We start from the raw sequence: 54,950 nt of genomic DNA, 5'->3' as shown, positions 1-54,950 counted from the left end.
TTCGGTTCGAAGGAGCCCGACAAGTTCGCTGGAATCGATTGGCAGCCCTCGGAACTCGGCTCACCGATCATCGACGGATCATTGGCCTACATCGACTGCACGGTGGCCTCGGTGCATGACGGCGGCGATCACTTCGTGGTGTTCGGATCGGTACAATCGCTGTCCGAGGTGCCGAAGATCAAGCCGCGGCCGCTGCTGTTCTACCGCGGCGACTACACCGGCATCGAGCCGGACAAGACCACGCCCGCGCAATGGCGTGACGACCTCGAGGCGTTCCTCACCACGACGACTCAGGACACCTGGCTGTAGGGCTCGTCGACGCCCGGCGTCAGTGCCAGCGGGCTTGGTGCTCGGCATGCGTAGCCAAATACGCACCGGGGCCGAACAACTCGTCGTAGAAGTCCGTGTCGAGGTGCTGCGCCTGCAGATACATCAAGACGTGGACCGTGGGCATCGTGCCTGGAATCTTGCCGAACGTGTCGTAGATGTACGACGCCTCGGCGGCCACCATCTCCTGGATGCCGTCCGGCGGTAATGCCGAGCCGCGCACGTTGCCGGTGTCCGACCACGGTCCCGGTGTGTCCGGGTGAAACGGCCCGCCGGGAGCGAACTTTCGCGCAACCAGCTTTTCCACCCCGGCCGCGATCGACGGCACATGCGGTGGGCTGAGCGTCTCGAAGAACCCCGGTAAACCCGTCACGTTGGGGAACGGCCAGCGATCGTCGTGGTCGGCGACGAACCCCAGCCCGGGTGCCCGCGGGTCACCGGTGCCGCCCAGCACCGACAACCTGTCCAGCCCGTCGTAGGTCCAGCCGCCGAGACCCATCGCTTGTAGCGCCAGCACCCCGTTGTTGGTCGCGATTGCGAGTTCCGCGCTGGCCTCGGTGATCGTGTACTGCTCGACGAACGACAACGGCAGCGGGTCGTCGGCGTGTGACAGCGACGAAAACCGTTCCAGGCCCGGAATTTTGCGGCCGTTGATGTCGTCGGTGACCGGATAGCCGTTGGCGGCGAAGAACCACAGGTTCTCCATCAGGTGTTCGGCCAGGTCGGCCGCCGGGAACGCGAGCAGACTGCCCGGGTGATTACCGATCCAGGTGTTGTGACCCTCCATGTACGGCTCTTCGCGAGGCAGTTCGAGTCGGGTATCCGAGATTCGCACGTAGGAGCCCGCGGTATGGCTGATCCACGCTTCAATGCTGTCGAAGTCCCGCGGCTTCTCGTCGCGGCTGGGTAGCAGGTAGGTGCCGGAGTCGTCGGTGAAAAACAACTGGCTGGTGTGAAAGCCCGCTGCCGACGGGAAGGTTCGGCCCGTCGCGCTTCCCGAGTAGTTGGGGAACGCCGGCGCATAGCCGGGATGATGGGTGATTCCGAAGTTCCAGCCTGTCACCCCGCCGGTCACCGAAACGAGCAGTGCCCGTTCGACTTCCGACAACGGCTGGACGGGCCGTCGACTGGTATACGCCAGTGCTCCGTCGGGAATGTGGCCGCCGACCGGGAACCGGCGCGATCTGCGGCCCGTCAGCGCCGCCATCAGCGGGAACTGTGTCAGTTCGGCCAGCGCCGCCCGCTCATGGTCGGAGATCTGTAGGCCCACCCGCCCAGTTTGAACTATTCCCCGATGTATTGCGTGCTAGCAGTAGAGGTTCCTAGAGAGGTATGTGAAATGACTCCGCTGCTGACGGTCTACTTCCTGGCCGGCGCTCCCGTCGTCGGGTTTGGCCTGGTGACGCTGCAGGCGCGGCTGGAGCGGTGGGACTACGAACGGCATGCCGAGGATTAGGCCGGGGCTTCGATTGAAACTACGAGTGCTGGTGGTGGGCGCGGGCGTGAGCGGCATTGCCGCCGCCCGCGGGCTTCTACGCGACGGCCACGACGTCACCGTCTTCGACCAGCGGCCGGACGTCACCGCCGGCGGCGGTGCGGTGACGATCTGGTCCAACGGCGCGACGGTGCTCGATCAGCTCGGTGTCGACATGTCCGGCGCCGGCCAGCCGCTGTCGGCCGTGCGGGCCACGACGTCGTCGGGCCGACCGCTGGCCAGTATCGACCTGGACGGGATGGTGAATCGGTTGGGAGCACCCATCCGGATGGTCCCGCGACGAGTCCTGCTGGAACGGCTGCTCACCGGTTTTCCAATCGACCGCATTCACTGCCGGGCCCGCGTCGTCAACGTGGTCAACTCCGGCGACGGCGTGCATGTCGAGATGCGGGACGGCCGTAGCGTGACCGGAGATGTGTTGATCGGCGCCGACGGCCTGCATTCCGTGGTCCGTGACGTGTTGGGCGCGGCGCCCGCGAGGCCGACCGGCTGGTGCAGCTGGCAGGGGCTGGTCACGCTTCCCCGCATCACCGAGCCGCGGGTGGCGCGGATGATAATCGGCGAGCACGGGAGCATGGGGCTGTGGCCCGCCGGCGGTACCGACATGCAGTGGTGGTTCGACTTACCTTGGGCGCCAGGCTATCTGCGGCCGCAACGGCCGATCGAGGTGATCCGTCAGCATTTCGCGGGATGGTCCGATCTGGCCGACGAAGTGCTCTCCACCTTGACCGACGAAGATCTGGCCGCGTCACCCTTTCCGCATTATCGGCATCCCGTGCCGGACACCGGCACCGGCGCGGTCACGCTGCTCGGGGACGCCGCGCACACCATGCCGCCCACGCTGGCTCAAGGAACCAACCAGGCGCTGCTGGACACCATGGTGTTGCGCACGGCGCTGGCCAATGCCAGTGACGTCTGCGGCGCGTTGCGTCGCTACGAGAAAGCCCGCCGCCGCAGAGTCCGCGCCGTGTCGTGGGTGACCACACAACAGGTGTCCCGCAGCGAAGCCGCGCTGCGTCCCGCGGCGCTCATCCCTGACCGGGTGATGACCTGGGCATTGACCCGTTTCATCGACTGGACGAGCCACCGCGGCATCGCGGCGGCAATCAGCACCACCCCGGCCGAGGCGCGGTGATGGCCAACGTTCCGCCGGTCACCGCGGCCCGATTCGTGGAGCGGATTCGCCACCACCTGTATCGACTCAACCAGCGTCTGTTGCCCGCGCCCGCCGCGATGATGGAGATGATCGTCGCGACCTGGCAGTCGCAGGCAATCACCGCTGCCGCCGACCTCGGCGTCGCGGACGCGCTGGCCGCCCGGCCGCTGACCATCGACGAGTTGGCGAAACGCGTTGGCGCCAACCCGGACGCGCTGGGCCGTCTGCTGCGGGCGTTGATCGGCCGTGGCGTCTTCCGTCGACGCCACGACGGCCGCTACGAGCTGAATTCCCTTGCCCGAACGCTGTGTTCGGATGCCGATGTGTCGATGAAGGCGGCCGCGCAATTCTACGGGTCACGCGAACAGCGTGACCGCTGGACGATGCTGGCCGAGTCGATCCGCACCGGACGATCCGTCGTGCCCGTGCTGCACGGCAAGGAGAGCTTCGACTATTTCGCCGAGGATTCGCTCCACGCGGAACTCTTCAACCAAACCATGTCCAGTATCTCCGCGCTGACCGACGCTACGGTGGTCGCGGCCTACGACTTCAGTCCGTATCCGACGATTGTCGACGTAGGTGGCGGGCACGGCCTCCTGCTGGCAAACATTCTCGCGGCGACATCGGGCGTCCAGGGGGTCCTCTACGACCTGCCGGCCGTCGTGTCGACCGTGTCAAAGATCCTGTGCTACACCAGGATGGCTGATCGCGTCCGGGTCGAGGTGGGGTCGTTCTTCGACGCGGTGCCGCCTGGTGGCGACGTGTACGTGCTGAAGAACATCATTCATGACTGGCCCGACGACAAGGCGGTGCAGATCCTGCGCAATGTGCGCGCCGCCGCGGGCGAGCAGGCCACCGTTCTTCTGGTCGAATTGGTGATCCCCGACCACGACCGCGACTTCGCCGGCAAATGGGCCGACCTGGAGATGCTGCTGAATCTGGGGGCCCGGGAGCGCACTGCCGCCGAATACCGAAACCTGCTCAGGCAGGCTGGTTTTGAGATGACCCGGCTGGTGCCGACCGCATCGCCGTTGAGCCTGGTGGAGGCCCGCGTGGCATGACCCGGCCGTCGTGGGTCCACAATGGCCCACATGACGTTGGATCTACCCGGTTACTTCGAACGGATCGGCTACCGCGGCGAGGCCGAGCCGACTCTCGACGTCCTGCAGGAGCTGATCACCGCACACACCCGCAGCATCGCGTTCGAGAACCTCGATCCGCTGTTGGGTGTGCCGGTGGACGACCTGAGCCCAGAGGCATTGGTCGACAAGCTGGTTCACCGACGCCGCGGTGGCTACTGCTACGAGCACAACGGTCTGATGGGTTACGTCCTCGAGGAGTTGGGCTTCGGCGTGCGACGCTTCGCTGCCAGGGTGGTCTGGATGCACGAGCCTGGCTCGCCGGTGCCGTCGCAGACCCACACGCTGCTCGGGGTGGCGCCGCCCGGTGCGCCGCAGCTGTTCCTGGTCGACGTGGGTTTCGGCGGCCAGACGCCGACGTCGCCCCTGCGATTGGAAACCGGCAGCATCCAGCAGACCACCCACGAGCCATATCGGTTGCAGAGTCGCGGCGACATCCTGGTGTTGCAGGCGGAGATTCGCGGCGGATGGCAATCGCTGTACGAATTCGCCACCAGGACAGCGCCTCCGATCGACCTGTTGGTGGCCAGCTGGTTCGTGTCGACTCATCCCTCGTCGCATTTCGTCACCGACCTGATCGCCTCGATGGTCACCGCTGACGGTCGATGCAACCTGTCGGGTCGCCACCTGGCCATCCATGGCAACGGCGGGACGAACAAGATCGAATTAACCGACGCCGCAGCCGTAGTCGACACGTTGGCCGACCGCTTCGGCATCAACGTGGCAGACGCCGGTGAACGCGCGCGGCTTGAAGCCCGCCTTGCGGAAGTGGCGCCCTAGCGGCCGGGCAGCCAGGAATCGATTCGGCGCAACGCTTCCTCGATGTCACTCGACGGGCCGGCGAAGGAAAGCCGGACGTAGGAGCCGCCACGCTGCGGATCGAAGTCGATGCCGGGTGCTATCGCTACCCCGGTGTCGGCCAACAACTTTGAACAGAACGCAAAAGAGTCGTCGGTGAAGTCGGATACGTCGGCATAGACGTAGAACGCACCGTCGGTCGGGGCTAACCGGTCGATCCCGATGTGCCGAAGACCGTCGAGCAGCGTCGCGCGATTCGCGGCGTAGTGATGCAGGTGTCCTTCGGCTTCCCGAACCGAGTCGGGCGTGAACGCCTCGAGAGCGGCGTACTGCGACAACACGGGTGGGCAGATGGTGAAGTTTCCGGTTAGACGATCCACCGCCCGCCGCAGCTCGGTCGGCACCAGCAGCCAGCCCAGCCGCCACCCCGTCATCGCGAAATACTTGGAAAAGCTGTTGACCACAAATGCATTTCGCGACGTACTCCACGCGCAACTGGTCTGCGGGGCACCCTCGTACACCAGCCCGTGGTATACCTCGTCGCTGATCAGCCGCACGCCCGAAGCGTCGCACCAGGATGCGATCGCCGCGAGCTCCTCGGGCGGGATGACCGTACCGGTCGGGTTGGCCGGGCTGGCCACGACGACACCCTTGACCGGGGGGTCCAGGTCGGCCAGCATTTGCGCGGTCGGCTGGAAGCGGGTCTCGGGACCGCATTCGATCACCACGACCTCGCACCCCAGCGCCGACAGGATGTTGCGATAGCAGGGGTATCCGGGACTGCTGACCGCCACGCGGTCGCCGACGTCGAAGCACGACAGGAATGCCAGCAGAAAGCCGCCGGACGATCCCGTTGTGATCACCACGTCGTCGACGCCGGCCTGCACGCCGTAGCGGTCGAGATACGACGCCGCGATCGCCGACCGCAGTTCCGGAATCCCCAGCGCGACCGTGTAACCGAGCTGATTGCGATTCAGCGCATCGACCGCCGCGGCGCGCACCGGCTCCGGCGCCCCGGCGCTCGGCTGACCCGCCGACAGGTTTACCAGATCGCCGTGGCTGCGCTGACGTTCGGCGGCCGCCAGCCACACGTCCATCACATAGAACGGCGGAATGCCGGCGCGTAGCGCGACGCCATCGGTCATGTGGTCAAGGCTAGAACACTTCGGATTCGAGTCGGCGCAAGTGCTCGCGCGGCGAACCCAGCAGTTGCGAACTGCCGTGTGCGCGTTTGAAGTACAGCTGCATGTCGTGTTCCCACGTGATCGCGATGCCGCCGTGCAACTGGATGCCCTCGGCGGCCACCCTGCTGAACGCCTCGCTGGCCGCCACGCGGGCCAACGCCGCAGCGGTCGGTGACGGGGCGTCGGCGGCATCGTTCACCACGGCGCGGGCCGCCTGCACCGCGACATAAAGGTCGGCCATCCGGTGCTTGAGCGCCTGAAAGCTGCCGATCGCGCGACCGAACTGCTGTCGTTCCTTGGTGTAGTCGACGGTCAACTCCAGGCAGCGGGCGGCCGCACCGACCTGTTCGGCGGCCAACAGTATCGCCGCCGCATCGGCGACACCGGGATCGGCGCCGAGCGGTGTCGTGTTGGCCGGTGTGACGCGGGCCAGCCGCCGGGTCGGATCCATCGGGGTGACGGCCTCGGCGTCGAATTCCGTCCATCGCGCGAGCGTGCCGTCGTGGGCCTCGATCACGACATCGGCCACGTCGCCGTTGACCACGTAGTCGGGGTCGAACACCACCGCGCCGATCGCGGCGCCCTCGGCCAGCGACGCCAGTGTGTCCGCGTCGGGCTGGTCGGCGGCCAGCAGCGCGAGCTCGGCCAGCGTGGTGCCGAGCAGCGGGCTGGGCACCAGGTTCTTGCCCAGTTCCTCGATGACGACAGCCGCGTCGCCGAGAGTGCCTCCGGCGCCGCCGAATTCCTCGGGCACCACTAACGCGGCCGCACCGACCTGTTCGCACAACAGCCGCCACAGCGATTCGTCATAGCCGGGTTCGGATTCCATCGCCTCGCGCACCGCGGCAGGGGACGCATGCTTGGTCACCAGCGCCGCGACGGTCTCGCGCAGCAGCTCCCGTTCGTCACTCGAACTCACAGTGCCTCCAGAACGCGTCGTCGGTGCGCCGCGGGGTCGCCCCAAGCCGGGCGCAGCGCCTGCACCCGCAGCAGCCACAGCGACAGGTCATGCTCGGCGGTGAAGCCGATCGCGCCGTGTGTCTGCAAGGCCGATCGCGCGGCCAGCAAAGCGGCGTCCGACGCGGAAGCCTTGGCGGCGCTCACATCTCGCGCGGTGTCGGGCGACGAGTCGGCCAGCGACAGCGCGGCGCCGTACACCAGCGGGCGCGCCAGCTCGAGCGCGATGTGCACGTCGGCCAGCTTGTGCTTGATCGCCTGATACGAGCCGATGACCCGGCCGAACTGAGTGCGCTGTTTCGCATAGTCGACCGCGGCGTCCAGCAGCGCCTGGCCCGCCCCGATCAGCTGGGCGGCCGTCGCAAGCGCGCCGAACTCGTAGGCGCGGGACACGTCGGCCTGCCACGCTTCGCAGACGGCCTGGGCGTCGAACAGATGGCGGCTGGGGTCGACGGACTCGCGGCGTTCGCCGACGTGCGCTTCGCTCACCCAGCCGTTCTCCTCGGCGGCCAAAACCAGCCCTGCTGCGTCGGCGTCCACCGCCCGCGGCATCTGCGGAGGCAGGGCGACCGTGGCGATGAGTTCACCCGATGAGAGCGCGGCGGACCGCTCGTCGTCGGCCAGCAAAATAGGTGCGACCGCAATGGATTCGACGACCGGACCGGGTACACACCAGCGCCCCAGGCGCTCCATTGCGACCACGAGGTCGACGGGATGCGCGTCGATGCCGTCGAACCGCTCGGGCACCGCCAACGCGGTGACGCCCAGGTCGGCGAGTTGCGCCCAGATCTTGCGACCCGGAGCTGTGTCGCCACCCGCCCAGGCGCGCACAGCGCTCGGCACGTCGGCCGCCGTGAGCGCCGCGTCGATGCTGGCGGCGAAGTCGCGCTGTTGCTCGTCGAGGTCAAATCTCATTTGCTCTTCTCCCGCGGCAGTCCCAGCAGCCGCTCGGCGATGATGTTGCGCTGAATCTCGTTGGTGCCGGCGTAGATCGGACCGCCGAGCGCAAACAGCAGCCCGTCGGTCCAGCCGTCGGCCAATTCGCCGTCGGCGCCGCGGATCTCCAGTGCGGTCTGATGGATCGCCACGTCCAGGTCTGACCAGAACACCTTGGTCACCGACGACTCGGCACCCAGCTCGCCGCCGCCCGTCAGCCGGGTCACGGTGCCGAACGTGTGCAGCCGGTAGGCCTGCGCTTTGATCCAGGCGTCTGCGACCTGGTCTCCGAAGGAACTGTCGCCGTTGGTTTTCCATACCTCGGCCAGGCGCTCCGCGGACGCCAGGAACCGCGCCGGGCTGCGCAGCGACATGCCCCGCTCGTTGCTGGATGTGCTCATCGCGGCCCGCCAACCGTCGTTGACCGCGCCGATCACGTCGGCGTCAGGGACGAACACGTCGTCGAGGAAGATCTCCCCGAACCCAGTGTCGCCGCCGAGTTGAGCGATCGGCCGGACGGTGATCCCGTCCGCGTCGAGGTCGAACATGAAGTACGTCAACCCGCTGTGCCGTTGCGCCTCGGGGTCAGAGCGGAACAGCCCAAAAGCCCTGTCGCCAAACGGTGCTCGCGAGCTCCAGATCTTCTGGCCGTTGAGCAGCCAGCCGCCGTCGGTGCGCGTCGCCGTCGACCGCAACGAGGCGAGGTCGCTGCCGGACTCCGGCTCCGACCAGGCCTGCGCCCAAATCTCCTCGCCGCTGGCCATCTTGGGGAGAATCCGGTCGAGTTGCTCGTCGGTGCCATGCGCGAACAGCGTCGGCGCCAGCATCGACGTGCCGTTGGCGCTGACGCGTCCGGGCGCCCCGGCGCGGAAGTACTCCTCCTCGTAGACCACCCACTGCAGCAGGGTGGCGTCGCGACCGCCGTATTTCTCCGGCCAGGTGATCACCGACAGACCGGCATCGAAAAGCACTTTGTCCCAACGACGGTGCTGCTCGAAACCCTCCGCCGTGTCGTAGGAATGCGTCGGAAACGCATCCCTGTGCGACGAGAGGAATTCGCGCACCTCCCGCTGGAAGGCCAGCGTCTCGTCGTCGAATTGCAGATCCATTTACGCCATCTCCCGCAGTAGCGGTTTGACGACCTTGCCGCCCGCGTTGCGGGGCAGCGCGTCGACAAACCTCACCGAACGTGGGGCCTTGAAGTTCGCCAAATACTCACGCGTGTAGGCGATTACCGATTTCTCGTCGAGCCTGGCATCGGGTCGCGTCACCAGGAACGCCCGGCCGACCTCGCCGAGCCGTTCGTCGGGTACCCCGATCACCGCGCAGTCCAGCACGCCGTCGAGGCGGGCCAGCACCTGTTCGATCTCGGCGGGGTAGACGTTGAAGCCACCGCAGATGTACATGTCTTTGAGCCGGTCGGTGATCTGGAGATTGCCTGCGGCATCCAACTTTCCGACGTCACCGGTGTGCAGCCAGCCGTCGGTGTCGATCGCCGCCGCGGTGGCGTCAGGATCGTCGAGGTAGCCGAGCATCACGTTGGGGCCGCGCAGCAGCACCTCACCTGTTTCGCCGTCATGCACCCCGTTAATGCTCAGCTCGAAATCGGCGATCGGTCGCCCGCAGGTATTCGCGACCGTGACCGCGTCGTCGTCGGCCCGGCACATGGTGCCCATCCCGTTGGACTCGGTGAGCCCGTACGCGGTCAGCACGATGTCGAAGTCGAGTTCGTTCTGCATCCGCTCGATCAACACCACCGGCACGGTCGCCGCGCCGGTGACCGCGAACCGCAACGAACTCAGGTCGTAGCTGCCGCGCGAGGGATGGTCGAGCAGGGTTTGGTAGATGGTCGGCGGTCCGGGCAGCACGGTGATCCGGTGTTCGGCGACCGCGCGCAGCGCCTGCTCGGCGTCGAAGGTGAGCTGAGGGATCAGCGTGGCGCCGGTCTGCAGGCAGGCCAGGATTCCGGCCTTGTAGCCGAAGTTGTGGAAGAACGGGTTGATGCAGAGGTAACGGTCGTCGCTGGTGATCTTCCCGCACGCCGCCCACGACGCCGACCCGGCCAGCGACTGCCGGTGCGCACACAGCACGCCCTTGCTGCGGCCGGTGGTGCCGGAGGTGAACAGGACGTCGGAGACGTCGTCGGGCCGGACCGCCGCCGCGCGCGCGTCGGCCGCCGCGAGGTCGGTGCCGTGCTGCATGAACTCGTCCCACGTCCCGTCGTCCGCCTCGACCGGGATCCGCACGACGTGCCGCAGGTCCGGCAGCGACGAGCGGTCGAGGTCGCCGACCCGGTCCGCTCCGAGGAACGTGCCCATGCCGATCAGCAGTGGAGCGCCGGTGCGGGCCAGGATGTCGGAGGCCTCGGCGGCGGTGTACCGCGTGTTCAGCGGGACGACGGTGGCGCCCGCGTAATGCGTGGCCAGACAGGCGACGACCCACTGCCAGGTGTTCGGTGACCAGATCGCCACCCGGTCGCCCGGGTTCACGCCGAGATCGATCATCGCCGCGGCGGCACCGCGCACCTCGTCCCGCAACTCGTCGAATGTCAGCGTCCGATCCTCGGTGACCAGGGCATCGTGGTCGGGGAGTTCGCCCGCGATGTGGTCCAACGCCGCAGGAATGGTCTGCGGATGGCTCGACATCGAACTCCCTCGGGTGCTGATCGCTATCGCCGCTGGCAGGAGCATTTCGCCGCCGGGCTAACAAAGCAAGTGCTTGGTAGGTTAGCCTACTAGGGTGCAAGGCGTCGAGGAGTTCCGGGCCGAGGTCCGCGACTGGCTGGCCGAGAACCTGGTCGGCGAATTCGCTGCCCTCAAAGGCCTCGGCGGGCCCGGTCGCGAGCACGAGGCGTTCGAAGAGCGGCGCGCCTGGAACCAGCATCTCGCAAAGGCCGGTCTGACCTGCCTGGGCTGGCCGGTCGAGCATGGCGGCCGCGGCTTGTCGGTGGCGCATCGGGTGGCGTTCTACGAGGAATACGCGATCGCCAACGCACCGGCCAAGGTCAACCATTTCGGCGAGGAGCTGCTGGGGCCGACGCTGATTGCGTTCGGTACGCCCGAGCAACAGCAGCGATTCCTGCCGCGGATCCTCGACGTCACCGAACTGTGGTCGCAGGGCTATTCCGAGCCCGGCGCCGGCAGCGACCTGGCCAACGTGTCCACCACCGCGGTGCTGGACGGTGACCAGTGGGTGATCAACGGCCAGAAGGTGTGGACATCGCTGGCGCACTGGGCGCAGTGGTGCTTCGTGGTGGCGCGCACCGAGAAGGGCTCAAAGCGGCATGCCGGGTTGTCGTATCTGCTGGTGCCGCTGGATCAGCCCGGCGTCGACGTGCGCCCGATCGTCCAGCTGACCGGCGACTCGGAATTCAACGAGGTGTTCTTCGACGACGCCCGCACCGAAGCCGAACTTGTCGTGGGCCAGCCCGGAGACGGCTGGCGGGTCGCGATGGGAACACTGACCTTCGAGCGCGGGGTGTCGACGCTCGGTCAGCAGATCGTCTATGCTCGCGAACTCAGCGCGGTGGTTGACCTCGCGAAACAGACTGGCGCGGCCGATGATCCGCTGATCCGGGAACGGCTGACCCGGTCTTGGGCCGGCCTTCGGGCGATGCGCTCCTACGCGCTGGCGACAATGGACGTCGATGGAGGCGGCCGGGCCGCCGGAAAAGATAACGTGTCGAAGTTGTTGTGGGCCAACTGGCACCGCGAACTCGGTGAGATTGCGATGGAGGTACAGGGCAAGGCCGGTCTGGTCCTGCCGGGCGGCGATTTCGACGAGTGGCAGCGGCTCTACCTGTTCACCCGCGCGGACACCATCTACGGCGGATCCAACGAGATTCAGCGCAACATCATCGCCGAGCGCGTGCTCGGCCTACCCAGGGAGGCTCGATGACGTTAGCCGTTGCGCCGAAAGAAGTTGCCGGACACGGACTTCTGAAGGGCAAGGTCGTGGTTGTCACGGCCGCGGCGGGCACCGGCATCGGCTCGGCCACCGCACGGCGGGCCCTGGCCGAAGGTGCCGACGTCGTCGTCTCCGACCACCACGAACGCCGGCTCGGCGAGACCCGCGACGAGCTGACCGCGCTCGGTCTGGGCCGGGTGGAAAGCGTCGTCTGCGACGTCACCTCCACCGCGCAGGTCGACGCGCTGATCGCCTCCACTACCGCACGACTGGGCCGACTCGACGTGCTGGTGAACAACGCGGGCCTTGGCGGGCAGACCCCGGTGGTCGACATCACCGATGAAGAGTGGGACCGCGTTCTCAACGTCACGCTGACGTCGGTAATGCGTACCACCCGCGCGGCATTGCGCTACTTCCGCGACGCGGACCACGGCGGCGTCATCGTCAACAACGCCAGCGTGCTCGGCTGGCGCGCCCAGCACTCGCAGTCGCACTATGCGGCGGCCAAAGCGGGCGTGATGGCGCTGACCCGTTGCAGCGCAATCGAAGCCGTGGAATACGGGGTGCGGATCAACGCGGTGTCGCCGAGCATCGCCCGACACAAGTTCCTCGACAAGACCAGCTCGAGTGAACTGCTCGACCAGTTGTCCGCCGGGGAAGCGTTCGGCCGAGCCGCTGAGCCGTGGGAAGTGGCGGCGACCATCGCGTTTCTGGCCAGCGACTACTCCAGTTACCTGACTGGAGAAGTGATTTCGGTGTCGAGTCAGCACCCATGAGCGGACCTACGAACAGCCGTCGCGACGAGTTACTGGAACTCGCCGCGACGATGTTCGCCGAACGCGGTCTGCGCGCCACCACCGTGCGCGACATCGCAGACAGCGCGGGCATCTTGTCCGGCAGCCTGTATCACCACTTCTCGTCCAAAGAAGAGATGGTCGACGAGGTGCTGCGCAACTTCATGGACTGGCTGTTCGCCCGCTACCAGGAAATCGTTGACACCCAACCGAATCCGTTGGAACGGCTCAAGGGTCTGTTCATGGCCTCATTCGACGCCATCGAGCATCGACACGCCCAGGTCGTCATCTATCAGGACGAGGCCAAACGACTGCTGCCCCAGCCACGGTTCTCCTATCTCGAGGACCTCAACAAGCGGCAGCGCAAGATGTGGGTCGACCTGTTGCACCAGGGCATCGAGGAGGGTTATCTGCGGCCCGATCTCGACGTCGACTTGGTCTACCGATTCATCCGCGACACCACCTGGGTGTCGGTGCGCTGGTATCAGCCCGGCGGACCGCTCACCGCGCAGCAGGTGGGTCAGCAGTATCTCGCTATCGTCCTAGGTGGAATTACCAAAGAAGGAAGTGTTGAGCATGGCCCCAACTAATCAGGCTTATGTCATCGATGCCGTACGTACCGCGGTCGGTAAGCGCAACGGGTCGCTCGCGGGGGTGCATCCCGTCGACTTGGGCGCGCTCGGTTGGCGAGGGCTGCTCGACCGGGTCGACATCGACCCCGCCGCCGTCGATGACGTGATCGCCGGCTGCGTCGACGCGATCGGCGCGCAGGCCGGTAACATCGCCCGGCTCTCCTGGCTGGCCGCCGGCTATCCGGAAGAGGTCCCCGGCGTCACCGTCGATCGGCAGTGTGGATCAAGCCAGCAGGCGATTTCCTTTGGTGCGCAAGCGATCATGGCGGGCACCGCGGACGTGATCGTGGCCGGTGGCGTGCAGAACATGAGCCAGATCCCGATCTCGTCGGCGATGATCGTCGGCGAGCAGTTCGGGTTCACGTCGCCGACCAACGAGTCCAAGCAGTGGCTGCACCGCTACGGCGACCAGGAGATCTCGCAATTCCGCGGCTCGGAGTTGATCGCCGAGAAGTGGAACCTGTCTCGCGAGGAGATGGAGCAATACGCGCTGACGAGCCACGAGCGCGCCTTCGGCGCTATCCGCGGCGGCCACTTCGACAACGAAATCATCACCGTGGAAACCGAACACGGTGCGTTCCGTGTCGACGAGGGTCCGCGCGAATCGTCGCCGGAGAAGCTGGCCAGCCTCAAGCCGCTCGTCGAGGGGGGTCGGTTGACCGCCGCGATGGCCAGCCAGATCTCCGACGGAGCCAGCGCTGTGCTGCTGGCTTCCGAGCAGGCCGTCAAGGACCATAACCTGAAGCCGCGGGCGCGCATCCATCACATCAGCGCGCGCGCCGCCGACCCGGTGTTCATGCTCACCGGCCCGATACCGGCTACCCGCTACGCGCTGGAGAAGACCGGCCTGTCCATCGACGACATCGACACCGTCGAGATCAACGAGGCATTCGCGCCGGTCGTGTTGGCCTGGCTCAAGGAGATCAAGGCCGACCCGGAGAAGGTCAACCCCAACGGCGGTGCCATCGCGCTCGGCCACCCGTTAGGTGCAACGGGGGCAAAGCTTTTCACGACCATGCTCAACGAACTCGAGCGCACCGGCGGTCGCTATGGCCTGCAGACCATGTGCGAGGGCGGTGGCACCGCGAACGTCACGATCATCGAACGGTTGTAATCGCTGCTTGCGGCGAATGTGAATCCCACGTCGCGTTGGCGGCGTGTCGCGTCGTGACGTTCACACTCGCGGCAGTGTCGGTATCCGTTGGCAGCATTCGCGCATGACGGAAATTGAATGGCCATTTCTTGGTCAGGAAGTCTTGGCCGCCAAGGCGCTGCCGGAGCGGGCAATGCGCTCCCTGTACGACCCGATCTATCCGGGCGTCTACGTGCCCAGCGGCATCGTCCTGACGGCGAGTCAGCGTGCGGAGGCGGCGTGGCTCTGTCCCGACGGAGGGGAGTTGCAGCGGGTGTGTCGGCCGCTGCCCTACTGGGCGCTAAGTGGGTGGACGCAACGCTCGACGCAGAGTTGATTTACGACAACCGCCGTCCACCGGCCGGCATCAAAGTACACACCGAAATATTGCTGACTGGGGAGGTATCTGAGGCCGGCGGTATCGCGGTAACATCCGCGGCGCGAACAGCATTCGACATTGGCCGCCGCGCAAACAGTCGACTGGTGACAGTACAGTTGCTCGACGCGCTAGCGAACGCAACGGACGTCAAAGATGTCGACGTCGAGGCGGTGATCGCTCGACATCCCGGCGCGCGTGGCGTCACGCGGCTGCGGCGGATCCTGTCGTTGGTCGACGGCGGCGCCGAGTCACCGCAGGAGACGCGAACGCGCCTCGCACTGATCGGTGCGGGACTCCCAAGCCCGCAGACGCAGATTGTGGTGCGCGATGAATACGGTGAGTTTGTTGCGCGCCTCGACATGGGGGACGAGGACCTACGCGTCGGCATCGAGTACGACGGTCCTCAACACTGGACCAACGCACAACAACGCGACCGCGACATCGACAGGTATAGCGCACTGCTCGACCTGGGCTGGGTGATTGTCCGGGTAAGTAGCGAGTTGCTCAGGTACCGGCAGGGCACGCTAATAGCTCGCGTAGAAGCGGCAATGCGAGCCGCCGGGTGGCAACATGGCGCGCGTATGTGAACTAGACGACGCGTCACCGGCGTGTTGCGTCGTGAGATTCACAGTGGGGCAGGATCAGTCGATGTGGCCCGGTGGATCACCCATACCGGGTCCGATCGTGTCGCAGCTCTTCTCGGGTATCAGGAATGAGCTGGCGCCCTGATAGAACAGATGAGTCGTCATCACACAACGCTGCCAGGTGCCGTCAGGTTGCACGGGCCCGTCGCACTTGTTGATCACGCCGGGGGCAGGTATGCACCCGGCATTGGCCGGTGGCGCTCCGCCGACCAACCCCCCGGCCATTAGCAGGGCGGTCAGGCTTGCGAAGATGCAGCGCTTCATGGTTGCCTCCCGATCCAACCGTGACGCTACCGCTTGGTGACCTGTTCTTGCCGCGTTTCACATTCGGTGAATGACACCGGCGATGATGTCGTCGACCGTGCGATGAGCTAGTGCGTCGAGGTCACGGCGACTGGCGTGACGCAGCGGTCCGCGCAACGCAAGTTCGGCGAATCCGTGGACCGCCGACCAGCAGGGCCATTCGGCCCCGACGCGGCGATCGGGCGACAGTGTTCCAGCGTCCAGCATCGCGTCGAGGGCATCGACCAAGGCCAGATACGGTGGCGCGCTGGCTGTTTCCTCAGTCAGGGCGATGGGATCGGCGCTGAAGAAGGCCACCGTGAACCAGCCCGGTTCGTCGAGTGCGAATTTGATGTAGCCCAGGCCTACCGCGCGCAGACGGTCGGTGGCAGCCGAGTGGTGTTTGCGAGCCATTCGCGCTGCCATCCGGTGCTGAATCGCGATCGCCACCGCGCCGAGCAGTGCCTCGCGGTCGACGAAATGCCGGTACGCGGCGTTCGGCGAAACTCCCACTCGGCGAGTCGCTTCGCGAATCGTCAACGCCTCGGGGCCACCGGTCCGAGTGAGGTGCAGGCCGGCGTCGACCAACGCGGTCCGCAGATCGCCGTGGTGGTAACCGGTCTTCAACGTGGCCAACGCTTGACCCTTCTCGCCGCCAAAGTGTACGGTGTGAACATTATCATGTTGACGCCGTACACATAAGCCGGAGGGTTAGTTGTGAGCACAGCATTGCCGCCCGTCGTCGACCAGCTGACCTGGGAACGGGAGTTGGACGCGCTGCGCGTTCGGGAGAAGGCGGCCACCCGCGAGCTTGACGCGATCGCGGCACAGCGGCGACGGCTGCCGATGGTCGCGATGCCGGACTACACCCTGGAAGGTGAGGACGGGCCGGTGCGCCTGGTCGACATCTTCGACGGCAAGCCGCAGCTGATCGTCTACAACCACATGTGGTTTCCCGGCGAAGAGTGGCAGTGCCCGGGATGCACCGGGTTCACGTCTCAGTTCACCCGACTGGAGTTCCTGGACAACTACGACGCCCGGTTCGTGATCGTGACGCAGGGTCCGATCGAGGAGGCGCTGGCCTACAAGCAGCGGGTCGGTAATCAGATGACCTGGTACTCCACGGCCAACAGCCCCTTCGGAACCGACGTCGGTGCGCCGCCGGGAGGCGGATTCGGCGTCAATGTCTTTCTCCGCGACGGGGATAACGTCTACCGCACCTGGCACACCAACGGCCGTGGCACCGAGCAACTGAGCCACACGTTCCCGTTGATCGATCTGCTTCCGTACGGCCGTCAGGAGGAGTGGCAGGACTCCCCGGAGGGCTGGCCGCAGTCACCGACCTACAGCCGCTGGGGCGGCTCGCAAGAGATCGCAAAAGCCTACGGAAATTCTCAACCACAAGGAGCACGATGACCATCACGACGACGGGCCTGACGACGATGAGCCTGGTGTGTGTGCCGACCCTCGAGCAGGACAAGGCGGTCGAGTTCTACGAATCGCTCGGGTTCGAGAAGCGGACCGACACCCCGTTCCATGGCGGCCACCGCTGGATCGAGGTGTATCCACCCGAGGGCAACACCGGCATCGCGCTGGCGCCACCTCCGCCGGGTAGCGGGCCGATCGAGCCCGCCAACACCGGTATCACGCTGACCACCAACGACATCGACGCCACCCACGCGGCAATGAAGCAGCTCGGCGTCGACGTCGACGCGGACGTCGCGCGAATGGGCGAACCCGTTCCGCCGATGTTCTGGTTCCGCGACCCGACCGGGCACACGCTGTTGGTCGTGGAAGCCTAGCCAAAGCGATCCGCTAGTTACGGTTCGACGAACGCCGTCGCGGCCTGCAGGTGCTTGACGGCATCGGTGACGATCGCGTCGATCAGCTCCGCGCATGACGGCAGGTCTTCGACGATGCCGGCCACCTGGCCGGACGCCAGGACCCCGGCGTCGGTATTGCCTTCGACCAGACCGGCTTTGAGCAACATCGGGGTATTGGCCGCCATCACGACCTGCGACCAGGTCAGGTCTTTGCCGTGCCGCATGGCCAGCCCGTCGCGGATCATCGACGCCCAGGTCATCTGCGACATCTTCTTGAACTTCGCGGCGTTGCCGATCGCGGCAGTGAAACCCCGTGCCCGCGAGCCGCTTTCCAGCTTCTCGACCAGGCCGGTGCGCAGCACGCGGTGCGGCATACCGTCCACCCGCGTGGTGACGACGGTTCCGTCGAGCGCCGACTGCAAGTAGCGCTGCTTGACCGCGTCGGGCACGGTGGAGTCCGAGGTCAGCAGGAAGCGGGTGCCCATGGCCACCCCGGCCGCGCCGTACGACAACGCCGCGGCGAGCCCGCGGCCGTCGAAAAAGCCGCCGGCGGCGATCACCGGAATGCTCACCGCGTCGAGCACCGAGGGCAACAGCAGCGTGGTGGCGATCGGACCGGTGTGTCCGCCTCCCTCACCGCCCTGGACGATCACCGCGTCGGCACCCCAGGAGGCCACCTTGCGGGCGTGCTTGGCCAGGCCGACCGACGGAATCACCACGGAGCCAGCCTCTTTGAGCTTGCTGATCAATTCCGGCTTGGGCGCCAACGCGAACGAGGCGACCTTGACGCCCTCGCGGATCATCAGGTCCACCCGGTCGCCGGCATCGCCGGCGTCGGCGCGGATGTTGACCCCGAACGGCTTGTCCGTGGCGGCCTTGACCTTGCCGATCGCGACCGCCAACTCGTCGAGCGTCATGGTGGCCGAGGCCAGGATGCCCAGCCCGCCCGCGTTGGACGTCGCCGCGACCAGGCGCGCACCGGCCACCCAGCCCATGCCGGTTTGCACCACTGGGTGCTCGATGCCGATCAGCTCGGTCAGCGGAGTCCGCAGCTTCATGACCTGATTTCCCTGTCCCGCAATGCCTTCGGGTCGATGGCCTCGCGGATGAGCCGCAGCTCGTCGTCGGTCGGCAGCCGGGACTCGTCGGCGTCGTCGAGACCGTGGATCTCGAACGACGTATTCTCCCGGACCTCGTCGGCGGTGACGCCGGGGTGCAGCGACAGCGCGCGCATCGTGCGGTCTGGGCCGCCGAAGTCGAACACGCCGAGGTTGGACACCACGCGGTAGGTGTTGGCGAACCGGAATGCCGGGTTGGTGCTGTCGACGTTGTCCCAGCCGATGCCACACACCACGTCGACTGCGTCGCAGAATACTCGCTTGGAGTGGTTCCCCACCCAGTAGCTGGTCGCGTGGTTGATGGCGTTGCCCGGTGCGCCGCGGACGCCGAACATCTGCCTCTTGGGCTGCTGCAACGGCCCGAACGCGGAGATGTTCTGATTGCCGTGGCGGTCAACCTGATTGGCGCCCATCACCACATGCCGCCGACCCCAGGCCAGCGTCTCGAACACGCGGCCGAACGGCATCCAGCCTTCGACCGGGCCGGTCTTGCCCAGCGACGGCGTGTCGGCGAGCAACTGCGCCTCGCCATCGGTCAGCAAAATGTCGGGGGAGAAGGTCAGCCGGGCCAGTCGCGCTCCCACCGACGCCATGTTCGTCATCGGGCTGACCATGATCTCGCCGGCGTCGCGGAACAGGTCGGCACACGCGACCGCGCACACTTCGGCACGAGTGCTCACTGTGACGCCTCCTCAGCGAATTTGCGCACGGCCGCTTGGTATTCGGCCTCACCGCCGGACAGGTAGGTCTGCACGAACGCCTGCCAACCCTCGTCGGTGCTGGCGGCCTCGGCGTAGTGCCGCTGGAACTTCTCGTCGCGGCCGTAGTCCGGTGCCGCAGTGGTGAAGTGAGAGCCGCCGGGTGCCTCGACCACTCCGTCGACCATCATCCGGTTGACCAACAATGCCTGTGGTGGAACGGCTTTGACCAATTCGTCGGTGGACACGATCCGCTCCACCGACAGGTAGCGTCGTTCGGCGGCCATCAGGAACAGATCGTCGAAGTACGGGTCGATGCCGGTGTAGGCGGCATTGCCCCGTTGGTCGCCCAGGTTGAGATGTACGAACGCGGCGTCGAGGTTGAGCGCCGGCATCGCGAGCAGAGTCTCGTGTCCACCGCCGGGTGCCGGGTAGGGGCTGGTGACCGTCTTCAGCTCACCCTCCCAGAAATCCAGCACCGAGCTGCCAAGCCCAGCGCGAATTGGCAAGAACGGCAACCGTTGTGCGGCGGCCTGCAGACCGCACCGCAGCATGCCTTCGTCCATCTCGCGAGCCTCGATCGCGCCGTTGCTGCGGACTTTGGCGAACCAGGGGTCGTAGAACGGCGGCGAGTCCAGCGAGACGAAACCGTAGTAGGCCCGCTTGACCTTGCCCGCCGAGCAGAGCAGCCCGAGGTCCGGTCCGCCGTAGGTCACCACGGTCAGATCCTTGGCGTTCGTGCGCAATAGGGCCCGGATGAACGCCATCGGCTTGCGCCGCGAGCCCCAGCCGCCGATCCCGATGGTCATGCCGCTGCGCACCTGCGCGACGGCGTCGTCCAGAGAAATGACCTTGTTGCTCACTTCTTGCCCTTGTCCGTTCCGGCGAACGCGTCGCGGTGCTCGTCAGCCACCCCAGCGAGGTTGAGTTCGAAGGTAAAGCCTTGCTCCATGCGGTAACTGGAGTTGACCCGCTGTACGTCGATCAGGTTCAGCGCTTCCTTGGCCGCGCGAATCACCCGGGTGTCCTTGGCGGCGATGTCGCGGGCGACCCGCAGCGCGGCCTCGTCAAGCTCGTCGCGGGGCACCACCTCGTGCACCGAGCCGAAGTGGTGCAGGGTAGCGGCGTCGACGGTGGCCGCGGTGAAGAACAGCCGCCGCATCATGTGCTGCGGCACCAGGCGCGAGAGATGGGTCGCCGCGCCCAGCGCGCCGCGCTCGACCTCGGGCAGACCGAACGTCGCGTCGTCGGAAGCCACGATCACGTCGGCGTTGCCGACCAATCCGATGCCGCCTCCGACGCAGAAGCCGTTGACCGCGGCGATCACCGGAACCGCGCACTCGTAGACCGCGCGGAAGGCGGCGAAACAGCCCCGGTTGGCGTCGATCAGCGCGGTGAAGCCCTCGGTGCGCTGCATCTCTTTGATGTCCACTCCGGCGTTGAAGCCGCGGCCCTCGGCGCGCAGGATTACCGCGTGGGTCGTCGGGTCATCGCCGGCGGCGGTCAGAACCTCGCCGAGCTCGAACCACCCGCGTGACGGGATGGCGTTGACGGGAGGGAAGTCCACGGTGACCGCGACTATCCCCGGTTCGACGGTGCGTGACGTGATTGTCATCGAGATCCTCGACCACTTCCTTTGGGGGCGACGGGGGACGATTTACCTAAGCAAGCACTTGCTTGGTACGCTAGCACAGTGACTCACGCCGACGGAGGCCCCGCATTCAGCTTCGGGCTCACCGGCCGGGTCGTGCTGGTGACCGGCGGCGTTCGAGGGGTAGGCGCCGGAATCAGCAGCGTTTTCGCCGAGCAAGGTGCCACCGTCGTCACCTGTGCCCGGCGTGAGGTCGACGGCCTGCCCTACGAATTCCACCCTTGCGACATCCGCGACGACGACGCGGTCAAGGCGATGGTCGACGCCATCGTCGACAAGCACGGCCGCCTCGACTCGGTAGTCAACAACGCCGGCGGTTCGCCGTTCGTCTTGACCGCGGAGTCCAGCGCGAAATTCAACCGCAAGATCATCGAACTCAACCTGCTCGGTGCGCTGTCGGTTTCTCAGCACGCCAACGACGTCATGCAGAACCAGTCGAGCGGCGGGTCGATCGTCAACATCTGCAGCCTCAGCGGCCGACGCCCGTCACCGGGCACCGGCGCCTACGGCGCGGCCAAGGCCGGCCTGGAAAGCCTGACCCAGACACTCGCGGTCGAGTGGGGCCCGAAGGTCCGGGTGAACGCCTGCGTCGTCGGGATGGTCGAGACCGAGCAGTCGGAACTGTTCTACGGCGACGCCGACTCGATCGCCGCGATCTCGAAGAACGTCCCCCTCGGCCGGCTGGCGACGCCCGTCGATGTCGGCTGGGCCGCAGCGTTTCTCACCTCGGACGCGGCGTCGTATATCAGCGGCGCCTCGCTCGAGGTGCACGGCGGCGGCGAGCCGCCGCACTATCTGGCCACTACCAACGCGACCTCGGTCAAGTAAGGAGTCACGAGCATGGGATTAGTCGACGGCCGCGTCGTCATCGTCACCGGAGCGGGGGGCGGCATCGGCCGTGCTCACGCCTTGGCTTTCGCGGCCGAGGGCGCCCGCGTCGTGGTCAACGACATCGGCGTCGGGCTGGACGGCTCGCCGGCCGGCGGCGGCAGCGCTGCGCAGAGCGTCGTCGACGAAATCACCGCTGCCGGAGGCGAAGCCGTCGCCAACGGCTCCAACATCGCCGACTGGAATCAAGCCGCGGCTCTGATCCAGACCGCGGTCGACACCTTCGGTGGTCTCGATGTCCTGGTGAACAACGCCGGCATCGTGCGCGACCGGATGATGGCCAACACCAGCGAGGAAGAGTTCGACGCGGTCATCGCGGTGCACCTGAAGGGTCACTTCGGTGCCATGCGACATGCCGCCTCGTACTGGCGCGGGCTGAGCAAAGAAGGAAAAGCCCCCGAAGAGATTGACGCGCGGATCATTAACACCAGCTCCGGCGCGGGTCTGCAGGGCAGCGTCGGTCAGGGCAACTACAGTGCGGCCAAGGCGGGCATCGCGGCGATGACGCTGGTCGGTGCCGCCGAGATGGGCCGCTACGGCGTCACGGTCAACGCGATCGCGCCATCGGCCCGCACCCGAATGACCGAGACGGTGTTCGCTGACATGATGTCCACCCAGGACGACGACTTCGACGCGATGGCACCGGAGAACATCTCACCGTTGGTGGTGTGGTTGGGCAGCAACGAATCTCGCGACGTCACCGGTCAGGTTTTCGAGGTCGAGGGTGGCAAGATCCGTGTCGCCGAGGGTTGGGCGCACGGGCCGCAGATCGACAAGGGTGCCCGCTGGGATCCCGCGGAGTTGGGACCGGTGGTCGCCGACCTGCTGGCCAAGTCGCGGAAGCCGGTTCCGGTATACGGGGCCTGATCTCGGATCGAATGCACTTCGACTGGGAGTCCTTGACCGACAGCGTGCTTCGCTGCCGTCTGCCGTTCCTCGATGTGACGGTCGGCCTAGTGCAGGGCAGTGCAGGCGCGCTGCTCGTGGACACCGGCACGACGCTCACGGAAGCGAAGGCGCTCCGTGACGATGTGCGCGAGATCGCCGGCCGCGACGTGACCCACGTGATGTTGACTCACAAGCACTTCGACCACGTCCTGGGTTCGGGATTGTTCTCCGATGCCGAAAGATACTGTGCGCCAGAGGTGATGGACTGCCTCACGGCCGACACCGACCAACTTCGGGACGACGCGTTGAGTTATGGGGCCAACGAAGCGGAGGTCTACTGTGCGATCGCCGCGCTGCAGGCGCCTCAGCACGCCGTGGACGACGCGGTGATCGATCTCGGCAACCGCCAGGTGACCATCGCCCGGCCCGGACGGGGTCATACCGACGCCGACCTCATCGTGCTGGTGCCAGGGGTGAAAGGTGAACGGGCCGTCGTCTTTACCGGCGATCTTCTCGAAGAGTCCGGCGACCCGGCGATCGATGCCGACTCCGATGTCGCGGCCTGGCCGCACACCCTCGACATCCTGCTGGCGATCGGCGGGCCAGAAGCCATCTACGTACCCGGGCACGGCAGCGTCGTCAGCGCGGAATTCATCCGCCGACAACAGGATTGGCTTAAAGCGAACCACCCAGCGCCGTGACGATCTGATCGAACACCTCGACCGGGAATTGACTCAGCGCCGTGTCGACTTGGGTGAGGCCGGTCTGAATCGCGCTATCGATTGTCGCGGTGTTGCCGGTGAGCAGCGCCTCGTAGATGTCGTAGCCGGCGAACTGTGGTGCCTCGATCAGGTTGCGGAAGTCGACGAAAAGCTCTGTGCCCAAACCGGGATCGGCCGGCACGGCCACGCCGTCGTAGCTGACCAGCGTCCAGTCTCCGGGTTGGCCTTCGATGACGACCTGGCCGGTGTTGGGCAGAAAGCCGCCGGTCGTTGCGATTTCGTGCAGCAGGACCGAGAAGTCCGGGTTGTTGACGTTCATCATGGTCCAGACGGCGATCGAGCCTGCGCTGGAGAACGCGACGTCCGCCGGCGTACCGCTGGCTACCGTCCCGGTGTTGTCGTAGATCGTCTGCACGGCGTCGCCGAAGGTTTGGTCAAACAACACGCCGTTGAAGCTGGGGTCGCCGAGGTCGGGCATCAAGGGGAACCCCATCACCCAGGAGAGAGGGCCCACTAGGTACAGGAGTCCTTCGAGGCTGTTGGTCGGGCTGCCCTCGAGAGCGCCGGCCGGAATCTCGTTGAGCCCGGGCAGGATATCGATGGCGAGGTGGTCGCCGTGTTGAGCGAGGAGGTCGGCCAATGGCGCCGCGGTCTCTTGGGCCCTGGTCTCCTGAGACGCGGCGAGTTCGGCGATGTTGTTGCCGTACTCGTCGTAGATCGCATTGGCAACGGTATTCGCTTGCTCGATCCCGACCGAATCGAGCGGCGTCCCAGGAGGGTTGGTGTCGATGATGCCCGCGGCGTTGTCGATCGACTCCGCGTGCCGGACGAAGTCGATGATGACCGTCCCGTCGTCGGCCCAGGCCAGGGCAGAGGCCATGGCCATCAGACCGGTCGACAGCAGGCCGACGACGAACACACGCACGAACCGGTTGCTCCCCACGCGGGCAATCTATCCGAACGATCTCGCGATTTAGGCTAAAACACGACTCTGGTTAAGCCGGTTCACAGACCACCAACGGGATCTTTCGGTCGGTGGCGTCGCGGTATCCGCGATACGGCGGATACATCTCGATCAGCCGCGGCCAGTAGTGCGCGCGCTCCGCGTCGGTGGCGTCGCGGGTCGACATCAGTCGCCGTTCGTCGCGGATCTGTACCTCGATGACGGGGTTGGTTTTGAGGTTCAGGTACCAGGTCGGGTTGTGGGCCCGGCCTCCGAAAGACGCTGGGAGGATCACCCGGTCGCCGTCGCGCAGATACAACGTCGGTGTGGTGCGTGGCTTACCCGATTTCCGTCCGACCGTGGTCAGCAGGGCCGCGGGGAACCACAGCAACCGCGCGCCGAGCCGGCCGTTCGTTCCCCGGTACACCCAAATATGAGCGCGGGCAAAGTATTTCAGTACATGAGCGAGAAAGCGTGAGTTGCGGAATCCCTGCGACACGCTTTCGAGGTTACGGGTCGCAGATCACGATCGGGATGACCCGGTCGGTCCAGGACTGGTAGTCGTCGAACGAGGAGTACATCGCGACGAGTTGCGGCCAGTACTGTGCGCGCTCGGCCTCGGTGGCGTCCCGGGCAGTGAGTTGCAGGACCTCTTTTTTGATCTGCACCGTCACCTTTGGGTTGGCCTTGAGGTTGAGGTACCACATCGGGTTGTTGGCGCGCCCGCCCTGCGAGGCCACCAGCACCACCCGGTCGCCGTCGCGCAGGAACAGCAGCGGGCTGACTCGCGGCTCCCCGCTCTTACGGCCGATCGTGGTCAGCAACGCCACCGGGGCGCCTTGCAGGAACGTTCCGCCCACCCTGCCGCCGGATACCTTGTAGGCCCAGGTATTGATCCGCGACATCCATTTGATGGCGACGCCGGTGCCGGCGGAGTTGAGCGCGCGCGGCGGATTGGCCATCGAGGTGCTCCTTATCGGACGTGCTGAATGAACGGGCGCATCTGCGCGTTGATGTGCCGGATCTTGCCATCCACGATCAGGAACGTCTCGTCGACGTGCGAGCACACTCGCCGTCCGGCGAGTGACGGCTTGGTGATGACGTCGAATTGGGCCCGCACGCGGTCGCCGTCGACCTCGAACTTCGGCGGCGTGCACTCCTTGATGACCCGGAATTGTGGACCGCGATTCAGGCTGCGCCGCAGGTGGCTTCCGGAGAAGCCGGTCTTGAGGCCCATCTCGATCCGGACGCAGTCCGGCGCGAACGGGACGTCGTCGGCGCGGTGGTTGGCCAGTGCGTCGATGTAGGACTGGGCCGCCGCGATGCGCTCCTCGTCAGACACCGCTAGATGCGCTCGATGATGGTGCCGGTCGACAGCGCACCACCGGCGCACATGGTGATCAACGCGGTCGTCTGGTCGGTGCGCTCCAGCTCGTGCAGCGCGGTGGTGATCAGCCGGCTGCCGGTGCTGCCCACTGGGTGACCCAACGCGATCGCGCCGCCGTTGACGTTGACCTTGTCCATGTCGGGGTTGTGCACCCGCGCCCACGACAGCACGACGGACGCGAAGGCCTCGTTGATCTCGGTGATGTCGATGTCGCCCATCTTCATCCCGGCCTTCTCGAGCACCTTCGCCGTCGATTGCACCGGGCCGTCCAGGTGGTAGTAGGGCTCCGCGCCGACCAGCGCCTGGCTGACGATGCGGGCGCGCGGCTTGAGGCCCAACGCCTTGGCCTTGTCTTCATCCATCCACAGCACGGCGGCCGCGCCGTCGGAGATTTGCGACGAGGTGCCCGCGGTGTGGATGCCGCCATCGATGACCGGCTTCAGCGAGGCCAGCCCCTCCAGCGTCGTGTCACGCAGACCCTGGTCCTTGGTGACGATGTGCCGCTCGCTGGTCGGCTGCTTGTTCTCGTCGAGCACCGGCGCCTGGATGCCGCTGATCTCCCGGTCGAAGCGGCCCTCGGCCCACGCCTGCTTGGCTTTGCGCTGCGAGTCGAAGCCGAACTGGTCGATCTCCTCGCGAGTGATGCCACGGCGCTTGGCAATCCGCTCGGCGGCGGTGAACTGGTCGGGCAGGTCGATGTCCCACGACGCGGGCCGCAGGATGCCGCGGTCCGGGCCGGCGTTGGCGCCCAGACCAACGCGGCTCATCGCCTCGATGCCGCACGCGATGCCGACGTCGATGGCGCCCGCCGCGATCAGCCCGGCGATCAGTCCGTTGGCCTGCTGGCCGCTGCCGCACTGGCAGTCGACCGTCATCGCGCCGACGTGCTCGGGCAGACCGGCGACCAGCCAGCTGACACGGGTGATGTTGTTTGACTGCTCGCCGTACTGTGTGACACAGCCGCCGATCACCTGTTCGACGTCGCCCGGGTCGATACCGGCCTTCTCCACGAGCGCCTTCTGCGTGGCGCCCAACAGCTCGGTGGCGTGCAGTCCTGACAACCATCCGGCGCGCTTGCCGATCGGGCTGCGCGTGGCTTCAACAATTACCGGGTTACCCATGAGGTCAGGCTAGAACACGTTTCATTACCCTGACAAGCGACGATGCGTGCGCACCTTTTGGTCTGCGGCGAGAGCATGTTTTACTGGCACTAGAACACGTTGTAGTTCAGGAGAATCTCTTATGGCACCGCTCAACATTCCGGCCGACTTCGACTTCCTCGATCCGGACATCAACCTGGCCGGACTTCCGGTGGACGAACTCGCCGAACTTCGCAAGTCGGAGCCGATCCATTGGGTCGACGTGCCCGAGGGCTGCGGCGGCTTCGAGGACCACGGCTACTGGCTCGTCACCAAGCATGCCGACGTCAAGGAAGTCTCGCGCCGCAGCGACGTCTTCTCCAGCTGGCAGAACGGCGCGATCCCGGTCTGGCCACCGGAGATGAAGCGTGAGCAGGTGGAGTTGCAGCGCAGCGTCATGCTCAACATGGACGCTCCGCATCACACCCGGCTGCGCAAGATCATTTCCCGTGGCTTCACTCCGCGCGCCATCGGCCGACTGGAGGAAGAACTCGCCCAGCGTGCGCAGAACATCGCCAAGTCCGCGGCGGCTGCCGGCGGCGGTGACTTCGTCGAACAGGTGTCATGTGAGCTTCCGCTGCAGGCCATTGCCGGTCTGCTGGGTGTGCCGCAGGACGACCGCGACAAGCTGTTCCGTTGGTCGAACGAGATGACCGGTGGCACCGACCCCGAGTACGCCGACGTCGACCCGGCGCAGTCGTCGATGGAACTGATCATGTACGCGATGACGATGGCCGCCGAGCGTAACGAGAACCCGACCGACGACATCGTCACCACCTTGATCCAGGCCGACATCGACGGCGAGAAGCTCTCCGACGACGAGTTCGGTTTCTTCGTGGTGATGCTCGCGGTAGCCGGCAACGAGACCACCCGTAACTCGATCACCCACGGGATGATCGCGTTCGCGGACAACCCCGACCAGTGGGAGCTGTTCAAGAAGGAGCGCCCGGCGACCGCCGCCGACGAGATCGTCCGGTGGGCCACGCCGGTGTCGGCCTTCCAGCGCACCGCCAACGAAGACCTCGAGTTGGGCGGCGTCTCGATCAAGAAGGGTCAGCGGTTGGTGATGTCCTACCGTTCGGCCAACTTCGACGACGAGGTCTTCGACGACCCGCACACCTTCAACATCCTGCGCGACCCGAACCCGCACGTGGGGTTCGGAGGCACCGGTGCGCACTACTGCATCGGCGCAAACCTGGCCCGGATGACGATCAACCTGATCTTCAACGCGGTCGCCGACCACATGCCAGACCTCAAGCCGATCGGCGAGCCCGAGCGGCTGCGGTCGGGCTGGCTCAACGGCATCAAGCACTGGCAGGTCGACTACTCCGGCAAGAGCGCGGTCGCGAACTGATGGATTTCGCGCCAGATCCCGAGCAGCAAGCGGTCGCCGATGTCGTCACATCGGTGCTCGACCGGGATAACTCGTGGGAGGCGCTGGTCTCGGGCGGCGTGACTGCGTTGGCCGTACCCGAGCGGATTGGCGGTGACGGCGTCGGCCTGCCGGAGGTGACCACGGCACTGACCGAGATCGGTCGACACGGCCTGATTAGTCCCGCGCTGTCCGCGCTCGGTTTAGGCACGATTGCGTTGCTGGACTTGGCTTCTGATGCACAACAAGACCGCTACCTGGCCGGCGTCGCCAAGGGCTCGGTGCTCACCGCAGCGCTCAACGAGCCCGGTACCGCGCTGCCGGACCGGCCGGGGACGGCCTTCGCAAACGGTCGGCTGTCGGGCACCAAAGTCGGTGTCGGGTATGCCGAAGCCGCCGAGTGGATGCTCGTCACCGCCGACAATGCGGTGGTCGTCGTCTCGCCCAAGGCGGACGGGGTGCAGATCTCGAAGACGCCGACGTCCAGCGGGGCCGACGAATACGTGGTCACGTTCTCCGACGTCGTGGTGGCCGATGACGATGTGCTTGCCGGCGCGACGGCGCCGCGCGTGAATCAGCTGGCGCTGGCGGCGATCGGCTCGTACACCTCTGGTCTGGTCGCCGGGGCATTGCGGCTGACCGCCGACTACGTGGCCAACCGGCAACAGTTCGGCAAGCCACTGTCGACCTTCCAGACCGTCGCGGCTCAACTCGCTGAGGTCTACATCGCTTCGCGGACCATCGATTTGGTGTCGACCTCGGTGATCTGGCGTCTGAGCGATGGTCGAGACGCTGACAACGATCTGGATGTGCTCGGCTACTGGATCACCTCGCAGGCGCCGCGGGTGATGCAGATCTGCCACCATCTGCACGGCGGGATGGGCATGGACATCACCTATCCGATGCACCGCTATTACTCGATGATCAAGGACCTGACCCGACTGCTGGGCGGGCCGTCGCATCGTCTCGACCTGGTGGGAGCGCAATGTTCATCGACCTGACACCGGAGCAGCGCCAGCTTCAAGCCGAACTGCGACAGTACTTTTCGAACCTGATCTCGCCCGACGAGATGAAGGCGATGGAAAAGGACCGCCACAACGAGGCTTACCGTGCGGTGATCCGGCGGATGGGCCAGGACGGCAAGCTTGGCGTCGGATGGCCAAAAGAGTTCGGTGGCTTGGGTTTCGGACCGGTCGAGCAGTCGATTTTCGTCAACGAGGCGCACCGCGCCGACGTGCCGCTGCCAGCGGTGACGCTGCAGACGGTCGGTCCGGTGTTGCAGCAGTTCGGCACCGATGCGCAGAAGAAGAAGTTCCTCCCGGCGATCCTGGCCGGCGAGGTGCACTTCGCGATCGGCTACACCGAGCCAGAGGCCGGCACCGATCTCGCGTCGCTGCGCACCACTGCGGTCCGGCACGGCGACGAGTACATCGTCAACGGCCAGAAGATCTTCACCACCGGTGCTCACGACGCCGACTACATCTGGCTGGCCTGCCGCACCGACCCGGAAGCGGTGAAGCACAAGGGCATTTCGATCCTGATCGTCGACACCAAGGATCCCGGTTACTCGTGGACGCCGATCATCTTGTCCGACGGCGCGCACCACACCAACGCCACCTACTACAACGACGTCCGGGTTCCCGCCGACATGCTGGTCGGTGAGGAGAACGGCGGTTGGCGGCTGATCACCACCCAGCTCAACAACGAGCGGGTGATGCTCGGGCCGGCCGGCCGCACCGCGAGCATCTACGACCGGCTGCACGACTGGGCATCCAAGCCGGGCGGCGACGGGGTCACCCCCATCGACCACCACGACGTCAAGCGCGCGCTCGGCGAGATCTACTCGATGTGGCGAGTCAACGAACTGCTCAACTGGCAGGTGGCCGCCGCCGGTGAAGACATCAACGTGGCCGACGCGGCGTCGACGAAAGTCTTTGGTACCGAAAGCATTCAGTACATCGGTCGGCTTGCCGAGGAGATCGTCGGCAAATACGGCAACCCCGCTGAGTCGGCGACGGCCGAGCTGTTGGACTGGCTCGACTCGCAGACCAAACGCAACCTGGTGATCACCTTCGGTGGAGGCGTGAACGAAGTGATGCGAGAGATGATCGCGGCGTCCGGCCTCAAAGTGCCGAGGGTGCCCAGATGACGGACATTCACGAGGCGCTCGAGAAGATCAAGGCGGCCGGCGGCCCGAAGCCGCGTAAGGGTCGCGACCCGGTGAACCAGCCGATGGTCAACAGCTGGGTCGAAGCGATCGGCGACACCAACCCGATCTACCGGGACGAGGCCGCGGCCCGCGCCAACGGTCACTCTGGAATTGTCGCGCCCCCGGCCATGATTCAGGTGTGGACCATGTTCGGCCTAGGCGGCGAACGCCCGAGCGACGACCCCATGGGCCCGATCATGAAGCTGTTCGACACAGAAGGCTACATCGGTGTGGTCGCGACCAACTGCGAGCAGACCTACCACCGGTACCTGCACCCCGGTGAGGAAGTCACGATTCACTCGGAGATGGGCGACGTCGTGGGGCCCAAGCAGACCGGGCTCGGTGAGGGCTGGTTTATCAACCAGCACATCATCTGGAAGGTCGGTGACGAGAACATCGCCGAAATGAACTGGCGGATACTGAAATTCAAGCCTGCCGCTGGGGCGTCGACGTCGTCGGTGCCCGAGGATCTCGACGCCGATTCGATGATGCGCCCGTCGGAGTCCAAGGACACCAAGTTCTTCTGGGACGGCGTCAAGGCTCACGAGCTGCGGATCCAGACGCGTCCCGACGGCAGTCTGCAACACCCGCCGGTGCCGGCCATCTGGCTGGACAAAGACAAGCCGACCGATTACGTGGTGGCCAGCGGCAAGGGCACGGTGTTCAGCTTCGTCGTGCACCATGCGCCGAAGGTGCCCGGCCGCACCCTTCCGTTCGTCATCGCGCTCGTGGAACTGCAGGAGGGTGTTCGGATGCTGGGCGAGCTGCGCAACGTCGACCCCGGCGCTGTGGAGGTTGGAATGCCGGTTCAGGCAACGTATATCGACTTCCCGGCCAATGACGTCGGGCCGGCGTGGACGCTGTACGCCTGGGAGCCCAGCGCATGAGCGCCCCGACGGTTGAGGTCGGCACGAAACTGCCGGAGCTGGCGCTGTACGGCGACCCCACGTTCATCATCTCGACGGCGATCGCCACCCGCGACTACCAGGACGTGCACCACGACCGGGACAAGGCGCAGGCCAAGGGCTCCAAGGACATCTTCGTCAACATCCTCACCGACACCGGTCTGGTGCAGCGCTACATCACCGACTGGGCGGGCCCGTCGGCGCGCATCAAGTCGATCGGGTTGCGCCTCGGCGTGCCCTGGTACGCCTACGACACGGTGACATTCAAGGGTGAGGTGACCGCAGTCGACGACGGGTTGATCACGTTGAAAATCGTTGGCAGCAACAGCCTTGGCGATCACGTTATCGCCAACGCCACCTTGACCATCGGAGGCGCGTGATGTTGTCCGGTAAGGCCGCGATCGCGGGGATCGGCGCCACCGACTTCTCCAAGAACTCCGGCCGCAGCGAACTTCGGTTGGCCGCCGAGGCGGTCTTGGACGCACTCGACGACGCGGGCCTGACGCCCGGTGATGTCGACGGCATGGTCACGTTCACGATGGACTCCAACACCGAGGTGGCCATCGCACGGGCGACCGGCATCGGGGATCTGACGTTCTTCTCCAAGATTCACCACGGCGGCGGCGCGGCCTGCGCGACTGTCCAGCAGGCGGCGATCGCTGTCGCGACCGGTGTGGCGGATTGCGTTGTGGCATACCGGGCTTTCAACGAGCGCTCGGGCCAGAGGTTCGGTCAGGTGCAGCTTCGACTGGTGGAGAATGCCGACTCGACCGGCGTGGACAACTCCTTCTCCTACCCGCACGGGTTGTCGACGCCCGCGGCTCAGGTCGCGATGATCGCGAAGCGTTACATGCATCTGTCGGGTGCGACAAGCCGCGACTTCGGTGCGATCTCGGTGGCCGACCGCAAGCATGCCGCCAAGAACCCCAAGGCGTACTTCTACGAGAAGCCGATAACCATTGAGGACCACCAGAATTCGCGGTGGATCGCCGAGCCCCTGCGGCTGCTGGACTGCTGCCAGGAGACCGACGGCGCGGTGGCGCTCGTCATCGTCTCAGCAGAACGGGCGAAGGACCTCAAGCACCGGCCGGCCGTTATCGAGGCCGCGGCGCAGGGCGCCAGCCCTAATCAGTACTCGATGGTCAGCTATTACCGGCCGGAGCTCGACGGCCTGCCTGAGATGGGGCTCGTCGGTAAGCAGTTGTGGTCGCAGTCGGGTCTCAAGCCGACCGACATCCAGACCGCGATCCTTTACGACCACTTCACGCCGTTCACCCTGATTCAGTTGGAAGAGTTGGGATTCTGCGGTTGGGGCGAGGCCAAGGACTTCATCGCCGACGGCGCGATTGAAATCGGTGGCCGGCTGCCGATCAACACCCATGGCGGCCAGCTCGGTGAGGCCTACATTCACGGCATGAACGGCATCGCCGAGGGCGTTCGCCAGCTGCGGGGTACGTCGGTGAACCCGGTGCCCGACGTCGAGCACGTGCTGGTGACCGCCGGCACCGGTGTGCCGACCTCCGGCCTGATCCTCGGCTAGCTGTCTCTCGCGTCGCCGAGCGTGTGTGCGGCTAGCCGCACACACGGCGTCGGCTGTGCGCCTGGCCGCACACAAGACGACTTGTGCACTTATGAAGTGACGATGACGGCACTGACTGCGAAGCTGCCGCAATGGCGGAACCGTTCATCGGAAGCGAGGTCGTTGCAGCAGGGGGTCTGACCAAGACGCAACTGGCAACGCGACACCATCGATTGTTCCCAGACGTATACGTCCCACGTGAAGTCGAGGTCGATGCGGAACTCCGTGCGAAAGCGGCCTGGCTATGGTCCGGACGTCGGGGCGTTGTCGGAGGATTCGCCGCGGCTGCACTCCACGGAAGCAGATGGGCAGATGGCGCGCACGTCGTCGAGCTGATTCACGGCAATCGACGGACTCCTGCCGGAATCCAAACGCATCAAGTCCGAATCGATCCGGACGAGATCGAGGTGGTAGCGGGCGTGCGCGTGACCTCCGCGGCGCGAACCGTGTTGGACTTCGGATGCTGGTACCCCACGATGACGGCGGTGGCGGGAATTGACGCGATGGCGGCGGCGGTCGATGTCAAGGCAGTAGACGTCGAAGTCCTGTTACACAGGTACGCACGGCGCAAAGGGATCATGCGAGCGCGTCTGGCATTAGACCTCTTCGACCCGGGCGCGCAGTCACCGAAAGAGTCGTGGCTGCGAGTCGTGTTGATGCAAGCCGGTTTACCTCGCCCGAAGACCCAGATTCCTGTGCGTGACGAGTTCGGCAATCCATTCGCCTACCTGGACATGGGGTGGGTGGACGCGAAGGTTGGCGTCGAGTATGACGGTGAGCAACATCGCACCGATCGGCGGCAATACACATGGGACATCCGCAGATTGGAGATGCTCGAGAGCCTCGGGTGGATCGTCGTGAGAGTCATCGCAGGAGACAGGCCTGCAGAAATCGTGAGGCGCGTTCGTGCGGCCCTGGCCCGACGTCTGTGCGTCTAGTCGCACACGAAAGCTCATACGTGCGTCTCGACGCACGCAACCTAGGCCGGGATCAGCTCCACGCCGGACAGTACGACGGTGTCTTCGCGGGCCGGTGCGGTGACGGTGGCCAGCAGTCGTCCGTCGTCCTTCCAGACGGCGGCCTTCAGCGTCTCACCGGGGAACGCCACCCCGGCGAACCGCGCCCCGTAGGAGCCGACCGCCGCGGCGTCCGCGTCGAAGAAGGCGTCGACCAACGCCTTGCAGGTCATCCCGTAGGTGCACAGGCCGTGCAGGATCGGCCGCGGAAACCCTGCAGCAGAGGCGAATTCGGGATCCGAGTGCAATGGATTGCGATCGCCGCAGAGGCGGTAGAGCAGCGCCTGCTGGGGCAGAATCGGGATGTCGAGCGAGAGGTCGGGTGACCGTTCGGGCGCCGCCGCCGAAGTCGACGGCCCGCGGTCACCCCCGAAGCCACCCTCGCCGCGGGCGAAGATCGAACGGCGCTGGGTCCACAGCAGCGTCCCGTCCGGAGCGGTCACCTCGGTTTCGGACCAGATCACCGCGGCCTTGCCCTTGTCCCAGATGTCGGTGAACCGGGTGACCGCCTTCCCCGAACCGGACGGCGGCAGCGGCCCCGGCGCGGTCACCTGTTCGCTGGCGTGCAGGACCCTGCTCAACTCTATGTCGATGCCGGGGAACTGAACAGTCGGCGGCTTGGTCATGTGAAAACTGGCCGCCACGTTGCCGAATGTTGGCAACACCTGCGGGTTGTCGTCGATCAGGTAGCGCAGCTCACGGGCATCCATCGGGTCGGCGCCGGCACCGAGGCCCAGGTGGTAGAGCTGGATATCGCTACTGCTCCAAGAGAATTCGATGGGGTCAAGCGTGGCGTTCAGTGCGACGTCAGGATCGATCGGCATGATCTAGGCCCCTCCGGCTGCGGAATCAGAAATGTGCAGTGCGGCCAGGTAACCGAACGTCATCGCGGGGCCGATCGTACCGCCCGGTCCGGGGTAGGTGTGACCCATCACCGGAGCGCTGACATTGCCGGCCGCATAAAGGCCTTCGATGATGCTGCCGTCGTCGCGCAGGGCGCGGCCGTGCACGTCGGTGCGGATGCCGCCCTTGGTGCCCAGGTCGCCCGGCATCATCTTGGCCGCGTAGTACGGCGGATGGCTGATCTCGCCGAGGTTGGGATTCGGCTTGTTGGTCGGGTCGCCGTAGTAGCGGTCGTAGGCGCTCTCGCCGCGGTGGTAGTCGGCGTCGACGCCGGAGCGGGCGAAGCCGTTGAATCGCTCGACGGTCGCGGCGAACGCGTCGGCGGGCAGGCCGGCCTTGGCGGCCAACTCCTCCAGGGTGTCCGCCTGGATGATCACGCCCGACTCCATCCACTTGCGCGGAATACGTTGGCCCGGCTGCAATCCGGCGAAGATGTAGCGGTCGCGATACTGCTGGTCGAACACCAGCCACGCCGGAATGTTTTCTCCTGGGCCGGGGCCTTGGCCGTACTCGCCGCCGTACATGTGGTGGCACGCCTCGACGTAGGGCATGGATTCGTTCATGAATCGTTGGCCGGACATGTTGACGATAATGGAGCCAGGGGAGTTGCGCTCCGACAAGGCGAACCACGGCGCGCCGACCAGCGGGACGGTCGGGCCCCACCAGGCGTCTTCCATGATATCCAGTGCCGCACCGAGCTTTTCGGCGGCGAGGATACCGTCACCGGTGTTGGCCTTCGCGCCGACGGTCCATTCGGTGGTGATCGGCGCGCGCTGGTACTTCACCCGCATCTGCTCGTTGTGCTCGAAGCCGCCGCTGCCGAGAATGACGGCCTTGCGGGCCCTGATCAGTTGAGGCTCAGTTGCTTCCGATTGACCGGTCTCACGCACGTAGATGCCACGGACCACGCCGTCCTCGACGTAGAGGTCGGTCAGCGCGGTGTTGAGCCGCACGGGGACGCCGGCCTTCTGCAGCCCGATGCGCAGCGGCGCGATCAGCGCGCGTCCCATGCCGACGAGGTGTTTCCCTGTCGCCTTGGCCCACATCGTGCGGGCTCCGACCTTGAGGCTGCGCAGTACGCCGCGCGGGTGTCGCTTCAGCTGGTTCAGTCGCACGTAGTCCTGTTGCATCACAACGACATTGAGCGGGACCTTGCCGTAAGGGGGTTCGAGGCCGGCGAGATCTGGGCCCAGCTTCTTGGCGTTGAACGGCTTCGGCTCGATCGACCGACCGCCGGCCCGTCCGCCCGGAGCCTCCGGGTAGTAGTCGGAGTAGTTCGGCACCCAGCACATCTTCAACGGCGAGTTCTTGAGCACGAACGACAGCATCTCGGGACCGCGCTCGAGGTAGGTGTCGATGCGCTGTGCCTCGACCACATCGCCGACGATCCCGTGCAGGTAGGCGCGCGCCGCTTCGGCGGTATCCTTGACGCCGTCGCGCTGAAGGACCTCGTTGTTGGGAATCCACACACCGCCACCGGAGCGGGCGGTGGAGCCGCCGTAGTGCGGGGCTTTCTCTACGATTATAGTGCTAAGACCCCGGTGGGCGGCCGCAAGAGCAGCAACCATGCCGGCGCCGCCGCTTCCCACCACGACGACGTCGAACTCCTGAGTTGTCATGTAGAACACGTTATAGAATTGCCACGGCCGGGCGCTACCGCCCCGGTCAATCGAGTGAGGGGACTTCGGCTAAATGATCCCGGCTGCCACCCGTGTCGCGCTGGCCGCCGATCTCGCACAGGCCGAACGGAGCCGTCAGCCGATCACTCCGCTGACCGCCGGGCATCCCGAGATCGACGTCGTCGACGCGTACGAAATTCAGCTGATCAACATCCGGCAGCGGGTCGCAGAGGGCGCCCGGGTGGTCGGCCACAAAGTCGGGCTGTCGTCGCTGGCGATGCAGCAGATGATGGGAGTCGACGAACCAGACTATGGACACCTGCTCGACGAGATGCAGGTGTTCGAGGATGTCCCCGTGAAGTCCAACCGCTTTCTCTACCCGCGGGTCGAAGTCGAGGTCGGCTTCATCCTGTCCCACGACCTGCCGGGCGCGAACTGCACCGAAGAGGACGTCCTTAATGCAACCGAGGCGTTCGTGCCGTCCATCGAGCTGATCGACACCCGGATCACCGACTGGAAGATCGCGCTCTGCGACACCATTGCCGACAACGCGTCGTCGGCGGGTTTCGTGCTGGGTGAAGCCCGGGTCGCACCGTCCGACATCGACATCAAGTCGATCGATGCCGTGCTGACCAACAACGGCGAGGTGGTGGCCGAGGGCCGCAGCGACGCGGTGCTCGGTAATCCGGCCACCGCGGTGGCGTGGTTGTCCCGCAAGGTGGAAAGCTTCGGAGTACGACTGCGAAAAGGTGACATCGTCTTGCCCGGTTCGTGCACACGAGCGATCGACGCACCTGCCGGCAGCAACTTCGTCGCCGATTTCGCGGGCCTCGGGTCCGTCCGATTGTCTTTCGAGTAAAGGAGCGTCCATGGGGTCCCAGGCCCGAACGGGAAAACTCAGTGTGGCCATCGTCGGGTCGGGCAACATCAGCACCGATCTGCTCTACAAACTGCTCCGTTCGGAGTGGCTGGAACCGCGTTGGATGGTCGGCATCGACCCGGAGAGCGAAGGCCTGGCCCGGGCCCGCAAGCTCGGGCTCGAGACCACCCACGAGGGCGTGGACTGGCTGCTTGCGCAGTCCGAGAAGCCCGACATGGTCTTCGAGGCAACCAGCGCCTACGTGCACCGCGACGCCGCGCCGAAATACGAGGCCGCCGGAATTCGGGCGATCGACCTGACGCCGGCCGCGGTCGGGCCGGCCGTGATCCCGCCGGCCAACCTGCGCGAACACCTCGACGCACCGAACGTCAACATGATCACCTGCGGTGGGCAGGCGACCATCCCGATCGTGTACGCCGTCAGCCGCGTCGTCGAGGTGCCCTACGCCGAGATCGTCGCGTCGGTGTCGTCGGTGTCGGCGGGGCCCGGAACCCGCGCCAACATCGACGAGTTCACGAAAACGACCAGCAAAGGCGTCGAGACCATCGGCGGCGCCAAGCGCGGCAAGGCGATCATCATCTTGAACCCCGCCGATCCGCCAATGATCATGCGCGACACCATCTTCTGCGCCATCCCCGAAGATGCCGACCGCGACGCGATCGCCAAGTCGATCCACGACGTCGTCGCCGAAGTGCAGACCTACGTGCCTGGCTACCGGATGCTCAACGAGCCGCAATTCGACGAGCCGTCAGTGCACTCGGGCGGCCAAGCGCTGGTCACCACCTTCGTCGAAGTCGAAGGCGCCGGCGATTACCTGCCGCCGTACGCGGGCAACCTGGACATCATGACCGCCGCGGCCACCAAGGTCGGCGAGGAAATCGCGAAGGAAACCCTCGCGGTCACAGGAGCACAAGCATGAGTACAGACATCTTCTTCAACCCGATCTGGGACGTCCGGATGACGGACACGTCCTTGCGCGACGGTTCGCACCACAAGCGTCATCAGTTCACCAAGGACGAGGTCGGCGCGATCGTGGCCGCCCTCGACAATGCCGGCGTGCCGGTCATCGAGGTGACCCACGGCGACGGGCTCGGCGGATCGAGCTTCAACTACGGGTTCTCCAAGACACCCGAGCAGGAGCTGATCAAGCTCGCCGCCGACACCGCCAAAGAAGCCAAGATCGCGTTCCTGATGCTGCCCGGGGTCGGCACCAAGGAAGACATCAAAGAGGCGCAGAACAACGGCGGATCGATCTGCCGGATCGCCACCCATTGCACCGAGGCCGACGTCTCGATCCAGCACTTCGGGCTCGCCCGCGAGCTGGGCCTGGAAACGGTCGGGTTCCTGATGATGAGCCACACGATCCCCCCGGAGAAGCTGGCCGCCCAAGCCCGCATCATGGCCGACGCCGGCTGCCAATGCGTCTACGTCGTCGACTCCGCGGGCGCGCTGGTGCTCGAGGGCGTGCGCGACCGGGTGGCCGCGCTGGTCGACGAAATAGGATCGGTTGCTCAAGTTGGCTTTCATGGCCACGAGAACCTCGGACTCGGCGTGGCCAACTCCGTGGAGGCCGTGCGGGCCGGCGCCAAGCAGATAGACGGCTCCTGCCGCCGCTTCGGCGCGGGCGCGGGCAACGCGCCCGTCGAAGCGCTGATCGGGGTGTTCGACAAGATCGGCGTCAAGACCGGCATCGACTTCTTCGACATCGCCGATGCCGCCGAGGAAGTCGTCGCGCCGGCCATGCCGGCCGAGTGCCTGCTCGACCGCAACGCGTTGATCATGGGTTACTCGGGGGTCTATTCCAGCTTCCTCAAGCACGCCGTTCGCCAGTCCGAGCGCTACGGCGTCCCGGCCCACCAGTTGCTGCACCGGGCCGGTCAGCGCAAGCTGATCGGCGGCCAGGAAGACCAGCTCATCGACATCGCGCTGGAGATCAAGCGCGAGCAGGAAAGCGCCTCGAAATAGTCTGAGCCAACGCACAGGCTGCCCATAGCTGTCGCGAGTAGCGTCGCGGCCATGAGTACGTCATTCACGTGGGCCGGCCGGCTGGCCGGCGGGCTCGCCGCCGCTGCCGCGGCGACAATGATTGCGTTGCCAGTGGCCGACGCGGCCTGTGATCAGACGGTCGGCAACTCCATCGACTCCTACCTGCAGCGGCATCCCGACCTACACCAGCAGCTGCAGTCCAAATCCAAGGCCGAGGGCGGTAACGGCACCGTCCTCGACTACCTGAATCGGCATCCGGACGTTCGGCAGCACTTGATCGACCTGTCGCAGCAGTGCGCGCCGTAGTGACTCCGCGTCGTCGGTGAACGCAGCCGAGGTTTCGAGCCCAGCTCCTCCTCACGCCGTTCCGGCGCGCATCGTCGCTGCGCGGATGTTCGCTTGTTGACGAAAACTAGAACACGTTCTAGCGTCGATACGTGTCCACCCCCCTCTTTTCTGAGCCGCTTGTCTCTGCCATCGCCGAGTCCGAGAAACTAGTCGCCGCCGCACCGCATATCGAGACCGAAGCCGACCTGCTCGAGGGGCTTCAATATCTGGCCGGTTGCGTGGCCGCGTGCACCCACATGGTCTTCGACTACGACCGCGACCATCCCGTGCTGCTTTCCGGCACCGGGCCCTACACCAAGATGGGTCTGGACAACCCGGACACGCTCTACTTTGGGTGCCGCGTGCAGCCGAACCACGACTACACGGTCACCGGCATTCGCGGCACCACCACCGACCTGAGCTTCCAACTGCTCGGCGGTGAGTACACCGACGACAATGTGCCGGCCAGCCAGGCCGCGTTCGACGACCGCGAACTCGACATCGCCGCGGACGGCAGCTTTCAGTGGCAGGTCCGGCCAACCAGCCCAGGTCAATTGGTGATCCGCGAGGTCTACGGCGACTGGGCCGCGCAGCGGGGCACGCTGTCCATCTCGCGGTCGGACACCGTCGGCACCGCGCCGCCCCCGCTGACGCGCGCGACGATCGAAAAGCGTTACAGCGTAGCGGGAAAGCAGTTGGTCAACCGGATCAAGACCTGGCTGCAGTTTCCGCAGTGGTTCTACCTGGATCTGCCGGTCAACACGATGGTCGCGCCGCGCCTGACCCCCGGCGGCTTGGCGACGCAGTACTCGTCGGTCGGTCACTTCGAGCTCAAGCCCGACGAGGCTCTGGTGATCACCGTGCCGGTGAGCGACGCGCCCTACCTCGGCTTCCAGCTGGGCAGCCTGTGGTACATCTCGCTGGACTACATCAACCACCAGACGTCGCTGAACAACACTCAGGCTCAAGCGGATCCGGACGGCAAGGTCCGCATCGTGGTCTCCGATCAGAACCCCGGCGTCACCAACTGGGTCGAAACGGTGGGCCATCGACGTGGCTTCCTGCAGTTCCGCTGGCAGCGGGTGTCGCGTGAACTCACCGAGGCTGACGGCCCCACGGTCGAGCTCGTCAACATCGACAAGCTCCCGGGCGCCTTGCCCCACTACGAGCACAATAAGATCACCGAAGAAGACTGGCGTACACGAATCGCGTTGCGCCAACAGCAAATTGCAGCAAGGATGCTGGGGTAACAATGACGGGACTGCTCGACAAAAAAGTCATCGTGATCAGCGGGGTGGGGCCGGGGCTCGGCACCACGCTGGCGCAGCGATGCGCGAAAGACGGAGCGGAGTTGGTCTTGGCGGCCCGCACGGTCGAGCGATTGGAAGATCTCGCCAAGCAACTCGGCGACGCCGGGCACAAGGCGCTGGCGGTTCGCGCCGACATCACCGAGGACGACGACGTCGCCGCTCTGGTGGAGTCGACGACGTCGAACTTCGGCAAGGTGGACGTGCTGATCAACAACGCGTTTCGGGTGCCCTCCATGAAACCGTTGGCCGGCACCAGTTTCCAGCACATCCGCGATGCGATCGAGCTCAGCGCGCTGGGCGCGCTGCGCCTCATCCAGGCCTTCACCCCGGCACTGGAGGAGGCGAACGGCTCGATTGTCAACGTCAACTCGATGGTGCTGAGGCACTCGCAAGCGAAATACGGCGCCTACAAGATGGCCAAGTCCGCGCTGCTGTCGATGTCGCAGTCGCTGGCCACCGAGCTCGGCGAGAAGGGTATTCGCGTGAACTCCGTTGCACCCGGCTATATCTGGGGTGAAACGCTACAGGCCTACTTCGAGCATCAGGCCGGCAAATACGGCACCACCGCCGACCAGATCTACCAGGCCACCGCGGCCAACTCCGACCTCAAGCGTTTGCCGACCGAGGACGAGGTGGCGTCGGCGATCATGTTCCTGGCCAGTGACTTGTCCAGCGGCATCACCGGACAGACGCTGGACGTCAACTGCGGTGAGTACCACAACTAGCCGCCGCCGACGCGGCAGTGGGGGCACCTCCCGGCCGCGCAGCGGCGAGGGGGACGCAGCGATGAGGAGGAAGCGGCGAATTGACGCCTGAACGCACCGACATTGCCACAGTCGAGGAGTTGCACGCCTCGGCGACCAAGCTGACCGGGCTCGACGACTTCGGCGTCGACGACGACAACTACCGCGAAGCGCTCGGCGTGCTGCTGGACTCCTATCGGCAGGAAGCCGGCCTAACGCCGTTGGGCAGCAAGATGAATCGTTTCTTCTTGCGTGGCGCGCTGGTGGCCAGGCTGTTGTCGGAGTCGGCGTGGAAGCAATATCCGCAGCATGCCGACGTCGAGATCAAGCGGCCCATCTTCGTCACCGGTCTGGTTCGCACTGGGACCACGGCGCTGCACAGGCTGCTCGGCGCCGACCCGGCGCACCAGGGTCTGCACATGTGGCTGGCGGAGTTCCCGCAGCCGCGGCCGCCGCGCGACACCTGGGACTCGCATCCGCTGTATCGCCAACTCGACGACCAGTTCAATCAGCATCACCAGGACAACCCGGGCTACACCGGCTTGCACTTCATGGCCGCCTACGAGCTCGAGGAATGCTGGCAGCTGCTGCGCCAGTCGCTGCACTCGGTGTCCTACGAGACGCTGGCGCACCTGCCCAGCTACTCAAAGTGGTTGTCGCAGCAGGACTGGACGCCGGCGTATCAGCGTCACCGTAAGAACCTTCAGCTGATCGGGCTCAACGACACCGACAAGCGGTGGGTGCTGAAAAACCCGAGTCACCTGTTCGCTCTCGACGCGCTGATGGCGACTTATCCTGACGCGCTGGTGATTCAGACGCACCGGCCGGTCGAGACCATCATGGCGTCGATGTGCTCGCTGGCCCAGCACACGACCGAAGGATGGTCGACGACCTATGTCGGCTCGCAAATCGGGGCTGACTCAATGGAAACCTGGTCACGCGGTCTCGAGCGGTTCAATAGCGCTCGCGCCAAATACAACCCGGGCCAGTTCTATGACGTCGAGTACCGCGAGTTCATCGCCGATCCGATCGGCACGGTGGCCGACATTTACCGCCACTTCGACATTCGGCTGACTGATGAGGCGCAGCAGGCGATGGAAAAGAGCCATGCCGAAAGTCAAAGCGGCGAACGGGCTCCCAAGCATAAGTACTCTCTGGATGACTATGGGCTGACCGCCGACGAAGTCAAGGAGCGCTTCGCCGGGCTGTGATCGCTAGCCGTCGCCAGGCGGAGTAGCGGTCGACGCCGCTTCCAAACAGCCCTCGGCGACCGCGTGTTCGATGCTGTCGGCGAGCTTTGGACAGGCCCGCGTCCGCGCACTGGGTTCGCCGTTGGCGCGTACCTCGGCGAAATAGGCGCAGCGCTGCGATGCGTCGTTATTCCATTGCACCGCAGTGTGTCCGGGGCCTAGGCGCTTGACACTAACGGTGGCATGGCAGAACCGGCAGTCCACCGGCTGCAGGCCCGACGTCAGGTAGCGAGTCTTATCGGCCTGAGTGGCCGCCTGTACCGCGGCAGCTCGATCCGGATCGCTGGCGAAATTCGGTGCCTTCGACCAGGTTCCGCCACCGTTGCCCGTCGGGGCTGGCTCCTCGTGGTCGTGGTGATCACCATGGAGCATCAACATCGACCGAGCTAACCGATCGACATCGGGCGGCTGGTCGGAGTGGCTCATGTCGCGGGTTGCTCGGTCTTTTCTTCTTCGGCCTGCTTCTGCAGGTTCTCGTCGACTTCGACATGCCACTTCTCGTTGGCGATGGTGGTGTCCACCTCGATCTCGAAGCGATCCGTCATGTCCGGCGTGACGTCGGCGACGTCGACGTAAAACTGCTGGTACCAACGACGCATCTGGTACACCGCGCCGTCTTCCTCGACCAGCAACGGGTTGTCGATGCGGGTCTTGTGCTTCCAAATCTCGACGTCCTGCAGGAAGCCCTTGCTGACACCTTCGGTGAAGACGTCGGCGAGCTTGTTGGTCATCTTTTCGTCCAAGCCCTTGGGCTTTTCGACGATGACGCCCCACTGCAGCACAAACGAGTTCTGCGTTACCGGGTAGTGGCAGTTGATCAGGATCGACTCGGCTTTGTAGTCGCCGTACTTGTTGTGCAGCCAGTTGATCATGAACGACGGGCCGAAATAGGACGCCTCCGAATCCAGGTGTGCCTCACCGTATGAGGTGCCCAGGTCGTTGACGTCGGGCCGCCCTACGTTGTGCAGATACTGCGACGCGATGTGGCCCTCGAAGACGTTCTTGAAGTACGTCGGCAGACCGAAGTGGATGTAGAAGAAGTGCGCCATGTCGGTGACGTTGTCGATGATGTCCCGACAGTTGGAGCCCTCGATCAGGATCGAATTCCACCGCCATTCGGTCCACTCGTCGCTGGCTGCCTCGGGGATCTCCGGGATCTGCACCTCGGGCTGCGGTGGGTTGCCCTCGTGGTCGTGCCAGACGAACAACAGACCGCCGCGGACGTCGGTGTGCCAGGACCGGGTCCGGGCCAGCCGAGGGGTGCGCTTGGCGTAGGGAACCAGCTTGCATTTGCCGTCGCCCCCCCAGCGCCAGTCGTGGAACGGGCAGGCGACCTCGTCGCCCTTGATGGTGCCTTGCGCCAGGTTGCCACCCATGTGGCGGCAGTAGCCGTCGAGGACGTGTACGTCGCCGTGTGAATCGGCGAACACGACGAGGTGGGTGCCGAACGCCTCGATCCCGTGCGGTTCGCCGTCCTGGTAGTCCTTGACCGGGCCAAGGCAGTGCCAACCGCGGGCATAGCGGTCGGGCAGGGTGCCGGCGTCGATCTCGCGAACTTCGGCGGTGTCGGTAGCCATCAGGCCTCCACGGTTATCGGGCTTCTAACTAGAACACGTTACAGTTTTGGTCCCGGATCGCGCAACGACGGGGACATTTACGGCTGGTCAATGTGGCATCACTGCCGGTTACCCGGCCTGCGGTATATCTGAACGATGCCGCTGTTTTCCTTTGAAGGCCGATCGCCGCGGGTCGATCCCACCGCCTTCGTTGCTCCTACCGCGACTCTGATCGGCGATGTGACGGTCGAAGCCGGTGCGTCGGTGTGGTTCAACACCGTGCTGCGCGCCGACTACGGGCCGGTGATCGTCCGCGAGGGCGCAAATGTGCAGGACGGTTCGGTGCTGCACTCGCCGCCGGGCATTCCCGTCGACATCGGTCCCGGTGCGACCGTGGCGCACATGTGCATCATCCACGGCGCCCGCATCGGCGCGGAGGCGCTGATCGCCAACCACGCCACCGTGCTCGACGGCGCGGTGATCGGTGCCCGGAGCCTGGTCGCGGCGGGCGCGCTGGTGACCGGCGGCACCAAGATTCCGGCCGAGGTACTGGTGGTCGGGGCGCCGGCCACCGTCAAGGGGCCGATCGCGGGAACCGGTGCGGAGATGTGGGTGAAGGTGAACCCGAAGGCGTACCAGGATCTCGCTCAGCGTTATCTGACTGGGCTAGAGCCGATTTAGCGTTCTGGACGCATACGATTATGCGCCGCAACAGTTTTAGGCCTGTCGCATCCAGTCCGGTGTCACCGGGAGGCCGTTGTGATGACGGTACTCGGCGATAGCCTTGAGGTTTTTCAATTCCAGTAGGTGACCCGGTCCGAACATGTCCCAGAAGTCTCCGACCCACACCGGACGTTCGGGTGGGCTGGCATCCGGGTACGGGTTGCGCTCGTAGAACGGGTGGTGGCAATTCGTCCACAGCACCACCGAACCCGGCTTGTCCAATACGGTTTGCGCATCGACGACCCGCATCAGGTAGATCATCCACAGATGCTTGCCCTGATCCCAGGCGCAGTGATAGTCGACGGTGCGGCCCTGTTCGCTGGCCACTGTGCGGACATAGATTTCAGTCTCCGACCCCAACCGGTCGTAGGCCCGCCAGAGGCCAGGCTCGTCGGTCTCGGTAAACCCGCGCAGGCTGTAGGTCCACTCTTCCAGGCAACGGGTATCGGCCATGTAGGCGAACAGTTCATCGGGCGGGCAGTCGATGTAGTCGTTGACGGTGATGTACTGACCGAATACCTCGTCGTGCGGGTACACCGAGTGCATCATTTCCATGATGATCGGGGTGGCCTTCTCACGCGGACTGGTCTCTATCCGGGTCACCCCGGCGAGCTCGACCCCGCCGGTGCGGGTAACGATATCTTCAAGCGCAGGCAGCGACATCGGATCGATCTCCTTCGTCAGCAAAACGATCAAAAGTCTTGCAAAAGAGCAGAATTCGCTGGTAGTGCCGCAAATTACTATACACGCGTAGCTGATCTGCGCCGACGGGAAAATTAATTTTCGATCTGTTGAACCAATTGGTGTCCGGCCTCGTGGTACATGGCACAAGTGCCGTCGCGTCCGATTCGTCGCGGCCGAGTGAGTGCTGCGTTCTTCCGGAGGGCCATGAACACACGACTCGACACCCGTAGCCCTCTGAGTCGTTGGCTGACGATCGAGCTGCGCGACGTTGTGCGCCAATATCAGGTTGGCGGTCAGGCGGTGCGGGCTCTTGGTGGAGTGAGTCTTCAATTCGAAGGTGGGCAGTTCGTCTCGATCGTCGGACCATCGGGTGCGGGCAAGAGCACGATGCTGCACTTGCTGGGCGCCCTCGATTCGCCCGATTCGGGGTCGATCATGTTCGACGGTGCCGAGATCGGCCACTTGAGCGACGAGCAACGCTCCAGATTCCGTCACCATCGCGTCGGCTTCGTCTTCCAGTTCTTCAACCTGCTGCCAACGCTGTCGGCGTGGGAAAACGTGGCGGTTCCGAAACTGCTCGACGGTGTTCGTCTCGGCAGTGTCAGATCCGACGCGGTTCGCCTGTTGGACCGGGTAGGTCTTGGCGATCGGACGCAGCACCGACCGGCGGAGTTGTCGGGTGGTCAGATGCAACGGGTCGCGGTGGCCCGCGCGCTGATGATGAACCCGTCGTTGATTCTTGCCGACGAGCCAACCGGCAATCTCGACTCCGCCACGGGCACTTCGATTCTGGAGCTCTTGGCCGAAGTAGCGCACGAAGAAGGCGGCCGACGTCTGGTGGTGATGGTGACCCACAATCCAGACGCCGCGGCGACGACGGATCGCGTCATCACCCTGCAAGACGGACGCATCGGTTCCGACGAGCTGTCCCGGGTGCGGAGATGAGCCCAGGCTCGGCGATCGCCGCGTCGGCCAGCCGGCTGCGCGTGTTCAGCCTGCGTGAGCTTGTCGTGCACCGGCGTCGCACCGCCGCTTCGGTTGCCGTGATGGCGGTTTCGGCGATGTACCTGGTGGCGGTCATCGGGATCTTCGGGTCGATCACCGGGTCGGTGAACCGCCTGGCCGAAGGGATCGCAGGGATCGCCGCGCTGGAAGTTTCGGGTATCACCGACGCGGGCTTTCCCGACACCGTCGCGGCCGACGTCGCCGCGGTGCCCGGGGTGGCGACCGCCGCTCCGATGATTCGCACCACGACGTCCACGCCGACGGGCCCTGTTCTGCTGTTCGGCGCGGACGCCAGCAGCGCCGAGTTGGGCGGTGCGTTGAAAGATGCCGTCCGCAAACCGGTGAAGGAGCTGTCGGATAACCCCAATGGTGTTCAGGTTGGGCCCAAGGTCGGCGTTGTCAAGGGGCAGAAATTCCAGTTGGGCTCCGCCTCGGTGACGGTGACGGAGGTGCTTACCGGCAAGCAGCTTGCCGATCTCAACGGCGGCCACTATGTGCTTGCCCCACTTGCTTTGGCGCAGAACATAACCGGGCGAAAGGGGCAACTCGACTCGATCCTGATCACCACCAAGCCGCACGCCAACCTGGCCGCGGTACGCGCCGGGGTCACCGCGGCGGTGAAGGATCGGGCAATCGTCGCGGCGCCCAGTATGCGGGCGGTGCGAGCCGGTGACGGCGTCAAGCTGATGAACTACATGGCGTTGATGGGTGCCGGAGTTGCGCTGGTAGTTGGCGCGTTCCTGGTCTACACCACGATGACGATGGCGATCACCCAGCGACGCCCGGTGATCTCGATGCTGCGCGCGATCGGCGGTCGCCGCACCACCATAGTGCGCGACCTACTTGCCGAGTCTGCGCTTCTCGGTCTACTCGGTGGCGGCATTGGCTGCGCCATTGGAATAGCCATGGGCCGCATCGCGATTGGCCGACTGCCACCGGCGATCACCCAAGGTTTGGAAGCTCGGGTCGAATACTGGCTGCCCGGATACGCGATACCGGTCGCGCTGGCGTCGACGATCGCCACCGCGGTGGCGGCGTCGGCGATGGCCGCCCGGCAGGTATACAAGGTCTCGCCAATCGAAGCCCTTGCGCCGGTGGGCGTTTCGGCGGCCGACTTTGTTCCCCGTTGGCTACGAATGGCCTTTGGTATCGCGGCCGTCGCGATTTTCGCGGTGTCGATTCTCGTCGTCCTCGGCCGACGCGGCCCGTTGGCCTTCGCGGCCGTGTTCGCGCTCTTCACAGCTGAGATCGCCCTGGGTTTCGCGTTGACAGCGGTCATGGTCAAGGCCACCGCCGCGATCGCCCGGCTGTTCGGGTCGGTGGGCCCGCTGGCCGCGGCGACGATCGAGCGGGCACCGCGACGAGTGTGGGCCACCGTGATGACCGTCCTCATTGCGGTCGTCACCACCATCGTCATCACCGGTACCAACGCGGACATGATCCGTTCGGCCCGAGCCATATTCGCCCCGGTCGCGGGGGTCGATGTGTGGGTGAGCGCCGACCCGCCCGACAGCTATCCCGCCGACGCCCTGCCGCAAGACATTGCCGACAAGGTGGCCGCGGTGCCGGGTGTTCGGCGAGTCACCAAGGGCGCAGCCGGATTCGCCGAAGTCGGTGGCACCCGCGTCCTGCTCGACGGGTTCTCCTCCGGTAGTGCCGATCCGCTCTTTGCGGCGCTGACTGAGCAGGTGCGCAAGTCGGTGCTCGAAGGCCGAGGTGTCGTGCTGTCGCAAAACCTCGGCAAGACCCTGCACGTTCGGGTCGGCGACGCCCTCCAGTTGCAGACGCCGCATGGCCCGCAGCGGACGACGGTACTGGCGCTGGTCCCGTATTTCTCGACCGTCATCGGCACCGTCGGATTGGACCTCGACCACATGCGGACATGGTTCGATCGCCCGGCCGCGACGGCGTTACAGGTCACTGCGGCCGACGGTGTGGATCCGAAGCGTCTGCTCGCCGACGTCCGCCGGGTAGTGCCCGCGCCGAATTATGTGTACAGCGGCCGTACCGCGCTGTCGGGTCTCGAGGCACCGCTGCACCAGAGCATGTTCATCGCCAACGCGGTATGGATCATCGTCGTATTCGTCGCGGCGGTAGCGCTTTTCAATACATTGACGCTTTCAGTGCTCGAGCGGCGTCGTGAAATCGGCGTGCTGCGGGCGATGGGCACCAGCCGGCGGTTCACCCTTTGGATGATCCTGGCCGAGGCGGCCGCGATCGGCATCGTCGGCGGCGTCTGCGGGCTGCTGTTCGGCCTGGCCGACCAGTGGCTCTACAGCCTGGTGAGTGCCGACATGATGAACTTCACCGTCGACTTCCGGCCGAGCCGGACGGCTCTGGTGTTCACCGTCGGCGCGCTGGCGGTCAGCTTGCTTGGATCGCTGCCGCCGGCGCGACGAGCGGCGCGGCTCAACATCATCGACGCCGTCAGCGTCGACTAAGACGACGTCAGATCAGCTGTCCGCCTCAGAGGCCGAAGAAGTCGTTTGAAACAAGAATGTCCCATAGCCCGGCGAGTGGATCGGTGAAGGGAATGGTGAACGAGCTGTTCAGCATGGGGTCCATCGAATCCATGAACGTGTTGACTGTCACGCCTTCCATGCCTAGGCCGATGGCGTTGGACACCCCGAACTGCGCCAAGTCATTCGTGCTTTCGGTTCCGGAAGTCAACACATCCGTGATGCCAAGCGACGGAATCTGCAGAATCATCGCCTCGAAATCCTGGTCAGCGTTGAACGCCCCGATGTCCGTGATGCCAAACATCGCGAGCAATGGGTCGGTGGTAAAGGTAAAGCCGTCGCCCAGGACGGTCGCGGCAGGGTCCGCCGCCGCGGGGAGGAACGCAGCGGGGTCGGCCGCAAGGGACGCAGATAGAAGGTCGGCCCCGTCGTCGGCGTTGGCAACGGGGGGCGTCGCCATTGAGGTGAGTCCGGCGGCGAGAAAGGCACCGGCGGTGCCGAGAACGAGTGTCATAGCGCGAGCACTCATCGGAAACTCCAATCGAGAGTGTGATTTATGTCACTTCTGCATGCCCTGAGGAGATGCCCAAAGAAACCTGAGCGCTAAACCCAGGAAGAGTGAGTAGATCCTGTGGGACATATTGGAGACACGGGTGGTGCATGAACTGAAGCTTAACGATACCTGAATAAGAGATGAACAAAAGATAACGGTCGTGCAACGGGGTGAACCCGCCACGTTTCACGCATTCTGGCCGATGACCGTGGCGAATCCTTGTAGGTGAGGGGTGCATGGCGGCGGCACCAGGGTGCGCCGAATCCGGCGCAAACCGGCGGTGTCGAACCCGGCGGCGCTGATGGCGTCGACGGTTCGGCGATTCGGCTCGCACCCAGACGCCAGCCACGACCATGGTCGGGCGATCAGGTCCTGGAACCGGCCCATCAAGCCTTCGCCGCGGACGTGCTCGAGCACGACCAGCCTGCCGCCGGGCGCCAGGACCCGCCGGATTTCGGCGAGGGTGGCGTCGACGTCGTCGACCGAGCACAACACCAAACCGATGTGCACCGAGTCAAAGCTGTTGTCTCCGAACGGGATTGATTCACCGATCCCGTCGACGATGTCGGCCTCGATGCCGTGGCGCCGTGCCAGCGCGGTGGCCATCCGGCGCATTGCCGCTTCGGGTTCCACCGCAGCCACCGAGGTCACCGTCGCGGGGAGAAACAGCAGATCCGTTCCGGGACCAAGGCCCACCATCAGTAGCCGCCCGAACGCGTGGGCCATCGCCTCGCGCCGATAGCGGCGATAGAACAGCCGGTCGAAGAGCGGCATGCCGAGTCGGTAGAGATACGGGAACAGCGGATTACGGCGCGCCATGACCCTTCCCTACATTGCCCAGATCCATCCGGAATGGCGGGTATTCGTCGCGCATCATCGAGACATACACGGCAACCCGATAACGCCACCTGACGATGCCGAGCAGCAGATCGAACATGCCCGTGTTGATCGTGCCTTCGCACACCAGCCACACCGCATTTGCGACGCACAGCAGCTGCAGGAACGGCTCCAGCGACCAGCAGAGGAGTATCTGCGGCAGGCCCAGGAGCCAGCGCGTCAACAGCGCGGTCCGACTCTTCGGGCCGTCGGGGTAGTCCACCTCGAGATCGGCGGGGTAGTCCGGTTGCGACGCCAGGGTGAATGGCGGGTACCTGTCGGTGCTGTTCATCGGGAAGCGATAGTTCATCAGCCGCCACGACCAGCGCAGCACGCCGACGTTGAAGTCGAACAGCGGCCTCGGATAGCGCGCGGTGAACATGATCGCGACACCGGCGGCGATCGTCGCGAGCGGGTACAGCAGGTACAGAACGATCAGGATGGGGTAGTGCGGCACCGCGAGTACACACCACTTGAAAAGACAGCTCCAGCGTGAGGGCGCGTCGAGGTCGCTCCGTACCCGAATAGGCTCGTCCATGCCGCGGCTCCCCGGGGCGATGCGCTATAGGCCCCTTCTGGTAACGAGGCGCAGGGGCGCGCGGTTCAGATCTTGCGGGCGCTCGCGGTGGCTTGGTCGAGTTCCCAGAATGCGCGCAGCGCCAGCATCCTGCCGTCGCCGTCGGCCTTGTACGTGAAGACGCCTTCGGCGGTGACCTGATGCCCGGCCGCGGTAATCAGGATGTGGCCGACGTTGGCTTCCTCGTTGCCGCACTGGTAGGTCTTGTCGAAGACGAACTCGATCTTGTCCGTCGGTGCAATCGCCATGTCCCAGAAGGCCGAGATAGCGTCGCGGCCGCGGTGACCCTTGCCTTCCGGATCGAAATGCGAGGGGCCGATGGGGTCTTCGACGATGGCGTCGTCGGCGAACACGGCCAGCCACGCTTCCTTGTCTCGGGCCGCTACCGCGTCGCGGGAGCGCTTACCGGCCAGGTGCGCGGGGGTGTCCTTCATTTCTGCCATCCCGAATGAATGTAGGTGTCCGCGAAACGCTTCAGCGAGTCCTTCTTCTTCTCGATCGGCGCATCGGTCCCGAGCCCGTCCAGAAGCCACGGGATGGTGATGTAGTCGGTGACCCCGATCTCGGCGAGCTCGCGATGGCCGTTCACGCCGAACTTGTCGACACAGACCGCCTGGATCTCGAAAGGCAAGTCCGCGCGGCCATATTCGGTGCGAAGCTTGTCTAGTTTGCCGATTGTCTCAGCGAGCTCCGCGTGTGTCATCATCGCGCTGGTCCACCCGTCGCCGACGCGTGCCGCTCGGCGCAGCGCCACGTCGGTGTGGCCGCCGACGTAGAACGGCACCGGCTCGGTGGGCGCCGGGCTCATCTGCAGGCGGTCGAAATCGTAGAATTCGCCGTGGAATTCGACCATGCCTCCGGCCAGCACCAGCTTGATGACCTCGATCATCTCGTCGACACGTTTGCCGCGCTTGGCGTAGGGCACCCCACACCACTCGAATTCCTCCGGAGCCCAACCGATCCCGACGCCGAAGCCGAAGCGGTTGTTAGTCAGGTTGGCTACCGAGCCGACCTGGCGGGCCAGCAGCAGCGGGTTGCGCGAACCCAACTTCATCACGTTCGTGTAGAACCGCAGCTTCGAGGTGACCGCGCCCATCGCGCCCGCCAGGATCAGCGGGTCGACCCAGGGCGACTCCTCGTCGAACATCCGCTTGCCGTCGGCGGTGTAGGGGTAGTCGACGGACTGCTTCTCGAAATAGAAGATCGAGTCCGGCAGCGCGATCGAATCGAACCCGACTTCCTCCGCGGTCTTGGCCAGCTCGATCAGTTGGTCGATCTGGCCGAACGCGATGCTGCAGGTGTACTTCACTTCTTGTCCGCTCCCACGACCCACATCGAGTAGTACTGCGAGCCGCCGCCGTAGGCGTGGCCAAGTGCCTTGCGCGCGTTGGGAACCTGGTGATCGCCGCCTTTGCCCATCACCTGGATGGCCGCCTCGGCGAACCGGATCAGGCCGGACGCACCGATCGGGTTCGACGACAGCACGCCGCCGGACGCGTTGAGCGGAATCCGTCCGCCGATCGCGGTTTCACCGGCCTCGGTGAGCTTCCATCCCTCGCCCTCGGGCGCAAATCCCAAGTTCTCCAACCACATCGGCTCGAACCAGGAGAACGGCACGTAGATCTCCGCGGCGTCGATCTCGTCGATCGGGCTGGTGATGCCGGCCGCTTTCCACAACGCCTTGGCGGCATCGCGTCCCGCTTGCGGGTTGACTTGGTCGCGCCCGGAGTAGGCCAGCGGTTCGGTGCGCAACGCGGTGGCATGAATCCAGGCCACCGGATGACCGTCGGCAACTCGTGTGTCGGCGATGTCCTCGTTACCGATCACCACCGCGCAGGCGCCGTCGGATGACGGGCAGGTCTCGTCGAATCGGATCGGGTCCCACAGCATCTGCGACGACATCACCTTGTCCACCGTGATGTCGGGTTGATGCAGGTGCGCCAGCGGATTCTTAGCTCCGTTGAGTCGGTCCTTGACCGCGACCATGGCACCGATGTGCGTCGGCGCGCCCGATCGGCGGATGTAGGAGCGCACGTGCGGTGCGAAGTAGCCGCCGGCACCCGCGCCCACCGGCTTGGTGAACGGCACCGGAATGCTCAACGCCCACATGGCATTCGACTCGGACTGCTTCTCCCACGCCATCGCCAGCACCCGCCGGTACTTGCCCGACTGCACCAGGCTGGCCGCCACCACACCGGTCGACCCGCCGACCGACCCGGCGGTGTGCACCCGGATCAGCGGCTTGTTGGTCGCACCCACGGCGTCGGCCATGAACAGCTCCGGCATCATGACGCCCTCGAAGAAGTCGGGGGCCTTGCCGACCACCACCGCGTCGATGTCGTCCATGGTCGACCCGGAGTCGGCCAGCGCCTTGTCGATGGCCTCGCGAACCAGACCGTTCATCGACACGTCCTGGCGCTTGGCAACGTACTTCGTCTGGCCGGTGCCGAGCACCGCAGCCAACTGGCCCGCCATGGTTATTTCCCTTCCAGCACGGCGACGAGATTCTGTTGCAGGGCCGGGCCGCTGGTCGCGTGAGCGAGCACCCGGTTTGCCGAACCATCGAAAATGTGTTGCGCCGCAAAGCCGATGCGCTCCAGTCCGGCGGAGAACATCGGGTTGGCGGCCAGCGCGCCGCCCGACGGGTTGATCTTCGTCGACGACGGCAGGCCGATCGCCTCGGTCAGGATCAACTGCTGATGGGTAAACGGCGCATAGATCTCGGCGATTTCGATCGAGCCGGCATCCCCGCCGGTCGCGGCCTTGGCCGAGGCCTGCGTCGACGGTGAGGTCGTCAGGTCGCGGGCGCCGAGGACCGGGGTCTCGATGCGGTGCTCGATGCCGGTGATCCACGCCGGGTTCTCGCGCAGCTCGCGGGCCTTGTCGCCGGCGGCCAGCACGATCGCCGAGGCCCCGTCGGTGATCGGCGCAATGTCATGGCGCCGTAGGGGATCCGCGAAGTACGGCCTGGCCAGCAACTCGTCGATACTCTTGGCCGGCTTCTCCGAGTCGGTGCGCTCGGACACGGCGAACGAATCCAGCGCCACCTGCGCCATCTGCTCGGCGGTCCACTTGCCGGAGTCCAGGCCGAACCGGGCCTGCAGCCCCGCCATCGACACCGAATCCGGCCACAGCGGCGCCACGGTGTACGGGTCAGTCTGCAGCGACAGCACCCGGCGCAGCGTGCCGGCCGAGGACTTGCCGAAGCCGTACACCAGCGCGGTGTCGACCTCGCCGGTGAGCAGCTTGATGTAGGCCTCGTACAGCGCCCAGGCGGCGTCCATCTCGACGTGCGACTCGTTGATCGGGGGCACCGCCCCGATCGAGTCGATCGCCGAGATGAACGAGAATGCCCGGCCCGCAAGGTAATCGCATGAGCCCGAGCACCAGAAGCCGATGT

At 65.4% G+C, this 54,950-nt stretch carries 59 protein-coding genes and 1 pseudogene (1 of these 60 running past the window's edge); 31 read left to right on the top strand and 29 right to left on the bottom strand.

Annotated elements, in window-relative coordinates:
• On the top strand, window positions 1–309 hold the 3' portion of the coding sequence (gene hsaB / locus A5658_RS08335; RefSeq protein WP_067333016.1) for a 3-hydroxy-9,10-secoandrosta-1,3,5(10)-triene-9,17-dione monooxygenase reductase subunit. The gene continues 255 nt to the left of window position 1, outside the view; 309 of the gene's 564 nt are visible here — the last part of the coding sequence; the start codon falls outside the window, past its left edge; it ends in the stop codon at window positions 307–309.
• A 19-nt stretch (window positions 310–328) separates the two neighbouring features.
• On the opposite strand, the gene A5658_RS08330 is transcribed toward hsaB, so the two are convergent.
• The gene (locus A5658_RS08330; protein WP_067333015.1) at window positions 329–1,597 is read right to left on the bottom strand and encodes a hypothetical protein; all 1,269 of its coding nucleotides are present in this window, start codon (window positions 1,595–1,597) and stop codon (window positions 329–331) included.
• A 172-nt stretch (window positions 1,598–1,769) separates the two neighbouring features.
• Between A5658_RS08330 and A5658_RS08325 the strand changes: the two genes are divergently transcribed.
• Genes A5658_RS08325 through A5658_RS08315 form a run of 3 tightly spaced genes read left to right on the top strand, consistent with a single transcriptional unit; the run spans window position 1,770 to window position 4,897 of the window.
• Window positions 1,770–2,957, top strand: a complete 1,188-nt coding sequence (locus A5658_RS08325) for an NAD(P)/FAD-dependent oxidoreductase (RefSeq protein ID WP_067333014.1) — start codon at window positions 1,770–1,772, stop codon at window positions 2,955–2,957.
• Entirely contained in the window at window positions 2,957–4,039 is a 1,083-nt protein-coding gene (locus tag A5658_RS08320) for a methyltransferase (RefSeq protein ID WP_067333013.1), read from the top strand. The genes A5658_RS08325 and A5658_RS08320 overlap by 1 nt, the downstream gene beginning before the upstream one ends.
• Before the next feature lie 30 nt (window positions 4,040–4,069).
• Complete coding sequence (locus A5658_RS08315; RefSeq protein WP_067333031.1) at window positions 4,070–4,897, top strand: arylamine N-acetyltransferase; 828 nt, start codon at window positions 4,070–4,072, stop codon at window positions 4,895–4,897.
• Here the strand turns inward: A5658_RS08315 and A5658_RS08310 are convergent.
• The 5 genes from A5658_RS08310 to fadD3 are packed head-to-tail and all read right to left on the bottom strand — an operon-like array spanning window position 4,894 to window position 10,637.
• Complete coding sequence (locus A5658_RS08310; RefSeq protein ID WP_067333012.1) at window positions 4,894–6,060, bottom strand: pyridoxal phosphate-dependent aminotransferase; 1,167 nt, start codon at window positions 6,058–6,060, stop codon at window positions 4,894–4,896. The genes A5658_RS08315 and A5658_RS08310 overlap by 4 nt on opposite strands.
• Window positions 6,061–6,070: 10 nt before the next feature.
• Window positions 6,071–7,018 (bottom strand): acyl-CoA dehydrogenase family protein, encoded by a 948-nt coding sequence (locus A5658_RS08305; protein ID WP_067333011.1) that lies wholly within the window; start codon window positions 7,016–7,018, stop codon window positions 6,071–6,073.
• A complete protein-coding gene (locus A5658_RS08300) occupies window positions 7,015–7,971 on the bottom strand; it encodes an acyl-CoA dehydrogenase family protein (RefSeq protein ID WP_067333010.1) in 957 nt (318 codons plus the stop codon). The genes A5658_RS08305 and A5658_RS08300 overlap by 4 nt, the downstream gene beginning before the upstream one ends.
• Entirely contained in the window at window positions 7,968–9,101 is a 1,134-nt protein-coding gene (locus A5658_RS08295) for an acyl-CoA dehydrogenase family protein (RefSeq protein WP_067333009.1), read from the bottom strand. The genes A5658_RS08300 and A5658_RS08295 overlap by 4 nt, the downstream gene beginning before the upstream one ends.
• Window positions 9,102–10,637 (bottom strand): 3-((3aS,4S,7aS)-7a-methyl-1,5-dioxo-octahydro-1H-inden-4-yl)propanoate--CoA ligase FadD3, encoded by a 1,536-nt coding sequence (gene fadD3 / locus A5658_RS08290; protein ID WP_067333008.1) that lies wholly within the window; start codon window positions 10,635–10,637, stop codon window positions 9,102–9,104. It lies immediately after the preceding gene.
• A 94-nt stretch (window positions 10,638–10,731) separates the two neighbouring features.
• On the opposite strand from fadD3, the gene ipdE1 reads away from it, so the two are divergent.
• The 5 genes and pseudogenes from ipdE1 to A5658_RS08265 all read left to right on the top strand — a co-directional run bounded on the left by ipdE1 (window position 10,732) and on the right by A5658_RS08265 (window position 15,422).
• Window positions 10,732–11,889, top strand: a complete 1,158-nt coding sequence (ipdE1, locus tag A5658_RS08285) for an acyl-CoA dehydrogenase IpdE1 (RefSeq protein WP_067333007.1) — start codon at window positions 10,732–10,734, stop codon at window positions 11,887–11,889.
• A complete protein-coding gene (ipdF, locus tag A5658_RS08280; protein WP_067333006.1) occupies window positions 11,886–12,674 on the top strand; it encodes a (5R,7aS)-5-hydroxy-7a-methyl-1-oxo-2,3,5,6,7,7a-hexahydro-1H-indene-carboxyl-CoA reductase in 789 nt (262 codons plus the stop codon). Before ipdE1 ends, ipdF begins: the two co-directional genes overlap by 4 nt.
• Window positions 12,671–13,282, top strand: coding sequence for a TetR family transcriptional regulator KstR2 (kstR2, locus tag A5658_RS08275; RefSeq protein ID WP_067333005.1), 612 nt, complete (start codon window positions 12,671–12,673; stop codon window positions 13,280–13,282). The genes ipdF and kstR2 overlap by 4 nt, the downstream gene beginning before the upstream one ends.
• Window positions 13,269–14,438, top strand: a complete 1,170-nt coding sequence (fadA6, locus tag A5658_RS08270) for a steroid 3-ketoacyl-CoA thiolase FadA6 (RefSeq protein WP_067333004.1) — start codon at window positions 13,269–13,271, stop codon at window positions 14,436–14,438. Before kstR2 ends, fadA6 begins: the two co-directional genes overlap by 14 nt.
• A 103-nt stretch (window positions 14,439–14,541) precedes the next feature.
• A pseudogene (locus A5658_RS08265) lies at window positions 14,542–15,422 on the top strand (hypothetical protein).
• 54 nt (window positions 15,423–15,476) lie between these two features.
• Here A5658_RS08265 and A5658_RS08260 read toward each other — a convergent pair.
• Both A5658_RS08260 and A5658_RS08255 read right to left on the bottom strand, forming a co-directional pair.
• The gene (locus tag A5658_RS08260) at window positions 15,477–15,743 is read right to left on the bottom strand and encodes a hypothetical protein (RefSeq protein ID WP_067333003.1); all 267 of its coding nucleotides are present in this window, start codon (window positions 15,741–15,743) and stop codon (window positions 15,477–15,479) included.
• A 57-nt stretch (window positions 15,744–15,800) separates the two neighbouring features.
• Window positions 15,801–16,397 carry a TetR/AcrR family transcriptional regulator gene (locus tag A5658_RS08255; protein ID WP_067333002.1) on the bottom strand — a complete coding sequence of 199 codons (597 nt, stop codon included), beginning with the start codon at window positions 16,395–16,397 and terminating at the stop codon, window positions 15,801–15,803.
• An 81-nt stretch (window positions 16,398–16,478) separates the two neighbouring features.
• On the opposite strand from A5658_RS08255, the gene A5658_RS08250 reads away from it, so the two are divergent.
• The gene (locus A5658_RS08250) at window positions 16,479–17,177 is read left to right on the top strand and encodes a DUF899 family protein (RefSeq protein WP_197503078.1); all 699 of its coding nucleotides are present in this window, start codon (window positions 16,479–16,481) and stop codon (window positions 17,175–17,177) included.
• Window positions 17,174–17,563: a VOC family protein gene (locus tag A5658_RS08245; protein WP_082993027.1), complete on the top strand. Its 390-nt coding sequence runs from the start codon at window positions 17,174–17,176 to the stop codon at window positions 17,561–17,563. The genes A5658_RS08250 and A5658_RS08245 overlap by 4 nt, the downstream gene beginning before the upstream one ends.
• A gap of 17 nt (window positions 17,564–17,580) precedes the next feature.
• On the opposite strand, the gene ipdC is transcribed toward A5658_RS08245, so the two are convergent.
• From ipdC to echA20, 4 genes are read right to left on the bottom strand one after another with little or no spacing between them, the layout of a single operon-like run.
• Window positions 17,581–18,642 carry a (3aS,4S,5R,7aS)-5-hydroxy-7a-methyl-1-oxo-octahydro-1H-indene-4-carboxyl-CoA dehydrogenase gene (ipdC, locus tag A5658_RS08240; protein ID WP_067333001.1) on the bottom strand — a complete coding sequence of 354 codons (1,062 nt, stop codon included), beginning with the start codon at window positions 18,640–18,642 and terminating at the stop codon, window positions 17,581–17,583.
• Entirely contained in the window at window positions 18,639–19,382 is a 744-nt protein-coding gene (gene ipdB, locus A5658_RS08235; RefSeq protein ID WP_067333000.1) for a cholesterol ring-cleaving hydrolase subunit IpdB, read from the bottom strand. Before ipdB ends, ipdC begins: the two co-directional genes overlap by 4 nt.
• On the bottom strand, window positions 19,379–20,263 hold the full coding sequence (gene ipdA, locus A5658_RS08230) for a cholesterol ring-cleaving hydrolase subunit IpdA (protein ID WP_067332999.1): 885 nt from the start codon (window positions 20,261–20,263) through the stop codon (window positions 19,379–19,381). Before ipdA ends, ipdB begins: the two co-directional genes overlap by 4 nt.
• Window positions 20,260–21,015, bottom strand: a complete 756-nt coding sequence (gene echA20 / locus A5658_RS08225) for a (7aS)-7a-methyl-1,5-dioxo-2,3,5,6,7,7a-hexahydro-1H-indene-carboxyl-CoA hydrolase (RefSeq protein WP_067332998.1) — start codon at window positions 21,013–21,015, stop codon at window positions 20,260–20,262. The genes ipdA and echA20 overlap by 4 nt, the downstream gene beginning before the upstream one ends.
• Before the next feature lie 78 nt (window positions 21,016–21,093).
• On the opposite strand from echA20, the gene A5658_RS08220 reads away from it, so the two are divergent.
• The 3 genes from A5658_RS08220 to A5658_RS08210 are packed head-to-tail and all read left to right on the top strand — an operon-like array spanning window position 21,094 to window position 23,528.
• Entirely contained in the window at window positions 21,094–21,879 is a 786-nt protein-coding gene (locus A5658_RS08220; protein ID WP_067332997.1) for an SDR family oxidoreductase, read from the top strand.
• Between the two features lie 12 nt (window positions 21,880–21,891).
• The gene (locus A5658_RS08215) at window positions 21,892–22,806 is read left to right on the top strand and encodes an SDR family oxidoreductase (protein WP_067332996.1); all 915 of its coding nucleotides are present in this window, start codon (window positions 21,892–21,894) and stop codon (window positions 22,804–22,806) included.
• Between the two features lie 11 nt (window positions 22,807–22,817).
• The gene (locus A5658_RS08210) at window positions 22,818–23,528 is read left to right on the top strand and encodes an MBL fold metallo-hydrolase (protein WP_067332995.1); all 711 of its coding nucleotides are present in this window, start codon (window positions 22,818–22,820) and stop codon (window positions 23,526–23,528) included.
• On the opposite strand, the gene A5658_RS08205 is transcribed toward A5658_RS08210, so the two are convergent.
• From A5658_RS08205 to A5658_RS08185, 5 genes are read right to left on the bottom strand one after another with little or no spacing between them, the layout of a single operon-like run.
• Entirely contained in the window at window positions 23,503–24,492 is a 990-nt protein-coding gene (locus A5658_RS08205) for a histidine phosphatase family protein (RefSeq protein WP_067332993.1), read from the bottom strand. The genes A5658_RS08210 and A5658_RS08205 overlap by 26 nt on opposite strands.
• A gap of 52 nt (window positions 24,493–24,544) precedes the next feature.
• On the bottom strand, window positions 24,545–24,991 hold the full coding sequence (locus A5658_RS08200) for a nitroreductase family deazaflavin-dependent oxidoreductase (RefSeq protein WP_067332991.1): 447 nt from the start codon (window positions 24,989–24,991) through the stop codon (window positions 24,545–24,547).
• A gap of 10 nt (window positions 24,992–25,001) precedes the next feature.
• Window positions 25,002–25,454 carry a nitroreductase family deazaflavin-dependent oxidoreductase gene (locus A5658_RS08195; RefSeq protein ID WP_067332989.1) on the bottom strand — a complete coding sequence of 151 codons (453 nt, stop codon included), beginning with the start codon at window positions 25,452–25,454 and terminating at the stop codon, window positions 25,002–25,004.
• Window positions 25,455–25,465: 11 nt separating this feature from the next.
• Window positions 25,466–25,834 carry a nuclear transport factor 2 family protein gene (locus A5658_RS08190; RefSeq protein ID WP_067332987.1) on the bottom strand — a complete coding sequence of 123 codons (369 nt, stop codon included), beginning with the start codon at window positions 25,832–25,834 and terminating at the stop codon, window positions 25,466–25,468.
• A 2-nt stretch (window positions 25,835–25,836) separates the two neighbouring features.
• Window positions 25,837–27,000, bottom strand: coding sequence for a steroid 3-ketoacyl-CoA thiolase (locus A5658_RS08185; RefSeq protein WP_067332985.1), 1,164 nt, complete (start codon window positions 26,998–27,000; stop codon window positions 25,837–25,839).
• Window positions 27,001–27,121: 121 nt separating this feature from the next.
• Between A5658_RS08185 and A5658_RS08180 the strand changes: the two genes are divergently transcribed.
• The 7 genes from A5658_RS08180 (at window position 27,122) to A5658_RS08150 (ending at window position 34,021) form a co-directional block, all read left to right on the top strand.
• Window positions 27,122–28,372, top strand: coding sequence for a cytochrome P450 (locus A5658_RS08180; protein ID WP_067332984.1), 1,251 nt, complete (start codon window positions 27,122–27,124; stop codon window positions 28,370–28,372).
• Window positions 28,372–29,391, top strand: coding sequence for an acyl-CoA dehydrogenase family protein (locus A5658_RS08175; protein ID WP_067332983.1), 1,020 nt, complete (start codon window positions 28,372–28,374; stop codon window positions 29,389–29,391). Before A5658_RS08180 ends, A5658_RS08175 begins: the two co-directional genes overlap by 1 nt.
• On the top strand, window positions 29,376–30,539 hold the full coding sequence (gene fadE29 / locus A5658_RS08170) for an acyl-CoA dehydrogenase FadE29 (RefSeq protein WP_067332981.1): 1,164 nt from the start codon (window positions 29,376–29,378) through the stop codon (window positions 30,537–30,539). The genes A5658_RS08175 and fadE29 overlap by 16 nt, the downstream gene beginning before the upstream one ends.
• Window positions 30,536–31,486 carry a bifunctional MaoC family dehydratase N-terminal/OB-fold nucleic acid binding domain-containing protein gene (locus A5658_RS08165; RefSeq protein ID WP_067332979.1) on the top strand — a complete coding sequence of 317 codons (951 nt, stop codon included), beginning with the start codon at window positions 30,536–30,538 and terminating at the stop codon, window positions 31,484–31,486. Before fadE29 ends, A5658_RS08165 begins: the two co-directional genes overlap by 4 nt.
• Window positions 31,483–31,884 (top strand): MaoC family dehydratase, encoded by a 402-nt coding sequence (locus tag A5658_RS08160; RefSeq protein ID WP_067333028.1) that lies wholly within the window; start codon window positions 31,483–31,485, stop codon window positions 31,882–31,884. Before A5658_RS08165 ends, A5658_RS08160 begins: the two co-directional genes overlap by 4 nt.
• Window positions 31,884–33,044 carry a lipid-transfer protein gene (locus tag A5658_RS08155; RefSeq protein WP_067332977.1) on the top strand — a complete coding sequence of 387 codons (1,161 nt, stop codon included), beginning with the start codon at window positions 31,884–31,886 and terminating at the stop codon, window positions 33,042–33,044. The genes A5658_RS08160 and A5658_RS08155 overlap by 1 nt, the downstream gene beginning before the upstream one ends.
• A 131-nt stretch (window positions 33,045–33,175) precedes the next feature.
• Window positions 33,176–34,021: a DUF559 domain-containing protein gene (locus A5658_RS08150; RefSeq protein WP_067332975.1), complete on the top strand. Its 846-nt coding sequence runs from the start codon at window positions 33,176–33,178 to the stop codon at window positions 34,019–34,021.
• Window positions 34,022–34,062: 41 nt separating this feature from the next.
• Here A5658_RS08150 and A5658_RS08145 read toward each other — a convergent pair whose 3' ends face one another.
• Both A5658_RS08145 and kstD read right to left on the bottom strand, forming a co-directional pair.
• Window positions 34,063–34,923, bottom strand: a complete 861-nt coding sequence (locus tag A5658_RS08145; protein ID WP_067332973.1) for a MaoC/PaaZ C-terminal domain-containing protein — start codon at window positions 34,921–34,923, stop codon at window positions 34,063–34,065.
• 3 nt (window positions 34,924–34,926) lie between these two features.
• On the bottom strand, window positions 34,927–36,621 hold the full coding sequence (gene kstD / locus A5658_RS08140; RefSeq protein ID WP_067333027.1) for a 3-oxosteroid 1-dehydrogenase: 1,695 nt from the start codon (window positions 36,619–36,621) through the stop codon (window positions 34,927–34,929).
• A 73-nt stretch (window positions 36,622–36,694) separates the two neighbouring features.
• Here kstD and A5658_RS08135 point away from each other — a divergent pair, with 73 nt between their 5' ends.
• The 7 genes from A5658_RS08135 to A5658_RS08105 all read left to right on the top strand — a co-directional run bounded on the left by A5658_RS08135 (window position 36,695) and on the right by A5658_RS08105 (window position 43,078).
• Window positions 36,695–37,480: a 2-keto-4-pentenoate hydratase gene (locus A5658_RS08135; protein ID WP_067332971.1), complete on the top strand. Its 786-nt coding sequence runs from the start codon at window positions 36,695–36,697 to the stop codon at window positions 37,478–37,480.
• A 10-nt stretch (window positions 37,481–37,490) separates the two neighbouring features.
• On the top strand, window positions 37,491–38,420 hold the full coding sequence (locus A5658_RS08130) for an acetaldehyde dehydrogenase (acetylating) (RefSeq protein WP_067332969.1): 930 nt from the start codon (window positions 37,491–37,493) through the stop codon (window positions 38,418–38,420).
• A complete protein-coding gene (gene dmpG, locus A5658_RS08125; RefSeq protein WP_067332967.1) occupies window positions 38,417–39,466 on the top strand; it encodes a 4-hydroxy-2-oxovalerate aldolase in 1,050 nt (349 codons plus the stop codon). Before A5658_RS08130 ends, dmpG begins: the two co-directional genes overlap by 4 nt.
• A gap of 51 nt (window positions 39,467–39,517) precedes the next feature.
• Window positions 39,518–39,793 (top strand): hypothetical protein, encoded by a 276-nt coding sequence (locus A5658_RS08120; protein ID WP_067332965.1) that lies wholly within the window; start codon window positions 39,518–39,520, stop codon window positions 39,791–39,793.
• A 131-nt stretch (window positions 39,794–39,924) separates the two neighbouring features.
• Window positions 39,925–41,064: a hypothetical protein gene (locus A5658_RS08115; RefSeq protein WP_067332963.1), complete on the top strand. Its 1,140-nt coding sequence runs from the start codon at window positions 39,925–39,927 to the stop codon at window positions 41,062–41,064.
• Window positions 41,065–41,066: 2 nt separating this feature from the next.
• Window positions 41,067–41,849, top strand: a complete 783-nt coding sequence (locus tag A5658_RS08110) for an SDR family oxidoreductase (RefSeq protein ID WP_067332961.1) — start codon at window positions 41,067–41,069, stop codon at window positions 41,847–41,849.
• A gap of 80 nt (window positions 41,850–41,929) precedes the next feature.
• Entirely contained in the window at window positions 41,930–43,078 is a 1,149-nt protein-coding gene (locus A5658_RS08105) for a sulfotransferase (protein ID WP_067332960.1), read from the top strand.
• A 3-nt stretch (window positions 43,079–43,081) separates the two neighbouring features.
• Here A5658_RS08105 and A5658_RS08100 read toward each other — a convergent pair whose 3' ends face one another.
• Both A5658_RS08100 and A5658_RS08095 read right to left on the bottom strand, forming a co-directional pair.
• The gene (locus A5658_RS08100; RefSeq protein ID WP_067332958.1) at window positions 43,082–43,543 is read right to left on the bottom strand and encodes a hypothetical protein; all 462 of its coding nucleotides are present in this window, start codon (window positions 43,541–43,543) and stop codon (window positions 43,082–43,084) included.
• Window positions 43,540–44,694 (bottom strand): Rieske 2Fe-2S domain-containing protein, encoded by a 1,155-nt coding sequence (locus tag A5658_RS08095; RefSeq protein WP_067332957.1) that lies wholly within the window; start codon window positions 44,692–44,694, stop codon window positions 43,540–43,542. Before A5658_RS08095 ends, A5658_RS08100 begins: the two co-directional genes overlap by 4 nt.
• A 135-nt stretch (window positions 44,695–44,829) precedes the next feature.
• Here A5658_RS08095 and A5658_RS08090 point away from each other — a divergent pair, with 135 nt between their 5' ends.
• The gene (locus A5658_RS08090; protein ID WP_067332955.1) at window positions 44,830–45,354 is read left to right on the top strand and encodes a gamma carbonic anhydrase family protein; all 525 of its coding nucleotides are present in this window, start codon (window positions 44,830–44,832) and stop codon (window positions 45,352–45,354) included.
• 36 nt (window positions 45,355–45,390) lie between these two features.
• On the opposite strand, the gene A5658_RS08085 is transcribed toward A5658_RS08090, so the two are convergent.
• Window positions 45,391–46,059 carry a hypothetical protein gene (locus tag A5658_RS08085; RefSeq protein WP_067333026.1) on the bottom strand — a complete coding sequence of 223 codons (669 nt, stop codon included), beginning with the start codon at window positions 46,057–46,059 and terminating at the stop codon, window positions 45,391–45,393.
• 267 nt (window positions 46,060–46,326) lie between these two features.
• On the opposite strand from A5658_RS08085, the gene A5658_RS08080 reads away from it, so the two are divergent.
• Window positions 46,327–47,025, top strand: a complete 699-nt coding sequence (locus A5658_RS08080) for an ABC transporter ATP-binding protein (RefSeq protein ID WP_067333025.1) — start codon at window positions 46,327–46,329, stop codon at window positions 47,023–47,025.
• Window positions 47,022–49,526 (top strand): FtsX-like permease family protein, encoded by a 2,505-nt coding sequence (locus A5658_RS08075; RefSeq protein WP_067332953.1) that lies wholly within the window; start codon window positions 47,022–47,024, stop codon window positions 49,524–49,526. Before A5658_RS08080 ends, A5658_RS08075 begins: the two co-directional genes overlap by 4 nt.
• Before the next feature lie 25 nt (window positions 49,527–49,551).
• Here A5658_RS08075 and A5658_RS08070 read toward each other — a convergent pair whose 3' ends face one another.
• The 7 genes from A5658_RS08070 to A5658_RS08040 form a co-directional block, all read right to left on the bottom strand.
• The gene (locus tag A5658_RS08070; RefSeq protein WP_067332952.1) at window positions 49,552–50,058 is read right to left on the bottom strand and encodes a hypothetical protein; all 507 of its coding nucleotides are present in this window, start codon (window positions 50,056–50,058) and stop codon (window positions 49,552–49,554) included.
• Between the two features lie 225 nt (window positions 50,059–50,283).
• Window positions 50,284–50,916, bottom strand: coding sequence for a class I SAM-dependent methyltransferase (locus A5658_RS08065; protein WP_067332950.1), 633 nt, complete (start codon window positions 50,914–50,916; stop codon window positions 50,284–50,286).
• Window positions 50,903–51,511, bottom strand: coding sequence for a DUF4389 domain-containing protein (locus A5658_RS08060; RefSeq protein WP_067332948.1), 609 nt, complete (start codon window positions 51,509–51,511; stop codon window positions 50,903–50,905). Before A5658_RS08060 ends, A5658_RS08065 begins: the two co-directional genes overlap by 14 nt.
• 65 nt (window positions 51,512–51,576) lie before the next feature.
• On the bottom strand, window positions 51,577–51,984 hold the full coding sequence (locus tag A5658_RS08055) for a nuclear transport factor 2 family protein (protein WP_067332947.1): 408 nt from the start codon (window positions 51,982–51,984) through the stop codon (window positions 51,577–51,579).
• Window positions 51,981–52,859, bottom strand: a complete 879-nt coding sequence (locus A5658_RS08050) for a TIGR03619 family F420-dependent LLM class oxidoreductase (RefSeq protein WP_067332945.1) — start codon at window positions 52,857–52,859, stop codon at window positions 51,981–51,983. The genes A5658_RS08055 and A5658_RS08050 overlap by 4 nt, the downstream gene beginning before the upstream one ends.
• Window positions 52,856–54,025, bottom strand: a complete 1,170-nt coding sequence (locus tag A5658_RS08045; protein ID WP_067332943.1) for a thiolase domain-containing protein — start codon at window positions 54,023–54,025, stop codon at window positions 52,856–52,858. Before A5658_RS08045 ends, A5658_RS08050 begins: the two co-directional genes overlap by 4 nt.
• A 2-nt stretch (window positions 54,026–54,027) precedes the next feature.
• On the bottom strand, window positions 54,028–54,950 hold a 923-nt coding region (locus A5658_RS08040), incomplete at its 5' end, for a thiolase domain-containing protein (RefSeq protein ID WP_067332941.1).

The organism is Mycobacterium sp. 1245111.1 (assembly GCF_001673405.1).
Lineage (GTDB): Bacteria > Actinomycetota > Actinomycetes > Mycobacteriales > Mycobacteriaceae > Mycobacterium.
This window is presented reverse-complemented; position numbering and strand designations above follow the sequence as displayed.

What these genes read in the sequence shown, in the direction of transcription:
- A5658_RS08300 (WP_067333010.1), bottom strand. Translation starts at nt 7,971, where the DNA reads ATGAGATTTGACCTCGACGAGCAACAGCGCGACTTCGCCGCCAGCATC.
- A5658_RS08185 (WP_067332985.1), bottom strand. Translation starts at nt 27,000, where the DNA reads ATGGGTAACCCGGTAATTGTTGAAGCCACGCGCAGCCCGATCGGCAAG.
- dmpG (WP_067332967.1), top strand. Translation starts at nt 38,417, where the DNA reads ATGAGTACAGACATCTTCTTCAACCCGATCTGGGACGTCCGGATGACG.
- A5658_RS08245 (WP_082993027.1), top strand. Translation starts at nt 17,174, where the DNA reads ATGACCATCACGACGACGGGCCTGACGACGATGAGCCTGGTGTGTGTG.
- fadE29 (WP_067332981.1), top strand. Translation starts at nt 29,376, where the DNA reads ATGTTCATCGACCTGACACCGGAGCAGCGCCAGCTTCAAGCCGAACTG.
- A5658_RS08065 (WP_067332950.1), bottom strand. Translation starts at nt 50,916, where the DNA reads ATGGCGCGCCGTAATCCGCTGTTCCCGTATCTCTACCGACTCGGCATG.
- A5658_RS08310 (WP_067333012.1), bottom strand. Translation starts at nt 6,060, where the DNA reads ATGACCGATGGCGTCGCGCTACGCGCCGGCATTCCGCCGTTCTATGTG.
- fadA6 (WP_067333004.1), top strand. Translation starts at nt 13,269, where the DNA reads ATGGCCCCAACTAATCAGGCTTATGTCATCGATGCCGTACGTACCGCG.
- A5658_RS08135 (WP_067332971.1), top strand. Translation starts at nt 36,695, where the DNA reads ATGATCCCGGCTGCCACCCGTGTCGCGCTGGCCGCCGATCTCGCACAG.
- A5658_RS08110 (WP_067332961.1), top strand. Translation starts at nt 41,067, where the DNA reads ATGACGGGACTGCTCGACAAAAAAGTCATCGTGATCAGCGGGGTGGGG.
- A5658_RS08085 (WP_067333026.1), bottom strand. Translation starts at nt 46,059, where the DNA reads ATGTCGCTGCCTGCGCTTGAAGATATCGTTACCCGCACCGGCGGGGTC.
- ipdC (WP_067333001.1), bottom strand. Translation starts at nt 18,642, where the DNA reads ATGAAGCTGCGGACTCCGCTGACCGAGCTGATCGGCATCGAGCACCCA.
- A5658_RS08195 (WP_067332989.1), bottom strand. Translation starts at nt 25,454, where the DNA reads ATGGCCAATCCGCCGCGCGCGCTCAACTCCGCCGGCACCGGCGTCGCC.
- fadD3 (WP_067333008.1), bottom strand. Translation starts at nt 10,637, where the DNA reads ATGTCGAGCCATCCGCAGACCATTCCTGCGGCGTTGGACCACATCGCG.
- A5658_RS08055 (WP_067332947.1), bottom strand. Translation starts at nt 51,984, where the DNA reads ATGAAGGACACCCCCGCGCACCTGGCCGGTAAGCGCTCCCGCGACGCG.
- A5658_RS08130 (WP_067332969.1), top strand. Translation starts at nt 37,491, where the DNA reads ATGGGGTCCCAGGCCCGAACGGGAAAACTCAGTGTGGCCATCGTCGGG.
- A5658_RS08075 (WP_067332953.1), top strand. Translation starts at nt 47,022, where the DNA reads ATGAGCCCAGGCTCGGCGATCGCCGCGTCGGCCAGCCGGCTGCGCGTG.
- A5658_RS08210 (WP_067332995.1), top strand. Translation starts at nt 22,818, where the DNA reads ATGCACTTCGACTGGGAGTCCTTGACCGACAGCGTGCTTCGCTGCCGT.
- echA20 (WP_067332998.1), bottom strand. Translation starts at nt 21,015, where the DNA reads ATGACAATCACGTCACGCACCGTCGAACCGGGGATAGTCGCGGTCACC.
- A5658_RS08095 (WP_067332957.1), bottom strand. Translation starts at nt 44,694, where the DNA reads ATGGCTACCGACACCGCCGAAGTTCGCGAGATCGACGCCGGCACCCTG.
- A5658_RS08150 (WP_067332975.1), top strand. Translation starts at nt 33,176, where the DNA reads ATGGCGGAACCGTTCATCGGAAGCGAGGTCGTTGCAGCAGGGGGTCTG.
- A5658_RS08145 (WP_067332973.1), bottom strand. Translation starts at nt 34,923, where the DNA reads ATGCCGATCGATCCTGACGTCGCACTGAACGCCACGCTTGACCCCATC.
- A5658_RS08045 (WP_067332943.1), bottom strand. Translation starts at nt 54,025, where the DNA reads ATGGCGGGCCAGTTGGCTGCGGTGCTCGGCACCGGCCAGACGAAGTAC.
- kstD (WP_067333027.1), bottom strand. Translation starts at nt 36,621, where the DNA reads ATGACAACTCAGGAGTTCGACGTCGTCGTGGTGGGAAGCGGCGGCGCC.
- A5658_RS08100 (WP_067332958.1), bottom strand. Translation starts at nt 43,543, where the DNA reads ATGAGCCACTCCGACCAGCCGCCCGATGTCGATCGGTTAGCTCGGTCG.
- A5658_RS08060 (WP_067332948.1), bottom strand. Translation starts at nt 51,511, where the DNA reads ATGGACGAGCCTATTCGGGTACGGAGCGACCTCGACGCGCCCTCACGC.
- kstR2 (WP_067333005.1), top strand. Translation starts at nt 12,671, where the DNA reads ATGAGCGGACCTACGAACAGCCGTCGCGACGAGTTACTGGAACTCGCC.
- A5658_RS08155 (WP_067332977.1), top strand. Translation starts at nt 31,884, where the DNA reads ATGTTGTCCGGTAAGGCCGCGATCGCGGGGATCGGCGCCACCGACTTC.
- A5658_RS08325 (WP_067333014.1), top strand. Translation starts at nt 1,770, where the DNA reads ATGCCGAGGATTAGGCCGGGGCTTCGATTGAAACTACGAGTGCTGGTG.
- A5658_RS08180 (WP_067332984.1), top strand. Translation starts at nt 27,122, where the DNA reads ATGGCACCGCTCAACATTCCGGCCGACTTCGACTTCCTCGATCCGGAC.
- A5658_RS08260 (WP_067333003.1), bottom strand. Translation starts at nt 15,743, where the DNA reads ATGAAGCGCTGCATCTTCGCAAGCCTGACCGCCCTGCTAATGGCCGGG.
- A5658_RS08315 (WP_067333031.1), top strand. Translation starts at nt 4,070, where the DNA reads ATGACGTTGGATCTACCCGGTTACTTCGAACGGATCGGCTACCGCGGC.
- ipdF (WP_067333006.1), top strand. Translation starts at nt 11,886, where the DNA reads ATGACGTTAGCCGTTGCGCCGAAAGAAGTTGCCGGACACGGACTTCTG.
- A5658_RS08090 (WP_067332955.1), top strand. Translation starts at nt 44,830, where the DNA reads ATGCCGCTGTTTTCCTTTGAAGGCCGATCGCCGCGGGTCGATCCCACC.
- A5658_RS08120 (WP_067332965.1), top strand. Translation starts at nt 39,518, where the DNA reads ATGAGTACGTCATTCACGTGGGCCGGCCGGCTGGCCGGCGGGCTCGCC.
- A5658_RS08070 (WP_067332952.1), bottom strand. Translation starts at nt 50,058, where the DNA reads ATGACACTCGTTCTCGGCACCGCCGGTGCCTTTCTCGCCGCCGGACTC.
- A5658_RS08295 (WP_067333009.1), bottom strand. Translation starts at nt 9,101, where the DNA reads ATGGATCTGCAATTCGACGACGAGACGCTGGCCTTCCAGCGGGAGGTG.
- A5658_RS08165 (WP_067332979.1), top strand. Translation starts at nt 30,536, where the DNA reads ATGACGGACATTCACGAGGCGCTCGAGAAGATCAAGGCGGCCGGCGGC.
- A5658_RS08320 (WP_067333013.1), top strand. Translation starts at nt 2,957, where the DNA reads ATGGCCAACGTTCCGCCGGTCACCGCGGCCCGATTCGTGGAGCGGATT.
- A5658_RS08160 (WP_067333028.1), top strand. Translation starts at nt 31,483, where the DNA reads ATGAGCGCCCCGACGGTTGAGGTCGGCACGAAACTGCCGGAGCTGGCG.
- A5658_RS08175 (WP_067332983.1), top strand. Translation starts at nt 28,372, where the DNA reads ATGGATTTCGCGCCAGATCCCGAGCAGCAAGCGGTCGCCGATGTCGTC.
- A5658_RS08215 (WP_067332996.1), top strand. Translation starts at nt 21,892, where the DNA reads ATGGGATTAGTCGACGGCCGCGTCGTCATCGTCACCGGAGCGGGGGGC.